The following is a 55,286-nucleotide window of genomic DNA, read 5'->3' on the forward strand; positions in this document are numbered from 1 at the left end:
GAAGCCGAGACTTCAGCTATACTAGCTAAAGTCGCATAGTTAACCCCCGATGTGTCCACTTTCCGGGGGTCGGGCCCGTCTTCGCACTCTCGCGGCACCGGCAGCTATTCAACTCGTTCTTCTGGCTGTACAACGTAGGCGTGGTGCTCACCGTCGGCATGCAAATTTCGCACGGCATATTGACGGTGCTGGGCAAGGAATCCAATGAGATGATTTCCGGCATCGCAGGTTTGGGTCACATCTTCATCACGGTGGGCCTGACGGTCTTCCTCGTGAATTTGGGCCGGGCCATCAAGGAGCCAGATGACGGTAGCACCAAAGCTTCGGTGAACGCCTAACTATGAGCGAGTACAGCGCACAAGAAAACGTCACGGCGCCTACTCGCCGCGATTGGATTAGCCTGGCGGTCCTTTCCGTCGGACTGGGCATCATCGTTCTTGATGGCACCATCGTCGGCGTGGCATTGCCATCGATCATCACTGACCTGCAGCTCAACCTGACGCAGGCGCAGTGGGTCAACAGCCTCTATGCGGTTTTGTTGGCGGCGCTGCTGCTGTCGACGGGCAAGATTGTTGATACCTAGGTCTGCAAGCGCGCCTTCCTGCGGTCCTAACAATATTTGTGGGCGGCAGTGTATTGGCGGGATTTTCTACCTCCACCGCCACTCTGATCTCCGCGCGCGCCGTGCGGGCAATCGGTGCTGCGTTCATCATGCCATCGACGCTTTCCGCGGTTAATGCCGTATTCCGTGGAAAGTATCGTGCAGCAGCGTTTGGCGTGTGGGGTGCGGTGATTTCGGGTGCGGCAGCGGTCGGGCCGCTTGCCGGTGGTGCGCTGACGGAGTGGGTGTCCTAGTCTTTGCGATTATCGAGGGCCCGCCCTAGGCTGGTGGGAGCCCCAAATCCTCATTCAGTTTCTTTGGCTGGACGTGGTCAGAAAATGCGGCTATTTCACCGGTGCCGGTGGCGCTCGCGATTTCAGCCGTGGGCTTCACGCTGTTTATCCGGTGGGAAAAGCACCGCGAGCGGGGGGCACCGCTCGGCGCTGTTGGACCTTGGATTGTTTTCTTATTCCACGTTCTCGTGGGGCAATATCACCGCTGGTGCGGTAGCTATCGGCGAGTTCGCCATCATCTTCGTGCTGCCGCTGTACCTGATTAATGCGTTGGACCTCAGCACGATGTCGGCGGGCCTTGTGCTTGCAGCCATGGCAATCGGTGTATTCTTCTCCGGTGCGGCAGCCCGCCGCGTCGCGGCGCGTTTCGGGGCGCCTGGCACCGTGCTTATCGGGCTCGGCTTGGAAGTCGTCGGTGTTCTTATCCTCGTCCTGTTTATGGGGCCAGATACGAATGGTTGGATCATCGCCGCGCCGCTGACCTTGTATGGCTTGGGCCTTGGATTCGCCTCGGCGCAGCTGACCGGCACGGTGCTGCGGGATATTCCCGTCGAGGATTCCGGGCAAGCCTCTGCAACGCAGAGCACCGTGCGCCAGATTGGTTCTTCGCTGGGTACGGCGGTCTGGTTCGGTCTTGTCGGCTGCGCTAGCGATTACGCTGCCGAAGGCGCTTGACGATGCCGCAATCACCGGCACCAGCGCCGACAGCATTGCCGAAGCAACCCGGCAATCCGCAGGCTCGAGCATTGCGCAGCTGCGTGAACAGGGCGGGAACGGCCCGTTCGGTGAGCAGACTGGGGCAGTGGTGCAGGCCTTAAGTGAAGGCCTGACCGACGCCGCGCAGTGGTCGCTCGTTGCCGCTACCGCCTTCCTTGCGCTGGGCTTTATCGGTGCACTTCGGGTGCGCAGTGCTGCAGCACAGAACGGCAACGAAACAGAGGATAAAGCCTCTGCTAGGCAGTAGAGGCAGACGGTTTAGAGAACTGCAGTGACCTCATAACCCTTCTCAGTGAGCAACTTGGACACGGCTTCAAATGTTGCCCTATCGCTATCCGGGTTGTAGGTTTCGGGGTCCAAAGCGATATGCGCAAATTCTCCGTCGTAGCGCACAGTAATGAATTCGTAGCCGGCTTGGTCTTGGGCATCATCGATAAGCGCCTGCACGTCAGAAGTATCGCTATCAGGAGTAGCCGTGGCCGCGTGTTCTTGGTGCTGGGCTGCGGGGGACGCTTCTGCGGTTGGAGTGCTGGGGCCGGTTAAACCAGTGCTTGCAGCCAATAGCCCGGTAAGAATAGTGGTAATCATCTGTGAGTACCTTTCTGTACGGCGGATGGTGTGAGTGAGCGTGGTGTAAAACACTCGCTCACCTGCAAAATTAACGGTAGTAACTTTAGCTTAACTTTGGATCAGCTCAAAAATATGCAGCCTTGGTTTACGCTCAATAGTTTAAGGACTGAGGGGCCTGACCCCTCGATGTCTCCACTTCCCGGGGTCAGGCTCTATTGAGTTCGTTTGCTGTTAAAACTTAGACTGAAAACGGATCATTATTAGGATCGTTGTTGACGATGAGCTCAATATGATTGGTGATAGAGGATGCTGTTTCTTCACCGAAGAAGTGAGTAATGAAGGCCACCGCCATATCAATTCCTGCCGCCACACCGGATGATGTCCAGAGATTGCCGTCGTGGACCCATCGAGCTTGCTTTTTCCATTCAATTTTCTGGCCGTGCGTCCTAACCCAGTCGAACGCGTTTTTATTGGTGGTAGCGGTGTGGTTTTCTAATAAGCCCGCAGCGGCGAGTAGTGCCGACCCAGTACAAACTGAGGTGATGATGTCTGCCGAGCTTGCAAGGGCGGCTAGCTGGCGGAGGAATTCTGGATCTTGAACAAGTGAGCGTGTACCGCGTCCTCCTGGCACAAGCAGAGTATCTCCAGAGAAAGATTCAAAACGCATTGTCGGAACTATGCGTACGCCTTGAGCGCTGCTTACCGGGGTGTCATGTTTTGACAGATAGTTGACTTCAAGTCCTGGTGTATTTGCAAGTACTTCTGCGGGGCCAAAAACATCGAGTAACTCGAACCCGTCAAAAAGTACGATGCCAATGTTGTGCGGACGCGTCTGGCTCATGACTAAACCGTATCAAAAACAATTTCGACGCCCTTAGTATTTTGATACTCGGGGTCAATAAGGAGAAGCGTGGAAAATTTACCCCTCTGATGCAGGTCAGAGGGGTACAAAATGGTGCCCCAGAGAAGATTCGAACTTCCGACACCGGCTTTAGGAGAGCCGTGCTCTATCCCCTGAGCTACTGGGGCGGGGATGTTGCTCATGCAACTTGGATCATCATAGCAGTGGGGCGCGAGTGCGCCCCAAAAGGCTGCGTGCGCGGCAATTTGTATAGATCGGGCGAGCAAGCAGCCTTAGCTATGAGATTTAGGCGCCTGCCAACTCTTCCTGCTTGTTGCGCACGGAGGATGCGGGCGGGTTGGTCTCGTGGGTGCCGTCGGAATACAAGACGGTGGGGATGATGCGGTTGCCGTCGTTGACGGACTTGATCCACTCGTTGATGTCGTCGGCGTTATCGCCTTCTACGTCCACGAGCTCGTATGGGGTTTCGGTGCGGTCCAAGTTCTTGATGAGCTTGGCGCAAAATGGGCACCAGTCGGCGTAGAAGATGGTGACATCGGCGTTGGTTTCGGGTGCTTGTACAGTCATTAGGCTGCGTCCTTTCTATCGTAAGTTAAAAAGCGGTACTTCATGGGTAGCTCGCTGGCCGGCTGCTCGGGAAGCTCTAAATGCCCTTTGTCAGAGGTAAGCCAATCCGTGCTGTAGGCCAAGCCAAACGTATCGGGGATATCCGGGGCAAAGACGGCATCCTCGCCATAGATATCGCCGATGTTTACGCCCATGAGAGTGACCTCGATGCGGTCCACCTGGTCCAAGGCGGCGGTGTAGATTTGGCCGCCGCCGATGACCCAGGCATCGGCAAGCGCGGGCATCGTCCTGCCCACCGTAGCACCAGCTGACCACGTACCGGGCGCGCGCGAGGAGAGCACGTAATTCTCCCGGCCGGGCAGGGGGCGGAACTTGGGGTTGAGGGATTCCCAAGTCTTGCGGCCCATGATGACCGGCGCGCCCATGGTGACGTCCTTGAAGTGCTTGAGGTCCTCCGGCACGTGCCAGGGCATCTGCGCGCCATCGCCGATGATGCCGTCCAGGGACTGCGCCCAGATCGCGCCGAGCATTAGACCGACACCTGCGCCTTGATGGCCGGGTGCGGGTCGTAGCCTTGCACCTCAAAATCGGCGAAGTCATAGGAGAAGAGGTCCTTCGCCTTGTTGAGTTTAAGCTGCGGGTACTCGCGCGGCTCGCGGGACAGCTGCTGCTGTACCTGCTCTACGTGGTTGTTGTAGATATGGCAATCGCCGCCGGTCCAGATGAGATCGCCCACCTTGAGGCTAGCCTGCTGGGCAAACATGTGGGTCAGCGCCGCATAGGAGGCAATATTGAAGGGCACGCCCAGGAACATATCCGCCGAGCGCTGGTAGACCTGTAGCGACAGCGTGTCATTGGCCACGTAGAGCTGGAAGAGCAGGTGGCAAGGCATAAGCGCCATCTGGTCGAGCTCAGATACATTCCACGCGGAGACCAGGTTGCGGCGCGAGTCCGGGTTGTTCTTTAGAGTATCGAGCGCCTGCTGAATTTGGTCGATGTGGCTCCCATCCGGGGTGGGCCAGGAGCGCCACTGCACACCGTAGACCGGGCCCAAATCGCCATTCTCATCGGCCCACTCGTTCCAAATGCGCACGTTATTATCCTGCAGGAATTTCACATTGGAATCACCGCGCAGGAACCACAGCAGCTCGCCAATGATTCCGCGAAAGTAGACTTTCTTCGTGGTTAGCAGAGGGAAGGATTCCGCCAAATTATAGCGCAGCTGCGCGCCGAAAATGGAGCGCGTGCCGGTGCCGGTGCGATCGCCTTTGGCCGTGCCTTCTTCGAGGACGCGGCGGAGGAGATCCTCATAAGGAGTCTCAATCATAGGCACCAGTTTAGAAGCCGCCATTCTCCTCGGCAAAGGCCGCTGCGTGCTCTAGAATCTCGTCTTTGAGCTCGGGGCGGCAGATGAGCAGATCGGGGATGAAGGTGTCCTCGTTATTGAAGGTAATGGGGCTGCCATCGAGGCGGGAGCAGTGCAGGCCGGCTGCCATGGCAACGCCGACCGGGGCGGCCTGGTCCCATTCGTATTGGCCGCCGGCGTGAATATAACCGTCATAATCACCAAGCAACACGTGCATGGCCTTAGCACCGGCAGAGCCTATGCCCTCGGTCTCGTAACCCATCTTTTCTGCGATATAGCCGGCCACCTTGGGCGGGCGATTGCGGGAGATGACGAATTTCTTGGATAGCGGGCCGGCAACGGCGCGCACATCAGAGGACTTAAAGGTCACTCCGTAGTCCGGCAGGCCCACCGCGGCGTGGACTGGGGTGCCATCCTCAACGAGGGCGATGTGTACCGCCCAGTCCTGGCGGCCGGTGGCAAATTCCTTGGTGCCGTCAAGCGGGTCCACGATCCAAACGCGCTTCTTTTTTAGCCGGGCGAGATCATCGGAGGCCTCCTCAGAGAGCACGCCATCGCCGGGCCGGTGCTGTTCTAATACGCGAGCGATCCATTCTTGGGCGGCGTCATCGCCGGCATCGCCAAGCGAAAGGCCCCGCAGCAGGCCACCATTGCGCACGCCCTTTAAAATCTCGCCGCAGCCTTGGGCGAGCGAATTGGTCAGGCGGGAATCAGAAATCTCGACGGTCATGGTGCCCACATTACAACGGGGACTAGAGTGTGGTCATGCCAGAAAACATCCTTGAGCGCTTTCGCCCCCAAGTGGCGCGGTGGTTCCAGGACGTTTTTGCCGCTCCCACCGCGGTACAGGCCCAGGCCTGGGACAAGATTTCCCGCGGTGACCACGCACTGATGGTTGCCCCCACGGGTTCTGGTAAGACGCTCGCGGCGTTTTTATGGGCGCTGAATAACCTGGTGGAACGCGAAGGACAACTGGCCCTGCCGGTAGGAAACGCCGCAGGCTCCGCCACCGGCGTGCGGGTGCTGTATATCTCGCCGCTAAAAGCGCTGGGCGTGGACGTGGAAAACAACCTGCGGGCGCCGCTGACCGGCATTGCGCGCACCGCGGAAAAGCTGGGTCTGGAGGCGCCGAATATTTCCGTAGGCGTGCGTTCGGGCGATACGCCCTCGGCAGAGCGCTCGCGGCAAGTACGCAAGCCGCCGGATATCCTCATTACCACCCCGGAATCGGCGTATTTGATGCTTACCTCGAAGGCGGCGGGGATTTTGAAAACCGTCGATACCGTCATCATCGATGAAATCCACGCGCTGGCCGGCACCAAGCGCGGCGCCCATCTCGCCCTGACCCTGGAGCGCCTGCAAGAAATTGCGGGGGATTTTCAACGCATTGGGCTTTCTGCCACGGTGCGCCCGCTTTCGGCCGTCTCGGATTTCTTGGGCGGCAACCGCCCGGTGGAAATCGTGGCGCCGGAAGCGCACAAGAAGTGGGACTTGGATGTGCGCGTGCCGGTAGAGGATATGTCGGATCTCCCCACGCCGGAGGCGGGCTCGACCATTGGGGAGCTCACCGTCGATGATGCCATCGGTATTACCGGTGGGCCGGAAGGCAGCGGGGACGGCATGGAAGACTTCGGCGGGGAAGAAGATACCGCGCTGCCCACCGCGAATTCCATCTGGCCGTTTATTACCCAGGACCTTTATGCGGATATTATGGCGCATCGCTCCACGCTGGTCTTTGTAAATTCGCGGCGCAGCGCTGAGCGCCTGACCAGCCGGCTTAACGAGCTTTACGCGCAGGAATACGACCCGGATTCGCTCTCACCGGAAACCCGGCGCGATCCCGCCCAGCTGATGGCGCACTCTCATGTTGCGGGCAAAGCGCCGGCGGTCATCGCGCGGGCGCACCACGGCTCGGTGTCCAAGGACGAGCGCGCCATGACGGAAACGATGCTGAAGGAAGGCACGCTTAAGGCCGTGGTGGCCACGAGCTCGCTGGAGTTGGGCATCGATATGGGCGCGGTGGATTTGGTGGTGCAGGTGGAATCGCCGCCCTCGGTGGCCTCGGGCCTGCAGCGCGTGGGCCGCGCCGGGCACCATGTGGGAGCGGTATCACACGGCGCGTTTTATCCCAAGCACCGCGCGGACCTGGTGCAATCCACGCTGACGGTTGCGCGCATGCGCGGCGGGATGATTGAGAAGATGCATACCCCGCGCAACCCACTGGATGTGCTCGCGCAGCAGACCGTGGCGGCGGTAGCCGCAGCGGGCGAGGAGGGCTTAAGCGCGGATGACTGGTATGACATCGTCAAGCGCAGCCACCCCTACCGCGAGCTGGCCCGTGAGGTCTATGATTCCGTGATCGACCTGGTCAGTGGCGTTTACCCATCCACGGATTTCGCGGAGCTAAAACCCCGCGTGGTGTATGACCGCGTATCAGGCGTGATGACCCCGCGCCCGGGGGCGCAGCGCGTGGCCGTGACCAGTGGTGGCACCATCCCGGATAGGGGAATGTTTGGTGTCTTCCTCTATAGCGGTGGGGAGTCCGGGAAGGCCCCGCGCCGGGTGGGCGAGCTTGATGAGGAGATGGTCTACGAATCCCGCGTGGGCGATGTCTTTACCCTGGGCGCGACCAGCTGGCGCATCGAGGAGATTACCCGCGATCAGGTTCTAGTTACGCCCGCGCCGGGGCATACGGGCCGGCTGCCGTTTTGGAATGGCGATGGCGCCGGGCGCCCCTATGAGCTGGGCCAGGCCTTGGGCGAGTACCGCCGTGAGGTGAATACGGACCCGGGCATTATCGCGGATGCTGATGACAATGCCCGCAGTAATATCTTGTCCTACCTGCGCGAACAGCAGGAGGCCACCGGCATTATTCCGGATGAAAAGACGCTCGTGCTCGAGCGCTTCAAGGATGAGCTGGGGGACTGGCGCGTGGTGCTGCACACGCCCTTTGGCCGGCCGGTCAACTCCGCCTGGGCCCTGGCGGTAGGCGCGCGCGTGGGGGAGCGCACCGGCATGGACCCGCAGGCGGTGGCCGGCGATGATGGCATCGTGCTGCGCCTGCCCGAGGGCGAGGCCGATCCCGATGGCACGATTTTTGCCTTCGACGCCGACGATATTGCCGATGTCGTGGCCGAGCAGGTGGGCAATTCCGCGCTTTTTGCCTCCCGCTTCCGCGAGTGCGCGGCCCGCGCGCTGCTTTTTCCCCGGCGCAATCCCGGCAAGCGCGCTCCGCTGTGGCAGCAGCGCCAGCGCGCCGAGCAGCTTTTGGATGTTGCCCGCAAGTACCCGTCCTTTCCCATCATTTTGGAAACGGTGCGCGAGTGCGTGCAGGATGTCTATGATGTCCCGGCACTGCAGGAGGTCATGCGCGATTTGGGGCACCGCCGCGTGCGCATTGCGGAGGTCACCACGGATCAACCATCGCCCTTTGCCTCGTCGCTGCTCTTTAATTACACCGGCGCCTTCATGTACGAGGGCGATTCCCCGCTGGCGGAAAAGCGGGCGGCGGCCCTTGCCCTTGACCCGGCGCTTTTGGCCAAGCTGCTCGGTACGGTGGAGCTGCGCGAGCTTTTGGATCCCGCGATCATCGATGAGGTCCATGCCCAGCTGCAGCGCACCGCTCCTTCGCGCCGGGCGCGCACCACCGAGGAGGTCGCGGATCTCCTGCGCGTGCTGGGCCCCATCCCGGTCGAGGAGTTGGGCGAGCATACGGATGTTCCCCTGGCCGCCCTGGATAACCTGGGCTCGCGGATTATGCGGGTGCGCATCGGCGGGCGCGAGCACCTTGCCCAGTCCCAGGATGCGGCGCTGCTTCGCGATGCCCTCGGTGTCCCTATTCCTCCCGGCATCCCCGCCCAGGTCGCCACGCTTGCCGATGCCCTCCCACAGCTCATCAGCCGCTGGGCGCGCACCCGCGGCCCGTTCGTGATCGCGGACTTAACCGCTGCCTTCGGCATTTCCATCTCCGCTGCACACACCACCCTGGCTGGCCTGGATTCGATCGTGGAGGGGCATTACCGGCAGGGTATCGAGGAGCAGGAGTACTGTGCCGCCGAGGTATTAAAGACCATTCGCTCGCGCTCGCTTGCGGCTGCGCGCGCGGATACCGAGCCGGTCTCTGGTGCCGCCTTCGCTCGCTTCCTCCCGGAATGGCATGGCATCGCGCCCGCCGGGAAGCGGCCCGCGCTGCGCGGAGCCGATGGAGTATTTTCTGCTATCGAACAGCTCGCCGGGGTACGCCTGCCGGCTTCTGCCTGGGAATCCATCATCCTGCCCGCCCGCGTGGGGGATTATTCGCCCCGCATGCTAGATGAGCTAACCGCCAATGGCGAGGTGATGATCCTCGGTGCCGGAAAGGCCGGGGCTGCCGATCCGTGGGTGATGCTGCTGCCTACCGATTACGCCGCCCAGCTCGCCCCCGAAACCGATCCGGAGGGCGTAAGCATGTTGCAGCGCGCCATTTTAAGCGTGCTCGAGCGCGGCGGCGGCTTCCTCTTTTCCGATATCGCCGCCGAGGTCCCCGGTACCGCCGAGGAAACCCGCGAGGCCCTCTGGGGCCTGGTGGAAATGGGCCTGGCCAGCCCGGATTCCTTCGCGCCCATCCGCACGCGCTTATCGTCAGGTGGAAGAGGGGCCTCCCGCGCTGGCCGCGGTTCTACCGCCCACCGCTCCAAACGGCGCCCCACGCGCTCGCGGCTGCGCATGGGCCGCACCTCGTTCGCCCAGACCCAAAATGCCAACGGAGGAGCCGGCCAGACCCCGCCCGATATGCTCGGCCGCTGGTCGCTGGCGGTGCCCGCTGCCCAGGATGCCACCTCGCGGTCCGTGGCACACGGCGAGGCCTGGCTGGATCGCTACGGTGTGGTCACCCGCGGTTCCGTGGTGGCAGAAGACGTTCTGGGCGGCTTCGCGCTGGCCTATAAGGTGCTTTCCGGCTTTGAGGAATCCGGCAAGGCCATGCGCGGCTATGTCATTGAGGATCTCGGCGCCGCGCAATTTTCCACCCCGGCCATTATCGATCGCCTCCGCGGCCTGGCGGATTCCCCCGATGTCACCGGCTGGCCGTCTGGCACCACCGATCCAGAAACCTTCGTGCTCGCCGCCGTGGATCCCGCTAATCCCTACGGTGCGGCGTTGCCGTGGCCGCAGCGCGACGATGCCGATGGCAAAGCCACCGGCGGGCCGGCCCGCTCCGCCGGGGCACTGGTCGTGCTGTGCGATGGCCTCCCCATCGCCCACCTCACCCGCGGCGGCAAGACCTTGACCACGTTCATCGACGCCCTGCCCGATGGAATCGAGACCACCGACGTCTACGCCCGCCTCCTGTCCGCGCTCGTAGAACTCATCGCCGCCGGGCACATGTCGCCCCTGGTGATTGAAAAGTGCAATGGCAACCCCATCCACCACACCCCAGCGGCTAATATCCTGCGCTCGCTCGGGGCAGGAATTACCCCAAAGGGCATACGCATTGCCGGGCAGGCTGCGCCGCCGCGTGAGCCGCGCGTTCCGCGCCGCGGGGCGCGGGACGGCTCACCGGAGGACTCACGCGATGACTCGCGTGGTGGCCTGCGCGGCGGCAGGCGTGCCTCCGAGGCCATCGAGGAGCTCAGCTTCGACGAGCCGCCCCCGCCTCCGCCACCCCGCAATTCCGGTGGCTTCCGCCCGCGCGGTGGATACCGTCGCTAGCGCTACACGCCCGCAGGTGTATTTTGGTGGAGCCACTGTGTCTGAGGCCCACGGAAGGAGGCCATCCCCCCATGCCCGAAGGCGATTCCGTCCTACAACTTTCGCGCCGCCTGCAGTTTATGACCGGGCGCGAGGTCACCGGCTGTTCCGTCCGCGTGCCGCAGCACGCTACCGTAAACCTCACCGGCACCATCTGTGAGCGCGTGTGGCCCTATGGCAAGCACCTCTTCGTGCAATTCGACCAGACCATCGTGCATACCCACCTAAAGATGGAGGGCACCTGGGCCATCCACTACGCCGGCGACCGCTGGCGCAAGCCCGGCCATAGCGCGCGCATCGTGCTGCAACTGGCTCATTCCCCGCGCGATATTGAACTCGTAGGCCACTGGTTGGGCTTTGTCGATATCTTCGACGCGGATCAATACTTTAGCCGCATCGCGCACTTTGGGCCGGATATCTTGGATCCCGACTGGGACCGCGAGGAGGCGCTGCGCCGTTTACGCGCGCGACCCGATCGGAGCATCGGCACGGCGCTTTTGGACCAGAAGGTCGTTGCGGGCATTGGCAATGAATACCGCGCCGAAATCTGCTTCCTCGCCGGCGTTCACCCGGCCACCCCGGTGGCAGAGGTGGATGTGGAACAGGTAGTGGACATCGGCAAGCGCATCATGTGGGCCAACCGCAACTCGCCCATCCGCGTGACCACCGGCGTGCGCCGCGCCGGGGAGACTACCTATGTTTTTGGGCGCAATCGCAAGCGCTGTCTGCGTTGCGGCACCATCATCCAGAAGGATTCCCTGGGCGGCGTTGATCGCGGTGGGGACGAGGGCGAATTAGAGCGCATCATCTGGTTCTGCCCGCACTGCCAGCCGCTCTAAGGTTTCTTTACGCTTTTCGCGCTAAGCTGGCGGGCATGCGATCACTACTAAATCTTGTATTCAATATCATCTGGCTACTCTCCGGCGGCATCGTTCTTGCGCTGGGCTACTTCCTCTTCGGCATCATCGCCTGCATCTTCATCGTGACGATTCCTGCGGGCGTTGCCTCGTTCCGCATGGGCCAGTTCGCCCTGTGGCCGTTCGGTCGCTCCGTGGTTGAACCACGCAAGGGTACCGGCGGAATGTCTGCCATCTCCAATGTCATCTGGTTCGTCATCGCTGGCCTGTGGCTGTCCATTGGCCACGTCGTTACCGCCGTTATCCAGGCGATTACCATCATCGGTATCCCCGTTGCCTGGGCCAACCTCAAGATGATTCCAGTGACCTGCTTCCCGTTCGGCCGCAAGGTTGTTAGCTCGAAGAACATCCCAGCCGGTTGGCAGCCGATGGTGAAGCTGTAAATTCACCTTGCCTGAAAGCGCCTGGCCCGAAGCGAAACGTCACTTCAGGGCGGGCGCTTTAGTGATCTGTGGTGCTTAGGCACGGACGCGTCCAAAACAACCGCGTTTGTCTCTTTTTGAGGGCAGATTTTTCAAGAACGCGGTTGTTTTGGACATTTTTGGAGCCCGTGCCCGGGGCGCTTGGGCCCGGGCATGCTCGGGCCGGAACTAACGGTTGGCGCGGTACCAGCCGATGAGCTTATCAGTGGACTGGTCGCCGGAATCAACCTCTTGGCTGCCGGAGACGGCAGGGGCCAAGTCATTGGCCTGCTGCTTGCCCAGCTCCACGCCCCACTGGTCGAAGGAGTTAATATCCCAGATGGTGCCCTGGGTAAAGACGATGTGCTCGTAGAACGCGATGAGCGCGCCCAGGGTGGAGGGAGTAAGTTCCTCGGCCATAATCGTGGTGGTGGGGCGGTTGCCCGGCATCACCTTGTGCGGCACGAGGCTTTTGTCAACGCCCTCAGCGGCGATTTCTTCGGCCGTCTTGCCAAAGGCCAGCACCTTGGTTTGGGCGAAGAAATTGCCCATGAGCAGGTCATGCATCGAGCCGGTGCCGTCCGCGGTGGGGAAGTCCTCCTTGGGGCGAGCAAAGCCGATGAAGTCCGCCGGGATGAGGCGGGTGCCTTGGTGCATGAGCTGGTAGAAGGCATGCTGGCCGTTGGTGCCCGGCTCGCCCCAGTAGATCTCGCCGGTATTTCCAGTGGTCACTGCGGTGCCATCGCGGCGCACGGACTTGCCGTTAGATTCCATCGTCAGCTGCTGCAGGTAGGCGGGAAAGCGGCCGAGGTCCTGCGAGTAGGGCAGGACAGCGTGGGTTTGGGCGCCAAAGAAATTGGTGTACCAGATGCCCAGCAGGCCCATGAGTACGGGCACATTGCGCTCTAGCGGGGTGGTGCGGAAGTGCTCATCCATAGCGTGGAAGCCTTCCAACAAGCGCATGAAGTCCATCGGGCCAATGGTGCACATCAAGGACAGGCCAATGGCGGAATCGAGGGAGTAGCGCCCGCCCACCCAATTCCAGAACGGAAACATGTTGTTCGTATCGATGCCGAATTTCTCCACCTGCTCCGCATTGGTGGATACGGCCACGAAGTGCTTAGCTACGGCGGATTCATCGCCATCGAATTGATCGATGAGCCAACGGCGGGCCGCGTGCGCATTGGTCAGGGTTTCCTGCGTAGTAAAGGACTTGGAGGAAACGATAAAGAGGGTGGAGCCGGCGTCGAGCCCGTCCAAGGTGGCGGCCATATCGGCAGGGTCCACGTTGGAGACGAACTCTGCGGAAATGCCGGCTACTTCATAGGAGCGAAGGGCCTGTGCGGCCATGGCTGGGCCGAGATCGGAACCGCCGATGCCGATATTGACCACCTTTTTGATGGTATGGCCCGTATGCCCCAACCAAGAGCCGGAGCGCAAGGCGGTAGCGAAATCGCGCATGCGTCCCAAGACCTCGTGGACATCGGCGGCGACATCTTGGCCATCGACGTGCAAGTCATCTTCTACCGGCAACCGCAGGGCGGTGTGCAGCACGGCGCGATCTTCGGTGTTGTTGAGATGCTCGCCTGCAAACATGGCATCGCGGCGGCCTTCCACATCGGCGGTGCGGGCTACCTCGACCAGATGCTGGAGGACTTCGTCATCGATGAGGTTTTTGGATAAATCCACGTGCAGGCCGGCGGCGTCGAAGGTGTAGTTCTCCGCGCGGTTTGCGTCTGCGGCGAAGAGTTCGCGAAGGCGCATGTCCTGCTTTTCTTCATAAACCTTGACCAGGTCTTTCCACTGGGACGATGCGGTGATATCCATGGCAATTGGCCTTTCTGGCGACGAGCGCATTGGCAATGTGTACCCCTCCCACCGTAGTCGAGAATGAGTGCCAACGGCACCGCGAAGAGTGTGGCGTTTAGAGGATGAGGGCGCCTGCCCAGCCGGCGATAAGTAGTGGGATATTGAAGTGAATAAAGGTAGGGATGACGGAGTCACGGATGTGATCGTGTTGGCCATCGGCGCCGAGGCCGGCGGTGGGGCCGAGGGTGGAATCGGAGGCGGGGGAGCCGGCATCGCCAAGCGCGCCTGCCGTACCAATGAGCGCCACTGTGGCCGCGGGGCTAAAGCCGAGCGAGGCGCACAGGGGAACGTAGATTACGGAGATAATGGGCAGGGTGGAAAAGGACGAGCCGATGCCCATGGTGACCACCAGGCCGACTAAGAGCATGGCGCCTGCGGAGAGGAACTTATTGGTGCCAAAGAGGTTGGCGGTGGCATCGACAAGCGGGCCGACTTCCTCCGTCGCCGTCATGACGGAGGCAAAGCCCTGCGCGGTGATCATGATAAAGCCGATAAGCGCCATCATTTTCATGCCGTTGGTAAAAACGTCATCGGCGTGCTTCCAATCCACCGCGCCGGAAATGAGCAAGATGCCCAGGCCGGTCAAAGCGCCGACGAGCAGGCCATCGGATTCAAAATCGAGCGCCTGCATGATGATTTGGACGGCGAAGGTGGCAATAATCGCCAGTATGGAGACCCAGATTTTATACCTCGAGGGTGTTTCCTGGTGCTCTTCGGCGGCAATAGGACGGTCCTCGTACTCGCGCGGGGCGCGGTAGCTGATAAAGATCGCGATGAGCAGGCCGGCGAGCATGCCCAGGGCGGGGATGGCCATGACCTGCATAATATTGATATTGGAGGTATCCAGGCCGGCCTCTTCGATATTAAAGAGCAAAATATCGTTCAAATAAATGGACCCGAAGCCCACCGGAATGAACATGTAGGTGGTGATAAGGCCGAAGGTCAGGCACGTGGTGATAAGGCGTCGATCCAGCTTGAGCTTATTCATCACCGCCAATAGCGGCGGGACGAGTAGCGGGATGAAGGCGATGTGGACGGGGATGAGGTTCTGGCTCATCACGGCCATGGCGATAAGGCCAATAACGAGCATCCACTTGGTGGTGGCCGCGGCCTTGGGATCTAATTCGCCGGTGTCGCCGAGCTTGGCGATGAGAAAGTTGGCCAGGATCTGCGGCAGTCCAGCGGAGGCAACACCCATCGCGAAGGCACCCAAGAGGGCATAGCTCAGGGCAATCTTGGCGCCGCCGCCAAGACCGTCTTGGAAGGCGAGCATGGTGGCATCGAGGCCCATGCCGGATAGCAGGCCGCCGACGATTGCGCCGATGAAAAGCGCCACCACCACGTGCACGCGCAGGAGGGTGAGCGCGAGCATGACGATGACGGCGATGAGTACTGCGTTCATGCCCCGAAAGCGTACTGCATAGTATGGGTTAGTCCGTAATTAATCCGAGGGTTGAAAGGGTGGCCTTACCCCAGGCGTCCGCGGCCCATGCGCAGCAAAGCAGAGGCGATGGTGGGGCCTTCCTCGCCAAGCTCCGCGCGAAACTCATTGAGGATGGCGATCTCGCGGGTGTGTACCAAGCGCGTGCCTCCGGAGCTCATGCGGGTGCGGCCCACCGCGCGGGAGACCTCGGTGCGGCGCTTGACGGCATCCAAGATGATTTGGTCAAGGCGGTTGATTTCCTCGCGATACTGCTGGATTTCCGCATCAGATAGGGGATCATCCGTGCCGGTGGGCGTGCGGATATCCAAACCATTGTCAACGATGGATTCATTATCTTCAGCGGTCATGGTCCCTTATTGTGCCACTTCGCCGTGCCATCGTGCTACTTGGTCAAGGTTTTGGAAAGCGCAGTGTATGCCGCAAATACCGGCCATGTCCGGTGGGGCTAGTAGGTTGGTAGGCATTATGACGAATAACTCTCCATTTAGCCCTTCTCCCACCCCGCGCGAACCCGCCTCCGGCACTACCTCCCGCGGCGGCTTTGCCCCTAGCCAGCCCGAACAGCAGAATCCTTTTGGCAGCACGCCCAGGCCCGCGGAATCCGATCCTTTAACCCAAGGTTTGAACCCGCAGCAATTAGAGGCGGTCACCCATACCGGCAGGCCCCTGCTTATCGTCGCCGGTGCCGGTTCCGGTAAGACGGCGGTGCTTACCCGCCGCATCGCGTACCTCATGCGCCACCGCGGGGTAAACCCGTGGGAAATCCTCGCCATTACCTTTACCAATAAGGCCGCCGCAGAGATGAAAGAGCGCGTGGGCTCTTTGGTAGGGCCGGTGGCCGAGCGCATGTGGGTATCTACCTTCCACTCCATCTGCGTGCGCATTTTGCGCCAGAACGCGCAGCTCGTACCGGGGCTTAATACCAACTTCACCATTTATGATGGCGACGATGCCCGCCGGCTTCTCTCCATGATTGCCAAGGACATGCAGCTGGATCTGAAGAAGTACACCCCGCGCGTGCTGGCGAACCAGATCTCCAACCACAAAAACGAGCTCGTGGGCCCAGCTGAGGCGGCGGATAATGCGCAGCAGACCAAGAACCCGTTTGAAACAACCGTGGCGGATGTCTATGCCGAGTACCAGCGCCGCCTGCGCGCGGCCAATGCGGTGGACTTCGACGACCTCATCGGGGAAGTAGTGCGCATTTTCACCGAGCACCGCCAGGTGGTGGAGTTTTACCGCCGCCGGTTTAAGCACGTGCTTATTGATGAGTACCAGGACACCAACCACGCCCAGTACGCGCTGGTAGCAGCGTTGGTGGGCAAGGGCGAGCTGGGCCCCGATGCCCCAGAGCTGTGCGTAGTGGGCGATTCCGATCAGTCCATTTATGCCTTCCGCGGCGCCACCATCCGCAATATCGAGGAATTCGAGCGCGATTACCCGCAGGCGCACACCATCTTATTGGAGCAAAACTACCGCTCCACGCAGACCATTTTGAACGCGGCCAATGCCGTTATTGCGAAAAATGAGAATCGCCGGGAGAAAAACCTGTGGACCGCGCATGGCGATGGCGAATCCATCGTGGGGTATGTGGCGGATAATGAGCACGATGAAGCCCGCTTTATCGCTGCAGAGATTGACGCGCTGGCGGATAAGGGCCACAGCTATTCCGATATCGCCGTGATGTACCGGACCAATAATGCCTCCCGCGCGCTGGAGGATATCTTCATTCGCTCCGGCATTCCCTATAAGGTAGTTGGCGGAACGCGCTTTTATGAGCGCCGCGAAATCCGCGATATGGTGGCCTACCTGCGTATTATGGATAACCCGGACGATACGGTGAGCCTGCGCCGCATCATCAACGTTCCCAAGCGCGCCATTGGTGATAAAGCCCAGGGCCAGATTGCCCTGCACGCGGAAAACCAGGGGATAAGCTTTGGCAAGGCGCTTGCCGATGTCCCCCGGGGCGACGTCCCCGGCCTCGGCACCCGCGCCGTTAATGCCGTTACCAAGTTCAACGACATGATGGATGGCATCCGCTCACAAATCCCAGGCATGCGCGATGAGGTAACCGGCCAGCCCGATTTGGGCGAATTGCTCACCGCCATCCTGGATGCCACCGGCTACAAGGCGGAGTTAGAAAATTCCAACGATCCGCAGGACGGCGCGCGTCTTGATAACCTCAATGAGCTGGTCTCCGTGGCCCGCGAATTTACCTCGGAGGCCGCCAACCAGATGGCCGCCGCTGGTGCGGATGCCGTCGATCCCAATGAGCTATTAGAAGAAGGCGAAGCCGCGCCGGGCTCGTTGCAAGCCTTTTTGGAGAAGGTCTCCCTAGTTGCGGATGCGGATCAGATTCCGGATTCTGAAACCGGGGTAGTAACCATGATGACCCTGCATACGGCGAAGGGCTTGGAGTTTCCCGTCGTCTTTGTCGCCGGCTGGGAGGACGGCCAATTCCCGCACATGCGCTCGCTGGGTAACCCGAAGGAATTAAGCGAAGAGCGCCGCCTGGCCTATGTGGGCATTACTCGCGCCCGCGAAAAGTTGTACCTCACGCGCGCCATCTTGCGCTCTGCGTGGGGCAATCCGGTAACCAATCCCGCCAGTCGCTTCCTCGCCGAGATCCCAGAGGATCTCATCGACTGGCGGCGAGAGGATTCCGATAGTGACCTCACCGGTTCCTGGGGAGCCGATGACTATCAGTATGGCCGGAGCTATCGCCGCGGTTCTAGCGGCGGCTATTCCGGTGGTGGGGGTGCTGGGTTTGGCCAGCGCGCTACGTCTTCCCCTTCGCAACGCACTCGCCAGCCTGCAGCTAATTCCATGCCGAAGAATAAGAACCTCAACCTTGCGGTAGGAGACCGTGTCAACCACGCGAAGTACGGGCTCGGAACCGTGATTGAAACGGCCGGTTCCGGTGCCCGCGCCACGGTGACCGTGGACTTTGGTTCCTCCGGCAAGGTGCGGCTCATGCTCATCGGCGGCGTGCCGATGGAAAAGCTCTAGACCGAAATCCCGCGTTCGTCGAACCAGCCCACTGGGTCAACGGCTGCGCCGCCGCCTGGGTGAATTTCGAAGTGCAGGTGCGGGCCGGTGGAGTGGCCCTCACTGCCGATATCCGCAATGTGGTCGCCGGCCGAAACGTGGTCGCCCACGTTGACGCGCAGCGAGTTGGCGGGCATGTGGCCGTAGACAGAGATGCTGCCATCGACGTGCTGGATGCGAATCCAGTTGCCAAAGCCTTGTGCCGGGCCGGAGTTAATGACTGTGCCGTCCATGACGGAGTGGATCGGGGTGCCGACTGGGTTAGCTACGTCGATGCCGTTGTGCATCGCGCCCCAGCGCATGCCGAAGCCTGAAGTCAACGTGCCGGAGGTGGGGAAGACCACCGTATTACCAGCTGCGTCCTTGCCACGCTCAGGGGTGAGGCCGGAGCGGTCTCCTTCGGGAGTGAAGGCTTCTCCCAGGCCTGGAACGGAGGAGGGGTCTAAGACGATGTTGACCCCGCCGGAGTCATTCTGGCTAAGTTTCGGGGTGGCATCGCCGTTGAGTACACCAACGGCGGTATTTGCGAGGCCGACGGCGGCGTCGATAACGCCCGCGTTGTCGACGTTGGTGGCTTGGGGCTCAGAGGAGCCATTGGAAACGTCCACGCTGGCCACTGGATCAGCAGCAAAAGCGGAGGTGCCGGTAGCAAAAACGGTGCCAAGCGTGATGATGCTTAGCGCTACATTCCTGCGTGCACGGTTCATGCGCTTCATAAGTTTAAGTCCTTTTCATGGCTGTGCATGGTCTCGAGGCGTGCAAACCTTAAAGGTTTGGCGTCTTTCAACTGCCCCCTGCGACACGCCGGGGAATGGAAATACCCCATTTGACGTTCGCTTGTGGCAACGAGTTAAAAGTTAGCCTGCCCATGGGTGCCGCGCAATCTGGAAAAATGCTGGTAGAAACCACGATCATTCGAAAAGTTTCGAACATGCCAGCTTGTTGTGCGTGTTACGAAAGTGGCTAAAGTTGCAGGTTTGAAGTACTGGTTTAAGCTCTGGGGGTAGCTATCGGGGGGTAGGGTGGTTTGAGCGCTGGGGAAGGACCGTAAAAAGCCGTCTACCTGCGACAAGGCCCTGTACTGGACTCGGCTGAAAGCGTCTTGTGGCCCCGTCGGGCGGGGCCATCCCTAAGGGCGCTAGAAAGGGAGCTGACTGCTAAAATTCTGCAGTTGCTGTTGAATTTGTGGGCCGAAAGCGTTGACCGCACCGATTCCTATACCGATGGCCAGTGCGCCCGCAAGGGCACCGATGATCCCCCAGAACTGCGGCTTGGAAGAGAGGGAATCAGCAACCGGTGGTTGGTGATCTGTCGCGTCTTCAGCATCCATGAGGTGGGCTTGAGAGTGATCTGAGGTGGAGCCTAAGGGCAAGCAATCTGCCAGCTCTTCGATAGTATAAAAAGTTGAGTCGGCGGTAATGGGCTCACAGCCATCGTGGAATGGGATTTCCTTTTCGTTGTAGAGCATCCGCACGAGGGTCTCTCCGCGATCATTTTGGAATGCGTCCCATTGAATATTCGCGCCCATCGGCGAGACGGCATCACCACGCCATGCGGAGTTATCCCAGCTGTATAAATCTTCCTCTGGGACACCGTGCTCGGAACCGGGCAGCTTCAGTAACGCGGCAAGCGGGATGATGGTCTCGGCGTGGCCGAAGCGATAATTGGCGGCTACCTCGCCGCCAGCAGCGCGGTCCTCAACGTTTCTAATCATCTCTTCGAGCAGTGGTTCATAGTTGTCGTAGGCAACTGTCTGGCCCTGGATAGCCGGGCCTTTCTCGTAGAAGTCTTCTACGTCAAGCAGGTAAGCGAAGGTCGGCCCGTTAGTATCGTCCATGTACTCATCAAAGATCCACCCCTCCGCCGGGGCCTTTTCCTCGTGCTCCAAAGCTGGAGCGATGATGTATAGGTTGTAAAACTGCAAGGCCGCATCGACGATGCCTTCAACGGATTTATCTTCCTTTTCTCGGGCGGAAAAGTGAACGGAACCATCTGCTAAAGCATTGATAAATTCGGGCGCAAAAATCTTAGCCAGTAAGCTGCGTGCAGCCTGTTGTGACTCTGGCTTGGCGTAGGCCTGTTGTACTTTTTCCTGTAAAACCTGAGAGTCCTTCCACTCCGTATAGCGCTGATAGGATGCAGCGTTTTTATCCTTGTGTGCGTACATCAGGTCAGGGCGTGCGGCGATGTTGACGTGGCCGTCTGTCATTTCATCATCCAAGTGCTCAGTCAGTGCGGGAGACTGTTCCAGTAGACCTTCCCCGAAGTTCCACCCAGAGTCATTGGCGCGGTCCTCTCCTGAGGAAGTAAAGCTCACCTTGAGGTCTTCGGCAGCAATCGGTCCCAGTAGCTCCGCATTGCGTTGTGCATTGCGCTTGCCGATGCCCATGAGCTCTTCTCGTCCCACTTCCGTCAGATTTCCATAACCGGCTTCTTGGCCAGGTCCACCGGATAGCTCTTGGTTTACCGTTATCATGGCCTCCACTTGCGGGATGAGCTTTGTGCCGAGCTCGGTGAGCTGACCGCGTTGTTGGGCATACTCCAGCATCTGCTGCGCGAGGTCATCGTATTTAAAGCTTGATAGCCCGCGGGATCCGTGGCGATCTACCGTTGAGGTGTAAATCTGGTGAAACCCACTGGGGGCTTCGGCGTAGCTTGATCCCTGTGGCTGGTAATGCTGCTTGGTGGAGTAGTAGGTGGTGCCTTCGGAAGCTAGAGCTGGTGCGGGCGCGAGGGCACAGCTAAGGGCAGTGATGAGGGAGAGAGTGCGTGTCCGCATATGAGTATTCCTTGTGGAGGGCTGGATAAAAAGACAGCTGACAGCTTAAGGGCCGCATCTTGCAAACACATGGCATGTAGGTAAATTGCGGGAATACTTTTCGGCCCTAGGCGGTGTGTACGACGCGTTGGCGAACGGGGATTGATTTTTGCGGTTGCGAGCGAGCGGAGGTGGAAGGGTGCCGCTAGGTATAGCAAAAGCGCCGCAGGGGATATCTGCGGCGCTTGAACAAGAAGGAAAGAAGGCTCTTAGAGCTGGATGCCTCGCTCGGCCAGCCATGCCTGTGGGTCAACGGCGTCACCGGAGTTCGGGTGAACCTCGAAGTGGAGGTGGGAACCGGTGGAGAAGCCCATGGAACCCATGCCAGCGATCTTCTGGCCTGCGTGCACGTGTTCGCCCACGGCAACGTCGAGGGTCTGCATGTGGCCGTATACGGTCATGGTGCCGTCATCGTGGAGGATGCGGATCCACTGGCCGTAGCCGGAGGCTGGGCCGGAATCGATAACGGTGCCGTCCATGATGGAAAGGATGGGGGTTCCGATGGCGTTGGCGATGTCAACGCCGGAGTGGAACGAACCCCAGCGCGGGCCGAAGCCAGAGGTGAAGGCGCCTTCAGCGGGGCGGGCAATGGAAGGGGCGCGAGCTGCAAGGTCCTCGGCGGCGCGGTCAGCGGAAGCCTGGATGGACTTGCTCAGCTGGTCAACCAGGTTGGTGACCGGCTTTGCCTCAGCCACGTTGAGGATCTGCGGCGCAGCATCGGAGGAACCGGCTGGGGCGTCATTAACCTCGGAAGTATCAGCGGCAAGCTTGTAGTCGACAGACTGCGTCGTGGTGGTGGTAGATGCAGTGTTGTCGGACTCAACGTTTGCGGCAGCTGCGCCGCCTACGCCGGCGGTGGACACGGCACCGGCTGCAACGGTCATGACAGCGATACGACCCTTTGTGGTCTGCGAGGTGACAATCTTGCGATGGCGGCCGGCGCCACGCTGAACTTTGCTTCGCATTAAATCTTCTTTCGTGTCTTTCACAATCTTCAAAAAGAGCGTTACATCGTCTCTGGGTTAGTTACGAGATTGTGACCTTCTTGTTACCAACGAGATGTAACAGTAGCGTCTCAAAAAGATAACAGCAAGCCAAAAGTGAATATTTTCTCGCGCTGGTCTGGAATAAGCCTACATGCAGGCAACTTCTGGAGAATTTTACGCATAGTGCGATATAAATCTCTTAAAACCAAGCCCCCGTGGTAGCCCCGAAGCTGTAACAGTGCGCCTTCGGAGCCGGTTGCGGAGGCGCCGTGGCGTGAAATTACTGTGGCCAGTGGGGGATAAGGGGGAAAACTTCATTCCTTATATATATGTCTACAGTAGTTACTGAAGAACTCCACGGTGATTTTGGAAGTGCCTCGTCGCGCCACCCCGCTACCGCGCGCAAAAGGTGGCAAAGTGGACGCCGATGAACAAAAACACCAGCCCCCAATCTCGGTCAACGCCCCGCCCGCGTAGCCAGGCGCGGGGCCGGACAGTGCAGACAGAGCGCGCCCCTCGTGCGCCCCACGCCACAGCGACGCAAAAGCCGCACAATTCCGCAGAACGCGTCGCGCGCAAAGCTGGGTCGAAGGCGAAGGCCCGTCGCACTCCGGCCCCGCTGACGAAAGCGGGGCGCATCCGCCAATTATTCATGTCGGCGGCCCTGCCGAATATTATTGTTGTCCTTATTATTGTGGCGCTCGCTTTTGGCGCGCTCTTGCTCTTTGGATCGCCCCTCGCATGGTTGCCCACCATCGTGGCGGAAGCGTGGATGGTCTTTAACCTCGCGCCGGTATCGGCGGCCGGGGTGGACCTGTCGTTCTTGCCTGCCTTGCCCGCACTCATCCTCGCCACGGTGGTGGCGGTGCGCGTGCGCGCCGCGGTAAAACACAAAGTCAGCGTGAAGGACCTAGCCATACTCGTCGCCTGCGTGGTTGGCGTCCCCGTGGTGTTGACCTGCATTGCCTGGGTGATGCTGTGGGATGCCGGCAAGGTCTTTGACGTTTCCCCGCCCAACCTTGCTGCCGCGCTGGCCCGGGTTATCGTGGTGCACTTGACCGCGATGGCAGCGGGCATGGGTACCCGCTTGTGGCGCGCCTTGGCTAAGCGCTATGGCGCCCCGCCGCTGCTTGTCGATGCCGCCCTTATTGCCCTGCGCTACCTCGCCTACCTCGCCATTGGCGCGGCAGTAGTCTTCGTGCTGGTCTTCATCGTCAACTTCTCGCGCCAAGGGGAGATGATGGATGAGTACCCTTCCATATCCGGGCTGGGAATTTTCACCCTCATCTTGTTGAGTCTGCTGTATATTCCTAATGCCATCGTCAGCACCGGAGCAGTGCTGGTGGGGTCGGAGTTTTCGGCAGGAGAAGCGCAGGTAAGCCTTTTTAGCACCCACCTTGTTCCGCTGCCGCCGCTGCCGATTACCGGTGGCATTCCGGCCTCCTCGCCGGGGTGGGCGGTTGTGTTCATGGTGGTTCCCCTCATCGCGGCGACGCTGTCCTTGTATAAGAAGCGCCCATCCTTCCAGAAGGTGCTTGCAGCTACGGTGGCTACCGCGGTCATCATGTTCTTCGCGTGCTACCTGGTCAGCGGCACGCTGGGCTATTACGGCCACACCGGCCCGCACCTGTGGACCGCTGCCGGCCTTGCCGCGCTGTGGTTCGCCGTCGTCGGTTTGGCCGTCGCGGCAGCCTTTGCGTTCATGACTTGGCGGGACGCTCGTGCAGCCGAGGCGGAGGCTACCGAAGAGGATTCAGACGGTACCGAAGAGTCGGCAGAAGATTCGGCTGCAGAGGACACCGCTGACGCAGAGAGGTCTGATGTGGACACGGACGATGCAGAAAATGCTGAAGCCGACGATGCTGATGCCGAATCTGGGGAAAGCGAATCCGACGAGGATGAATCGGAGTCGAGTGACGGCGATGCCGCTGAGTCCGCTGCGGAAGAAACAGAGGATGCAGCCGACGACGATGACGCTGCCGCAGAATCCAAGGGCAGCGCAGACAGCACCGACGAGGTCATCGAAGGGGAGGTCGTTGAAGACAGCGACGACGACGATGACGCGGAAAGTACCGCGGGCGATGGTGGGGAAGAAGGGGCATCGGAAAGCAGCGAGCGCGAAGCGGCTGAAGACCCCGAGATCCTGGAAGGCGAGCTCGTGGAAGAGGACGCAGATGAGGGCAACCCTGACGCGGCAGATTCTACTGAAAGCGGTAGGAGGGACTAGGCTATAGCGCGTGACTTCACCGATGCCACCACGCGCTACTGCTGCCACTGATCGCCTACGAGTTGTCGTGCTTGTCTCTGGGACGGGCTCGCTTTTGCAAGCCATCTTGGATGCCCAAGATGGGCGCTACCGTGTGGTGAAAGTGGTGGCGGATAAGCCGTGTCGAGGTATTGACCGCGCCCGAGAACGCGATATCGATACCGAGATCGTGGAAATGGGCGCGGACCGTGCCGAATGGAATACATGTCTGGCTGATGCAGTAGCTGCTGCGCAGCCAGACATTGTTGTTTCTGCAGGCTTTATGAAGATTTTGGGGGAGGGCTTCCTCCGCCGCTTCGAAGGTCGCACCATCAATACCCACCCGGCGTTATTGCCCGCGTTTAAGGGCGCGCACGGGGTGCGCGATGCGTTGGAATACGGCGTGAAGGTCACAGGCTCTACCGTCCACTTCGTGGACGCGGGCGTGGATACCGGCTCCATCATTGCGCAGCGGCCGGTGGCCGTGCGGGTAGACGATGATGAGGCCAGCCTCCACGAGCGCATTAAAAAGGTAGAGCGCGAACTCATCGTCGATGTGCTGCGCGCGGCGCAGCCCCGCGGCGAGGAACTTTTTATTCAACTCGCAGACTAAGACTTTTCGAAAGGCTTAATCCTCCTCATGAGCGAAGACCGCAAGCAGGTAAAGCGCGCACTCATTAGCGTGTACGACAAGACGGGGCTGGAGGATCTGGCCCGCGCACTTGATAAGGCAGGCGTAGAGATCGTCTCTACCGGCTCCACCGCCAAGAAGATTGCAGACCTGGGAATCGAGGTCACCCCGGTTGAAAAGCTAACCGGCTTCCCCGAGTGCCTGGAAGGCCGCGTCAAGACGCTCCACCCGCGCGTGCACGCCGGGATTCTGGCCGATACCCGCAAGGAAGACCACCTAGCGCAGCTCAATGAGCTTGAGGTAGAGCCCTTCCAGCTCGTCGTGGTCAACCTGTACCCCTTCCAGGAAACCGTAGCCTCCGGCGCGGACTTCGATGGATGCGTGGAGCAGATCGACATCGGTGGGCCTTCCATGGTGCGCGCGGCGGCCAAGAATCACCCGTCCGTTGCCGTGGTCGTGGATCCGGCGCGCTATGGCGAGGTAACCCAGGCCGTTGAAGAGGGTGGATTTAGCCTTGACCAGCGCCGAGGGCTTGCCCGCGATGCCTTCCTCCACACCGCTAACTACGATGCGGCGGTTTCCGCATGGTTCGTTGACCAGCTCAGCGAAGGCGAGGAGACCACCTCGCTGCGCTACGGCGAGAACTCCCACCAGGCCGCCACCGTGACCCGGATTGGCACCAAGGGTTTGGCTAACGCCAAGCAGCTCAACGGCAAGGAAATGAGCTACAATAACTACCAGGACGCCGATGCTGCGTGGCGCGCGGCCTGGGACCACGAGCGGCCCTGCGTCGCGATCATCAAGCACACCAACCCGTGCGGCATTGCCGTATCGGACGAGTCCATCGCTGCAGCCCACCGCGCGGCGCATGCCTGCGACCCAATGTCCGCATTCGGCGGCGTCATCGCCGTCAACCGCGAGGTCAGCGTAGAGATGGCCGAGCAGGTCAAGGGCATTTTCACCGAGGTCATCGTCGCACCCGCCTATGAGGATAAGGCGCTGGAAATCCTGCAGAGCAAGAAGAACCTGCGCGTGCTTTTGGCCGAGCCAGAGGAACAGGGCGAGGAGCGCAAGTACATCTCCGGCGGCGTGCTGCGCCAAGAACCGGATACCTACCAGGCCGAGGGCGATAAGCCCGAAAACTGGACCCTGGCAGCGGGCGAGGCCCTGAGCGACGAGGACTTGGCCCAGCTCGAATTCGCTTGGCGCACGGTGCGCGCGGTTAAGTCCAATGCGATTCTGCTGGCCAAGGACAACGCTACCGTGGGCGTGGGCATGGGCCAAGTCAACCGCGTGGATTCCGCCAAGCTTGCGGTCGAGCGCGCCAATACGCTTGCCGATGCCACCAACCGCACCCAAGGCTCCTTCGCCGCCTCCGATGCCTTCTTCCCCTTCGCCGATGGCTTGCAGGTGCTTCTCGATGCCGGCGTCAAAGCCGTTGTCCAGCCCGGCGGCTCCATCCGCGATGAAGAAGTTATCGAGGCAGCTAAGGCCGCTGGTGTTACGATGTATCTCACTGGAACGCGCCACTTCGCTCACTAGCGATAGCGCCCGAGACCTAAGGAGCCTGGCCATGTTCGCACCAACCCACACCGCACCGAGGCGTACTACACCGAGACGCATGGCGCTCGGCGGCCTAATGATCGCCGGGGCGCTGTGTCTTAGCGCGTGCGGGCAGGGCGAGCAGGAGCCGGAATCAGAGCCGGGCATCGCCAAGCAGGCGACGTCGCGCTCTACGGAGAGCACGGCGGATAGGGCGGATAGGGAGGATAGCCCTCGCGATGCCGCAGCGCAGGATGAGGCTGCGCCGGCTGATGCCCAATCCGATGCCGCGAAAGCTGCCGAAGATGGCGGGCCGGCTGTGGCTGGTGATTTGCAAAGCGAACTCGACCGCATCGCCGCCAACTACGGGAATGTGGGCATCGCGGTGTCGGATGGCACCACTACCGTTGCAGCCGGGCGCACCGCGCCCGAAACCGCCTGGTCCACCTCCAAGGTGCCGGTGCTCATCGCCGCGCATCGCGCAGGGCTCATTGGCCCGGACGTGGTCACGTCCGCGATTACCTATTCCAATAATGAGGCGGCGCAATCCGCCTGGGACGCCCTTGGCGGTGGCGCACAAGCCGCCCAGGCCGCGCAACAAGTACTTGCCGAGGCCGGCGATACCACCACCCAGGTACAAAGCCAGGTCACCCGCCCGGAATTTAGCGCCTTCGGGCAAACGCAGTGGAGCGTGGGCGACCAAGCCGCATTCATGGCGAAGCTGCGCTGCGTCAACGGTGCGGAGCCCATCCTCAGCGCGATGTCTACGCCCGACCCCGCCCAAAGCTATGGCCTGCGCAATCTAGAGGGTGCTGCCCTTAAAGGTGGCTGGGGCCCAGATACCGCCGGCGGCTATGATGTGCGGCAGATGGGTCTTGCCACCATCGGCGGCCGCGAGGTTGCGGTAGCACTCATCGCCTCGGCCCCCGATGGTCAATACGCCTCCGCCCAACCAATACTTTCGGGCATGGCGGTCGATCTTTCCAAGGCCGACGTTGCTTGGCCGAGCCCAGCTTGTTAGCCCTCACCCCGGCTTGTGAGAAAGGACTTATTATGCCGCACTTTAATCTAACTTCAGGTTTGCGTTGGGGACTGCGCCTCGGCGCGGTAGCGACTGCGGGCATCGTTTTAAGCGCCTGCAGCAATGGAACGGATGGGGAGCAGCCCGAATTTTCTGGTGACAGCGGCATGACCACCGTAGAGAGCACGACGGATATCTCCGCAGAAGAAACCTCGACGACCGAGTCCCCGGAAACCGAGGAGAAAGAACCACCCGTGGTGACGGTGACCGAAACCGAACAGGAACAGGCGCAGGCACAGCCACCGAAAAACAATAATGGTGGCGGAGGTGACCTCATCGATGGCCTGGGTGAGTACGGCTGGACCGATATTAATACCTACGCCGATTGCCATCGTTTTGAGCGCGTCGTCTTCGCGGGCAAAGGTCCAGACGGCAGAGCGATTGTCTGCGAAAACACGGGAGGAACGCTGACCTACCGGTCGACCATCTTCGGCGGCGAGTTTACCGGGCCAATCATTGGCCAAGATAGTGGCAACTACTACGTGGATGCCACGCCCTCGACCATTGTCGTAACCTCCAGCGGGATTAGCGTGCGCGAAGGCGGCGGACTGGCCGCCACTGCGGACTTTTCTGAATCCTGGCAACGTTAACCACTGGTAAGTGGTTAACGTCGCCACAAGGATGTGGTTAGCGAAGCCACAAGGAAACAGTTAGCGAGACTTTTTCTTCTTGCGATCAGCAGCGGCCGCCGCAGCCGCAGAGATCGAGTCATTGCGGTTCTTCAGTAGCTCAAGCGTCATGGCTTCGGCGTCCTCGGGGACTGTGGCGCCGAGGACGGCAAGGGCGGCATCGGCAAGCATGGCGGCAGTCTCCGGAACCGACTGGGCCGCGGCATAGGGAGGCGTGCCATCATTGGGGCGCATCTCGATGACGGATAGCGCGACGTGGAAGGGCAATTCGATGCGCGGATCCGCATCTCCCACAATCGCGGCGGCGGTGGTGCGGAAGTGGTTCTGCAGCCGCTCGCGGGAGCTGTGATACTCCGAGAATTCAGGCGAATTGGCCACCGGCAACTGGTACAACCGGCCGACGTTCCAACCGCTGGTGAGCAAAAGGCGCGATTCCGCGGCGACCAGCGACCACAGGCGCTGCTCGGGCTCGGCATCGGAATCTACCAGCTCATCGGCAAGCTCCAGCGAGGGCTCGATGGTGGAATTAAGCAGTGCGAGGAAAATCTCCGTCTTGGAGGGAAAATGGTAATACAGCGATGCCTGCCGGATGCCCACCGCGTCCGCGATTTGGTGGGTCGACGTCGTGGCAAAGCCCTGGGTGGTAAATAACTCTGAGGAGGCGTCCAGAATCTCTTCCCGGGCGCTATTGCCTCTGCGGCGGGGGCTATGTTTACGCGGCCTACCGACGTTTCCTGACATGCGGCGGACGCCTCCTTTCTCTCAGCAGAAAATGCTTTTACTCAACAACTCTACAGCCCCGCAGCCAGACGGCGCGGAGCGCATGCATGGTCACAGCATTTTGTGGCGATTTTAATGTGCGCCATCCGCGGCGCGTTGGGAGATGGATTCGAAGGTCGCAGACACCATGCGGCAAGCTGTGCCATAGGCCGTGCGCTCCAGCGGCGGGAGATCCTGCAGCGTGGATTCGCGGCCGTGCACATTGTCGAACCAGCGTCGCATTTCTACCGAATACCCTGTGCGCCACGCAAGATCCAAGGTCTCTGCGTCCTCCGCTGTGAGCATTCCGCGTTCTTGACCAATGGCGAGGCGATCGACCGTAGGTCGCGGCCCCGGTGCCGCCCACCGCGCAATGGCGGCGATGGGGGATAACAGCATGGATTTAATATCCACGGCCGCGCTGCGATCGGGCAAACCGCCAACGCGCTGGAGCAATGGCGGACGCTGGGCCAACGCCTCCTCCAACAACGCCTGCTCGCCGCCGTGGCCTAAAGGCAGGCCAGCATCGACGCGCGCTGCCATGGAATCGGCTGCTTGGTGCACCTCTAGGCCAACATCGCGAAAAACAGACTCCAAGTCGCTGTCTTCTCCCATCCACTCGATGGGCATGCTGGGCAGCTGATCCCCGCGCGCCGCCGCGCCGGTTAACCGGACATCCGCGTCCACGCCTGGGGTGCGCACGATGTCTGTCAGTAGCCGCGAAAACCAGGAGGCTAATTCAATCTCATCATCCTGGTGCGCTACCGCATTGCGCAAGACATCTTGTGCCTCCGCCAACAAGCCGCGAGCGGTTGCCCGGGATTGGCAATGGGGAGCAAGCTCCGAAAGATCGAGAAGGGATTGGTGCAGGGCCATACAGTCACTGCCTTTCACTCATTACAAAGCGGTGCGCTTCTAAAAGTTGTGCGGCGCAGGATTGCTATAAATGTAACACTTATGTGAAAGCGCAGTAGCGCTTGGGGGAGTGTGCAGCGGGTTCGTCGCGTCCGTGGCAGTGGGCGTTCGTGGACGAGTTTTGCGGCTGGTGTTGCCGCGGCGTGTGGCGTTTGCGGCGTAGCGAGACCCTAAAAACGACTTTCGCCGCCTCACCTCGAAAGGCGGGGCGGCGAAAGTTTATGGTTCTTTTACCGTGTCACACTTGCCAGCGGCAAAAGTGCGCTGTTGATACCCAGCTACTGTTTAGCGGGTGGTGAACGGCAGGAGAGCCATTTCGCGTGCGTTCTTGACTGCGGTAGCAACCTGACGCTGCTGCTGCGGGTTCAAGCCGGTGACGCGACGGGAACGGATCTTGTGGCGATCCGAGATGAATAGACGCAGAGTCTTGGTGTCCTTGTAGTCCACCTTCTCAATGCCCTCAGCCTTCAAAGGGTTCTTCTTCGGGCGACGGCTCTGCTCCATACGGAACTTCTTTTGGTTATTGCGCTTATTAGCCATTGTGCAATTACCCCTTTACCAGCTGGACTTGCGAACGCCCGGCAGCTCACCACGGTGAGCCATGCCGCGCATACGGACACGGGACAGGCCGAACTTGCGGAGGTAACCGCGTGGGCGGCCATCGGCTGCGTCGCGGTTACGAACGCGGGCTGGGGAAGCGTCACGAGGCTGGCGGTTCAGTTCGAACTGAGCCTCCAAACGCTCCTCATCCGGGGTGTTCGGGTTCTTGATGATCTTCTTGAGCTCAGCGCGACGCTCCGCGTAGCGGGCGACGATTTCCTTGCGCTGCTCGTTCTTAGCGATCTTGGACTTCTTAGCCATGAATTATCGCTCCTCGCGGAATTCGACGTGCTTGCGGGCGATCGGATCGAACTTCTTCAGGGAGATGCGATCCGGGTTATTGCGCTTGTTCTTACGGGTCACGTAGGTGTAACCGGTGCCCGCAGTGGACTTCAGCTTGATGATTGGGCGAATATCGTTACGTGCCATACTTAAATCTTCTCCCCACGTGCGCGGATCTTGGCAACAACGGACTCGATGCCGTCGCGGTCAATGATCTTCATACCCTTGGTGGAAACATTCAGAGTAATGGTACGGCCCTCAGAGGGCAGGTAGTAGCGACGACGCTGCACGTTGGGGTTCCAACGGCGCGAAGTGCGGCGGTGCGAGTGCGAGACCTGCTTGCCGAATTCCGGCTTGCGGCCCGTTACCTGGCAAATAGCCGACATGGGTCTTCTTTCTCCTAGCCGCCCACATCGTGGCTATAAACGACTACGTGCCGACTGCCGTGTGAGGGTGGCAGTGCTCAAAAAGTGAGGTGTGAGCAGGTGCGGCATCGTCGTCAAAAACCAGTAGACGGGGCGTAATACGTATATTTTGACAACAGCAAGAGCAAATCTTACAGCCTTACTCGCGATATACCTAATCGCTACCGCAATCGCCCCGTACTTAATGTTGTTCGCGTTGTGTTGGAGATCGAGCAACTGTAACCAAGGCATTGGGGGAGGTTCGAGGCCTTACTATAACGAATGAGGCGCATATGCGCGCCTGTGGCGACTGTGGTTGCCGCAGGTGAGCAATTTCGTATATATGGCCGTGGAATGTAGGATAATTCAGGTTATCGGTCGGCGCGCATTGTGGCGCCGGGCGAGCTGTAACTGTACATCCCAACTCGGGCACGATCCGTACCGGCATAGCAGCCCAGTGTGCGGAACCGACCCGTAGTCCAACCCTGAGGGAATATATATGAAGAAAGACATCCACCCGGATTACCACCCAGTGGTCTTCCGCGATGCTGGTACCGGTCACTCCTTTTTGACCAAGTCCACCGCTACCTCTTCTCGCACCGTTGAGTGGGAAGACGGCAACGAGTACCCGCTCATCGTCGTTGACGTTACTGCTGAGTCCCACCCGTTCTGGACTGGTGCACAGCGCGTTATGGATACCGCTGGCCGTGTCGAGCGCTTCAACCAGCGCTTCGGTGCCATGGCTCGCCGCAAGAAGAAGAACGCGTAAGGAGAAGAAAAGAAAATGGCAACTCCTAAGTTTAAGAAGTCCCGTGCGAACACCCACGCACGTCGTTCCCAGTGGAAGGCTGACAACGTCGCCCTCCAGGAAGTCACCATCGACGGTCAGACCGTGCGCATCCCGCGCCGTCTGGTCAAGGCCGCTAAGCTCGGCCTGGTTGACGTAGAGCAGTTCTAAGCCTGCATTCAATCCCACCCCCTCCCGGTTGCTTTTAGTGACTGCGAGGGGGTTGCGATGTTTTAGGCTCCTAGGTGGGGTATTAAAAAGGGGTTAAACGACAAAATGTGTTGTTTTCTGGCGTGTCGGGGTAAACGACATTTTGTGTTGGTGGACTGCGTGGTTTAGGGCATGTGGCCTTTGCGTATTCCCATAGAGTGGTTGTAGGCAACTGTCGAAAGTTGCTGGTCGGCCGTATTCACGGCCGATGGTGGCTTGTGTTTCTTGGTTGGCTAGGGTGTGTGCTTTGGCTCGTGGGTCTGCGCCCTGATTCGCCCACTTTCCTGGGTCGGCCTCTAGCGCGAGTGACAGTGGCTTTACAGGCGTTCCATCGCCATCGCTGGTGCATAGGTGCTTGTAGTCCCGTATTTTGGTGCACACCTCGCTACAGACGGGGCATCGAGGATGATTCTTACTCATCCATTCATCGTGAACCTCAGCGCTTAGCACATCAGCACGCCCCCGGCGGTATTTCAGGTCCGAGGCTGCGTTATGTCTCCGGATAAGTGAAATAATCCTAATACCAGCAGGCCAGACGGGCTAAACATATAACTTCACCAACACATCCTGTCGTTTAGGCCTTAAAAAGCGCCTTTCGGCCAGGGTGGCGCTAGGCCGTGGGGGAGGACTTGAGCCGTGACAGTGCTGTCTACTCCTTGGGCCTTAAAGACTTAGCGAAATCCACTTCAAATTAAAGCAAGGCTAGCCATAAAGTAAATATAAAAGTGCGCTAATCTGATGGTGGATCAGTCTTATTCCTCGGTGATTGTGTTCACGGCGGCTCGGGCACCAGAATGAAAAATGCTTAGTGGGGCGATGGTGGAGGCGTGTGCGAGCATGAAGGAGGCGACGGGTGCGGCGAGTTTAACCAGCTTATTGCCTACAGTAACTTCACAGGAACTTCTAGTACGTTGGCAGAGTAGTTTAAGTTGTGACTAAGCGAAGCGAGGCATAGTGTTCCTATGAACATGAGGAATGATGACAACCGCGGCAATAATGGCCAGTCGCACGGTGTCCCGCAGGAACCCTACGATACGAACAATGGACAAACGCCGTATAGCCAGCCGCGCGGTGGGCAGCAGGATTCTGGATCCGCTTATTCCAATGGAACCTATTCCCAGGGCTGGAACCAGCCGCGCATCAACGAGCAGGAGGCACGAGCTTCCGCACACGGGCAGCACACCCCGCCCAGCAATCGCCTTTTTGGTGGCGCTCAGCAGAGTGGTACCCGCGGGCAGGATGAAACATCTAGCTTCGCTAGCCAGTACAGCGAGTACTCCCAGCAGGGGCCTGCAAATAACCAACCCGGTCAGCCGCCTGTGCCTGGGGTAACGCCGTTGCCGCCGCAGCCAAAGGAGAAAAAGAAGATCGGGCTTGGCGTGGCGACGGCAATCGCTGCCGTAGCGGCAATCGCAGCAGGCTCCATTACCGGTGTGGTCGTGGGCAAGAACCAATCCAGCAGCGGCACGTCCGTGGTTAACGAGGCTCTTCATAGTCAACCGGCCGCCAATAGCATGGGTAAGGAGCCAGAGGAAGGTTCGGTGGAAGCGGTTTCCGCCAAGGTTTTGCCGGCCGTGGTATCCATTCAGACCGCCACTCGGACCTCGGCTGCCGAAGGTTCTGGCTCGATCATTTCTCCCGATGGTTACGTGTTAACCAACCACCACGTCATCGCCGGTGCGGAACAGGGCGGCATCATGCAGGTGACCTTGAACGATGGCAGCAAGCACGAAGCTGATCTCGTGGCTTCCGATGCCAATACGGATGTCGCCGTCATCAAAATCAAGGACGTGCAAGACCTACCGCACTTGCAATTCGGTAACTCGGATGCGGTAGCGGTCGGCCAAGAGGTAGTCGCCGTCGGTTCGCCGCTCGGCCTCAATGCCACGGTGACTTCTGGCATCGTATCCGCAAAGAACCGTCCGGTGCGTGCGTCCCAGGAGGGTGGCGAGTCTTCGCTTATCGATGCCATCCAGACTGACGCCGCCGTTAACCCCGGCAATTCCGGCGGCCCCTTGGTGGATATGGACGGCAATATCGTCGGTATGAATTCGATGATTGCCTCGTTGTCTGATAAAGCCACGGGCGAGGGCGGATCTATCGGCCTTGGATTTGCCATCCCTTCCAACTTTGCCAAGCGCATGGCGGATGAGCTCATCAATAAAGGCCAGGTAACTCACCCCACCTTGGGGGTTAAGGTCTTGGCGCGCGATGACGGTAATGGCGCGCGCATTGCCGAGGTCGAGCCGGGCAGCCCAGCGGAACAAGCAGGATTGAAGCAGGGCGATATCGTCACCCGCGTCAATGACCGGCTGATTGAAAACGCCGATGCGCTTATCGCGGCCGCTCGTTCCCAGGACTTCGGTGCGACCGTCACCTTGGAAGTATCCGATGGAAATTCGGATGATACTCGTCAGGTAGAGGTAACCCTGACGGGCGAGTAGATTAAAAGCCAGCCCGCGCCGTGTCCGCATTGCGCCCCCGACGTTTCTTTGAAGGAGAAAAATGGCAGACTCTCAGCAAGACTTGACCGATTCGACCAGGTTGGAGGATTCGGCTTCCACAGACGCTTTGCGGGATGTGGCGGAGCCGGATGATGCTTACCTCTTGGCCAGTGAGAAGGAGGACCGAGTGGCGGCGCCGCGCCGCGCGCTCGTTGTGATCGTCACGGATCACCCCGGCGAAAATTCAGATAGCACCTCCAAACTGGTTACTGAACTTTTAGCAGAGGCGGATTTCCGCATCGATGGTTCGGTGGTCGTGCGCTCGAAGAAATCCAAGATCCGGCAGGCTATTGAAACCGGCGTCGTCGGCGGTGTGGATCTCGTGCTCACCGTCGGCGGCACTGGCGTGGGCCCGCGTGATAAGACCCCGGAAGCTACCACTGGGGTCATCGATAAGATGGTGCCGGGCGTGGCCCAGGCATTGCGCTCTTCTGGTCAGGCCTGCGGCGCGGTCGATGCGTGTGCATCCCGCGGTATTTCGGGCGTTTCTGGTTCCACCGTCGTGGTCAACCTCGCACCGTCGCGCGCTGCCGTGCGCGATGGAATGGCTACATTGACCCCGCTGGTCCACCACCTCGTGGATCAATTGCAAGAATCCAGCGTGCAATAGCGCCAAGGAAAGGGGTGGAGATACTGCCATGACCTCTCAACCACGCCGCCAGCGCAGGCGCGTATTCAGGCAATCAGATGCGTCGGAATATGACCGCAGCGCGGACCGCCCAGTAGAGCAGGAATTAGCTAGTGGAGAAGGTGCCGATGCACAGCGCATCGTCACTCTCGATGATGCCGCGGCGGAAGGCGACGGTGCTCAAGCAGCCGAGCGCGGCGAAGAGTTTTACCGCGAGAACCAGCCGCCGCACCACGGCTAATAGTCTGCGCATCCTTGTCCCGAGCCAGGAAATGCTGAAACAGTCATAACAAAAGCCCGTGGCCTCCTTCATTGCGAAGGTGGACACGGGCTTAACTGCTTCTTAGCAAGGATTAGTCGTCGTGGCGGCTGTGCTTGCCCTCAGAAGTTGTGGAGTTATCGGTGTCCTCGGCTGCAGTGGCATCCCCAAGTGCCTTATCTGCGGCGGTGACAGCCTCAGCGTTCTGGGCCTGCAGAAGATCGCGGATTTCTGCCAAGAGTTCTTCCGAGGTCGGTGCCGGCGCCTCTGGGTCCACACCCTGGCGGCGCTTAGCGGCTTCAGTGAGCTTGTTCAGCGGCATCACAATGAGGAAGTACACCACTGCGGCGATGATCAGGAAGTTAATCGCGGCGGTAATGACGGCGCCAAAGTCTACGAGGGTGGACTTATTATCGGTGATTTGGAAGCCTAAACCATCGACCTCGGCGGAGCCGAGGGAGTTAATGATCGGCTGAATGATGGAATCCGTCACGGAAGTGACGATTGCCGTGAACGCGGAACCGATGATGACTGCGGTGGCAAGCTCAACCACGTTGCCGCGCATAATGAAGTCTTTAAAGCCCTTAAGCATGGGAGAAGACGAACCTTTCTGGGGGTAGATAAGGATGGGCGTGAACCATGAGCAAGCAGGGAGTTTAGTTCAAGCTAAAAGTATTCACAACTTGGAGGGATGGAGGCTGCAATATTGTTGCTTAGTTAACTAATGCACACCGGTTGCGGTATAGGTATTTGGTGTTAGTGTGAAAGCGGAATATAAAAAATATTGTTTGTCAAAATAACAGTATTCTAATGCGTGGGCAGAAGGGATCCCAGCATGAATATCGCACTTGCTCTATTTGCCTTGGCAGTCACCATTGGTGCAGGCTACCTCCTTGTTAAAGGTCATAAGCCGGTCATCATTTTATTGCTTGCCGGGTTTATTCTCATTGCAGTTTCTACCGCGGCCAAAGCTGGCTACGGAGTTTTAGATGAGGAAGACTCCACCGGATCTCGGTGGCTAGACATCATTGGCATATTCGAACAAGTTGCTGGTAGCCAATTAACAGGCGTCGGCCTAATCATTATGGCGGCCGGCGGCTTTTCGGCATATATGAACAAGATCGGCGCTTCACAGGCACTGGTCGAGGTGCTTGCCGCCCCAATCGCAAAGTTCAAACACCCCTACATCACGCTAATCCTCACGTATTTCCTCGGCGTGGTGCTTTTTATGTTTATCCCCAGCGCTGCTGGGCTCGCTATTTTGCTTCTAGTGCTATTGCTTCCAGTGCTGAAGGCGGTAGGGGTAAGCCCCGCAGCAGCAGGCGCGGTCATCGTGTCAGCCTCTGCATTGCCTATGGGGCCGGCATCGGGAACCTCGGTGCTGTCGGCGCGAACCATTGATTTATCCCCAGTCGTCTACTTTGTTCAGTACCAGCTGATCGTGGCCATTCCTACTGCTATTGCAATTGCTATCACTCACTATTTCGTGCAGCAGCATTACGATAAGCGGGATTTGGAAGACTACAAGGAAACCGACACCATGGGCGATGGTTCTGGCGAAGCAGGCCCGAAGTGGTATGGCTTATTTCTCGCACTGCCCATTATCTTGTTGATAATCTTCAGTCCCTTGGTCAATGACAGCATCGAGCTGAGCACAGTGGGAGCATTCGTAATTGTCTGGCTATTGGCCATGCTGTGCGAAATCATCCGCCATCGTTCTTTTGCTACCGCAACTGAACAAGCCACATCCTTTTTTACGGGTATGGGAAAGATGTTTGGTGGCATCGTCGCATTGATTATCGCAGCGCAAATCTTCGCCACCGGGTTGACGGCTACGGGCGCCATTTCCATGCTCATCGATGGAGGCCAGCAACTCGGTGCCGGCGCTATCGTCATCACCCTCATGTTCACCTTGATCGTGGGCCTAGTGACGTTCCTGACCGGTTCCGGTGTCGGCGCATTTTCTTCCTTTGCCAGCCTGGTGCCTGATGTCAGCCGTGGGCTCGGTGCTTCGGCAGCGGCAGTGATTACCCCAATGGAATTTGCCAGTGGTTTATTCCGCGCGGTTTCTCCGGTCTCCGGGGTAATCATTTCCGTCGCCGGTGGCGTAGGGATTTCTACCACCGAGCTTATTCGCCGCACCCTCCTTCCAATGGGGGTTGGCTTTGTCGTGATGATCGTATCCAGCCTGATCTTGCTCTAAGCACGTTCTGGGGTCACAACCTACATCTGAAAAAGTAAGGAATTTATCATGGGAATCGGCGCACTGAACTCGTCTTTTCAGAAGAAAGGCTATGTCACAGCGGACATGGAAGCCCACTGGGAAGAAGCACAACTTATCCGGAAGATTTTCGCTGTTGAAGCGGCAATGGCGCGGACGCAGGGACACATGGGAATCATCCCGCAGGAGGCTGCCGAGGCGATCTCAGATAATGCAGTCGCCAGTGATGAGCTGATTGAAAAAGCCCAAAGCGGCGGGGTTGGCAATCCTTCGGTCGCTGTCCTAGATGCGCTGCGGGAGGCGGTTCCGGAAGACCAACGCGGTTGGGTCCATTTCGGGGCGACGACTCAAGATATTTTGGATACCGCGCGGGCCCTGCAGATCAAGGCAGCGACTGACCTAATACTGGAACGCCTGAACGCTGTGATTGCAGCTACCGCCAAACTTGCTCACGAGCATGCCACGACGTTAATGGTTGCGCGCACCAATGGGCAGTATGCATTGCCGACGACACTGGGTACGCGCTTCGCGCGGTGGAATGCGGAACTGCGCCGGAGCAGGGAACGCTTGGAAGCGATGCGCGAGCGCACGGAACAGATTCAATTTACCGGTGCTGTAGGCACGCTGGCGTCCTTTGGAGAACAAGGCCCTGAGTTAAGTCGGCGCCTTGCCAAAGAATTGGAACTGGTTTATCAACCGGTTTCTTGGCATGCGAGCTCGGATACAATGACAGAGCTTGTGACGACCGTGGCTACCTTGGGGCAAAGTCTGGCCAAGATTGCAGAGGATCTCTTCGCTATGCAGCAATCCGATTTGGTCGAGGCCCGCGAGGAGATGGATGCACATACTTCCGGTTCGTCCACCATGCCGCAAAAACTTAATCCCTTTGCCACAATGAAAATTTCCGTGGGAGCCAGCATGGCTTGTGGCATGGCGGCAAACATGCTCACGCAAGCGCCGGCCACCTTTGAACGCGACCACCGCCAATCCGAGATCCACCGCAACCTGATTCCACAAATCTTTGTTGCCGTCGATGGAGCGCTGGAAAAGTTGGGCCAGCTCTTTCCTCGCTTGCGTTTTGATGCACAAGCATTAGAAGACAATGTAAAAAGCGCGGGTGTCTCATTGATGACTGAAGGGATCATGATGGAGTTGGCTCCGCATATTGGTCATAGTGCCGCACACGACGCTCTTCAGGAATTCGCCCGAGAAAATAGAGAGAACGGTACCAGCCTGGAAGAGTTTTGCGCGGCCCACTCTAAGCTTGCAGGTGTTTCGGAAAAGCTGGACTTTGATGCCTTGACAAACCCAGCCAATTACATCGGCCAAGCTGTTGAAATCGCGAAATCGGCGAAGGAATAGATCAGGAATAAGTACTGCAAAGACCACCACTACGCAAAAGGTTCAGGCTGTCTTTAAGTAGCAGCATCTGCGTCATCGACGGCTTGGGGCTGGGCGCGATCGCCCACGATGACCACGGTCAGCGGTTGGTTTAAAGAGGCCGCGGCCACGTCATTGGCATGCTCATTAGGAAGTGCGAGCAAGACGGTGGCAGAAGAAACTTCGCCCTCCGCGGTGGTGGTGGAGACCACCCGGGCGCCGGAGGCGATGACGCGGGCGGTCGCGGGCTGGGAATCGGTGGCATTGCTTGCCGTGACGATGTCGACGGTATCGCCGTGCTGTAGGTGGGGAATGATGTCTGGATCGGCAAGTTTTACAGGGATCATGCGGCCAGAGCTGCCTCCCGCAGAATCCTCCGATCCCGAGTTCGCGACGAGGCTAGACACCAACTCTTGGCCTAGGAGCCGCTTGCTGGTGACTACCTCACCCTTGCCCGCGGCGGCGGTGATGATGCGGCCGGCGAGGTCGGAGGGGGCATCGGCAAGCGCGCTGCTAGGTATGGAAGAAGAAGGCAGGCGCTCGAGGGAAACATCGGAGGCGGAAAGCTCCGCGCCGGCGGGCAGATCGTGGCTAAAGACCAGCACCTGCGGCAGTTCCTTCGCCCTGGAAATCGCGGAAACCAGCGCGGCAACGAGCAGGACCAGCGCGATGACGCGGCGCACGAGCACGCCGCGGCGGTGGCCAGGGGTGCGAAGAGTGCGAAAGAATTGAGAGATTCGCGGTGACGGAGAATGAGCCATGCACAATTAGACTGCGCTACCGCCTGCACGGTTCCCTGCGTTTAGGAAGAAAAGCGGTGGATTCCTGCGGCGGTAACCACGGCCTCGACGCGGCGATCGTGGGATGTGGCCGGGATAGAGTCAAGGAACTCGGTAGGGTAGACCATGGCGAGTACCGCGGGGTGGTTGCGCGGAACCCGGGAAAGCGCGCGGTCGTAGTAGCCGCCGCCCTTGCCCAGGCGGTTTCCGGCCGCATCGATGGCCATGGCGGGGGCCAAAATCAGATCGCAACCGCACAGCACGCGGCTATCAAAACGCGGGCCAGCCGGCTCAGAAATACCCAACTGACCAGGCTGCATGCTGTGCGGGCCCTTGTAATCTGCCCAGTTCAAAACGCCATTGCCGCAGGTGATGGGCAATAAAACGCGGTCGACGCGGCGGGAAAGCCACGGGATGAAATCCGCCCCGCCTGGTTCTGTGCCCAGCGGCCAATAGGCAGCGACGCTCGATACGCCGGAAAGCTCGGGCTCTAACTGCTCGCGCAGGGCAGTGGTCCATTCCGCGCGCTCATCTGCGGTGAGGCTGCGGCGCGCGCGAAGCAGGCGGGTGCGGAGTTGAGCTTTGATGTCGCTGGAAGAAGGCATAAATAAATAATAGCGTCCGTGGCGTAGCGCTACACAGGAAAATCGTGCGCCGTTGTACCCTAAGATCCATGGCTAATGAACGCGAAGATTCCGCCTCCGGAATCACCACGGTTGTAGTTCCAGCGGCTGGCATGGGCACCCGCTTTCTGCCCGCCACGAAAACCGTCCCCAAAGAATTGCTGCCCGTTGTGGATACTCCCGGCATTGAATTGATTGCTGAGGAGGCAGCTTCAGTGGGCGCGCGCCGGCTTGCGGTCATTACCGCACCTGAAAAGCAAGAAGTAATGCGCCATTTTGCGGAGTTTCCAGATCTGGTAGAAACCTTAGATTCCCGCGGCAAGGATGAGCAGGTGGCCAAGGTCAACCGCGCTCACCAGCTCATTGAGCCCATCGCGGTAGAGCAAGAAAAGCCCTTGGGCTTGGGTCATGCCGTGGGGCTGGCGGAAGAAGTCTTGGCAGAAGATGAGGACTCCTTTGCCGTCATGCTGCCGGATGACATCGTATTGCCGGCCACCGTTATGGCGGATATGGCGCGTGTTCGCGCCGAGCTCGGCGGCAGCGTGCTGTGCGCGTTTGCGGTGCCGCAGGAGCAGACGTTTAATTACGGCGTTTTTGACGTAGAAGATACTGACGCGCCGGGCGTGAAAAAGGTCGTCGGCATGGTGGAAAAGCCGGACCCAGAGGACGCGCCGTCCAACCTGGTTGCTACTGGGCGCTACCTTTTGGATCGCAAGATTTTTGATGCGCTGCGCCGGATCGAACCGGGCAAGGGTGGCGAATTGCAGCTGACCGATGCCATCGAGTTGCTCATTGAAGAAGGCGAGCCCGTCCACGTGGTGGTCCACGAGGGTAAGCGCCACGATTTGGGCAACCCCGGTGGCTATATCCCGGCCAACGTGGACTTTGGCCTGCGCGATGAAAAATACGGCCCAGCGCTGTATAAAGCTATTAAACAAATCATGTCCGATTTCGAGGCGGAACAAGGCCTTAACTAATTACCTTGCACCGCGCGCACGTGCGTTTAGGGCAGCAAGGTAAAAGGGCAATAAGAAAGGGCGGGCAGAGACCGTATGCGTTCAGTTGATGACCAGTTGGCGCTGGTTACTGATGCGGCGACGACCCCGGAGCCGGTGCGGATGAGCATTTCTAATGCACTGGGGTTAATGTGCGCCGAGCAGGTGCAGGCCAATCAGCCTTTACCGGGCTTTCCCCAGGCGGCCATCGATGGGTATGCGGTTCGCGCCGTTGATATCGGTGGCGAGCGCGGGTTGAAGGTTCGGCGCCCGAAGAATCAGGACCAAGAAGGCAGCGAGGGTGAGGATGCCCCCGAGCAGGCCGATGACGCCGCCGCGCAGCCCGCCCCACCAGAGGTTGAGCGTTCCTTGCCCGTGGTGGGCGAGGTGCCGGCCGGCTCGAAGCAGCCGTTGCGTTTGCAGCCCAAGCAAGCCGTGCGGGTCTATACGGGCGCGCCCTTGCCCACGCTTGCCGATGCCGTCCTACCCCTCGAGTGGACCGACCGCGGCCGCAAGCGCATCACGGCGCACAGGACGGTGCGCTCGGGCGACTTCGTCCGCCGCGTGGGCGATGATATCCAGCCCGGCGATGTCGCTGTGTCCTCCGGCACCGTCCTTGGCCCAGCGCAGATTGGCTTATTGGCCGCGGTGGGCCGCTCCAAAGTGCTGGTCTATCCGCGCCCGCGCGTGACCATCGTGTCCTTTGGCCGCGAGCTCGTTGATGTGGATAAGGAACCGGGCCTAGGCCAAGTCTTTGATGTGAACTCTTACTCCTTGGCCGCCGCCGCAAAAGAAGCGGGGGCGGACGTGGTCCGCGTAGGCATTGCCGAAGGCGAGCCGCGCCGCATCCGGGAAGTGCTAGAAACCCACATCACGCGCAGCGAGGCCCTCGTGATTACCGGTGCCGTTGGTGGCGCCGGTGCCGAACAGATCCGGGAGATTTTGGCGGAAATCGGCGATATCGATACCTCCCGCGTGGCCATGCACCCAGGATCCGTGCAAGGCTTTGGGCTAGTAGGAGATGAGCGCATCCCTACATTCCTTCTTCCTTCGAACCCGGTTTCGTCGCTGGTTATTTTCGAAATCTATATTCGTCCCTTGATTCGCCTGGCTTTGGGCAAGCGCAATGCCCACCGCCGAGTGGTGCGTGCCCGCGCACTGAACCACATTGATTCCCGCCCCGGACGCCGTGGCTTCATCCGCGCCCGCTTGATGCGCGATGCCGAGACCGCAGATTATTTGGTCGAGGGCCTTGGCGGAGCGACCGGTGCGCCGGCGCACCTTCTGGCGGGACTGTCCGAAGCCAATGCCATGATCCGCGTCCCTGAGGAAGTCACCGAGATTCGCCCGGGCGATGTCGTTGATGTCTTATTCCTTACCCAGCGCAGCTAATGCTTGACCCTTTCGGTACCGCTGCGGCGAAGCTGCGCCATCCAGTTACTGGGCCCACAGATGATCTGCACCCCGGTTGGCCAGAAGCGACGCCGACGGTGCAGCTTCCTGCCTCGGGGACACTGCCGTCTGGCGGACGATTGCGGCTGCGGCCTTTGCTGCGCTCGGATGGTCCCGAATGGCGGCGCCAGCGCATTGAGGACGAACCCTTGCTCCGGCCGGTAGAGCCGACCCAGGCGACCACTTGGGCAGCGGCCCATAGCTCGCAGGCCTGGTGGAATTACCTCATGTTTCTGCGCAACTCCGCGCGCGATGCGCAGGTAGTCCCCCTAGCCATTGAGCTCGAGGGAAAGTTCGCCGGCCAGGTAACACTAGGCAATATCCAGCACGGCAGCATCCAGGACTGTTGGATTGGCTATTGGGTTTATTCCGCCGTGCAGGGCGCGGGCGTTGCCACCGCGGCCACGGCCTTGGGCGTGGACCATGCCTTTGGGCGGGTAGGCCTGCACCGAGTGACCGCAACCTACTTGGAACAAAACCCCGCCTCCGGGCGCGTGCTGGAGGCCAACGGTTTTCGCTCCGAGGGATTTTTGCGCCGCAACCTGCATATCGATGGCGCCTGGCGGGATCACCATTTCGTGGCCCTAGTCAAGGAAGATTTTGCATCCACAGCGGTTGAGCGGCTGCGCCAAGCTGGGCGTTTGGTGTGAAAAGCATCCTTAATTCCGGGGAATGCTTTCTCAGTTTTCACATAAGCAACAACATTGTAATTTACGGCTTCTGTGGCCCCTAAAGTGCGGTTTTAGCGATTACAGTGGAGTAATCATATGCACCCCAAGGGAAGGTCCTTAAGTCGTGTCCACAGCTGTGCCAGTTATTGCAATCATCGTGGTGTGGCTCTTCGTGCTCGCGCCGTGGCTACTGGGCAGGAGCAATCGCCCGATGAGCCATACCGGCGAGGCCTTTGAGGATACCCGCGTGCTCTTTTCTGGTGATTCCGGCAATGTTGCCGGCCGCCGCCGCCCCCGCTTGCGGGCCGATGACGTCCACCGCAGTGCCGCGGATGAAGACCAAGACTACGAGGTCGTACCCGCTGCCGCTGAGGACCCAGACCGCGAAGCAGACGTCGAAGACGTGTTGATCGATGAAGAGGCAGAGGACCGCGCTTCCCGTGGACAGTCACGGACCATTGCCGGTGCTGCCCGCCGCGCCCGGGCGCAACCCTTTGGCGTGGGTGGTCGCGGATTCCGCTCCGCCGCCCATGAGGGCGAGGCAGACGCTCACGAGGAGCACGCCACCCCGGCGGAGGAGACGGCAGAGACCATCGAGGGTGAAGTCATTGAGGAATCCGCGGTTCCAGCCGCTGCCGCTGATACCACCGATGCGACCAATGCCACCACTCCCGCCGATAGCGCGCGTACGTCTAGGGACTCCGACGATGCAGATGTGAACACGGACGATGTCGATGATGTCTTGCTCGATGATGACGAGCGCGCCGGCGAGGAAGCAGGCGGTGCAAAGCGCAAGGGCCGCCGCGGCGATGTGGTTGCCAATTCCACCGAGTCCTTCACCGCGCCGGTGGCAGCGGACATTGCCGAGGACGCGTATGCCTACGACGAGACCTATACTTCCCCGGTTGACCTGATGTATCCGGGCGCGGTTGATCCCGCCCCAGTCATTGATGCAGAAGAAGCAGATACCGCAGAAACCGACTCCGCAGAGTCTGAATCCGAAGGTGCAGCAGAGGAATCGGCGGAAGCAGATGAGTACGGCGCCCGTGGCGCTGAGGACGCGGCGCTGAATACAGACCTTTCTGAGGACGAGGTGGCATTTGCTCAGCGGCGCCTTGGCCGCGGTGGTTGGGACCCAGTAGCGGAAAAGGAGAAGTCCGCTACCCGCTACCAGCGCCGCCAGCGCACGCTCATCGGCCTAGCCATCGCAGTGGTCCTCACCGTGGCCCTGGGCATTGTGGCCGGTGGATGGACTTGGTGGCTGGCAGGCATCGTCGGCATCCTGACTGGGACCTACCTGGTGGCGCTGCGCGCGCAAGTCCGGCAAGAACAAGCACTTTTGCGCCGCCGGGTAAAGCACCTGCGCCGGGCGCGGTTGGGCGTTCACAATACCGATGATGAGGCGTTGAAGATCCCCCGCAACCTGCGCCGCCCGGGTGCGGTCGTCGTCGAAATCGATGATGAAAGCCCCGACTTTGAGCACCTTCCCTTAAGCTACAGCGATGATGAGGACGGCGACTTTGATGGCCCGCACGCCGGGCCCGATGGGGTAGGGCGCCGCGATGACCTGGCCGCTCGCCGCGCGGGTTAATTAGACAGCTTCTCCCTCGCTTCCGTGGAGTTTTTCGGTTTCCTCCGGCCATACGCCGGAGGTAGCCCGGCGGTGGGAGCCCAAGAGATGGGTATCGACCATCCCTATTGCCTCCATGAGCGCAAAGCAGGTCACCGGCCCCACGAACTTAAAACCGGCCTTTTTCAATTCCCGCGACATGGCCTGCGATTCTGGGCTCTTGTTCGGAATATCCTCCATGACCTCGGGGTAGATATTTTCTGTGGGCTGAAAGCTCCAAATGAAATCCGCTAAGCCACCCTCTTCGCGCAGTTTAATGGTGGCCTTCGCATTATTAATGGTGGCGCGGATCTTGGTTTCGTTGCGGATAATGGTGGCATCGGCAAGCAAGTGCTCCACCTCGGCCTCGCCGAATTCCGCGACCTTTTCCGGATCGAAGTGGCAAAAGGCCTTGCGGAAGGCGGGGCGCTTTTTTAATACCACGGCCCAAGACAGCCCAGACTGGAAGGACTCCAGGCTCAGGCGCTCAAAAAGGCCGGCCTCGTCCCTAATGGGAAGGCCCCATTCGGTGTCGTAATAATCCGTCAATAGCGACGACGTCACGGCCCACGGCGTGCGGGCTACTCCGTGCTCGTCATAGGCCAGCGGGGTGCGTTCTTCGGTGGTGGTGTCAGTGTCCATGGATGGTTCTCCTATTGGTGTGTTGTGCCTATTTTCCTTGTCTTTCTCCATTGAAGCAGCGTTTGCGGGTGGGATGCAGCGTGTACCTCGCTAGATGGTGAAATTGCGAGCTCAGGGCGTGGGGCGGCGGTGTCTTCGCGTTGGGGTGGGCATTCGATGTAGTCTATTGACCATGAATAGACCTGCCGTTCGTGATGCCGCGTTGCTGCTTTTTCGGTTGGTCCTCGGGCTCATCTTTATTGCGCACGGCGTGGACAAGATGTTCATGGACGGAATGGATGAGACGGTGGGGCAGTTTTCTGCCCTCGGCATCCCGCAGCCACAGATAGCCGGTTATGCCGCCGCAATCGGGGAGATGGTGGGTGGCGCCTTCCTCGTCATTGGTTTGTTAACCACCTTTGCCGCTGCGGCGCTGGCCGTGGACATGGTGGGCGCGCTGTACTTCGTGCACTGGGGAAATGGCCTCTTTGCCGGCGACGGTGGCATCGAGTACCCCTTGGTGCTGTGCATGTCCCTCATAATGATCGTTATTTTTGGTTCTGGCCGGGCGAGCTTGGATAGGGCGTTAAGCAATGTTGACGCATAGCCAAGTGCAAGCGGCGATTTCCGCCCAGCTGGATGGCGAAGAAGCGGAGCTTTCCGCAGACGTCATCGACGCCCACCTAGAACACTGCGCGGAGTGCCGAGCGTTTCGCGATAAGGCAGCGGCGCTATCGCGTTCCTTAAGTTTCGTGGAACCGGCGGATTCCGGCATGTCGCCGCCGACGGATCTTTCTGAGGTGATCCTCGCCGGGGTAGAACCGGAGTGGAAGCGGGCATCGAGCGCCAGGCAGGCCAACCTCACGGTGGCACGCAGTGCCTTGGTAGTCATGGGACTCGTTTTTGCGGTGTGGGCCATCGTACAAGTGGTGCGTGCCTCCGGCCTAGTGCCGCTGGGCACAGAGGGTTCGGTGCTGGACCCTGCGGCCGATCCAGACCGCGCCAACCTGCTGATGGAAGGCGCGGCCGTGCGCTTTGGCATGGCGTGTGGCCTGCTGTGGAGCGCCTGGCGCCCAGCCTCTGTGACCGGGCTTTTCCCGGTATCCGCCACGATGTTTGCATTTCTTTTTGGCTTTGGCGTGCGCGATATTGCGCTCGGCACCGTCACCATGGAACAGGTCTATTTGCTCATCGCTACCGCGCTGTCGACCATTAGTCTGGCCTGGGCGTGGGCTGCCGAGAAGGGCTACCTGGTGCGCGCGTGGTGGAAATCCTTGAACGCGCAGCCGCACTAAGGCGAACGGGTTTCTGCCACCTATTTCCAGCTGGGCAGCCACATCATGGATTGATACCAAGACTCCGGGATGATGAAGCCGTATAAGATGGGCGCGAAGTAGAAGAACATTGCGACCACCAGCGCGAGGTAGCAGGCGGCTGCAAACGTTCCCCGCCGCATCGACCCGCCAGCGATGCGCCTAATCCACCGCCACCTGATGGGCTTACCGCGTCCGACCATTTGGCCTAGCGTGAGGGCGAGAAGCACGATGACAAACGGGATAAACGCGGTGGCATAAAAGAAGTACATCTGCCGGTCAAAGGCCGCCAGCCACGGGAGAAATCCGGCCGCAAAGCCCACGAGGGGAATGAGGAAGGCGCGGTTGCGGCGGATGATAAGCGACCACAGCCCCCAAAGTACTGCGGGGACTACCAGCCACCAGATCGCCGGGGTGCCAAAGAGGTAGAGCATCTTGCGGCATTCGCCACCGCCGCTGCATTCCAGGTCCGTACTTGAGTAATACAAAATGGGCCGAGTCCCGGCCAGCCATGCCCACGGCTTGGAATCCCACGGGTGGTGGTGGCCACCAGAAGAGGTCAAGCTGGCGTGAAAATCCAATACGGAGGAGTGGTAATAAAACCAGCCGGCCACAGGCTCCGGTAAGTGCATGAGCCAAGAGTCTTCCCCGATGGTCCCATCCACCTTGGCGTGCCGGTAGACCGCGGTCTCTGAGGCAAACCACGCGCGCCAGCTCCACACATAAATCATTATTGGCACGGCTACTAGGGAGGCAAGTGCCGCGGGCGTATCGCGAATGAGCGTGCCCACAATATAGCGGCGAATGCCATACTTGCGGCGCAGCGCGAGGTCACTAAAGACGCAGAGCAGGCCGAAAAACATGATGTAGTACAGCCCAGACCATTTCACGGCAAGTGATAGGCCTAAAAAGACTCCGGCGGTAAAGCGCCACCACCGGAAGCCAAAGCGTGGCCCGAATGGGGAGGTGCCCATCCCACCGCTCAACAGGGCGTGGTGGAGGCGCACGCGCATCTGCTGATGATCGCGGGCTAGTGCCCACGCTGCGGCCACGATGAAAAAGACCTGGAAGATATCCAGCATGCCGAATTTCGCAGAAACCAAGAGGACGCCATCGCAGACGGCCAGAATGCCGGCAAAGGTGGCCACTTGCCAGGAAAAGGACAACCGACGGGCCAGCGCCATGGTCATCAGCACGGTGCCGACGCCGAAGAGGGCCGTCATCAAGCGCCAGCCCAGCGGGGTATAACCAAAGACCCATTCCGAAATGGCAATGATCTGCTTGCCCAGCGGCGGGTGAACCACGAGCCCAAAGCCCGGGTTGGTCTCGATGCCGCCGATGAATAAGTTATCCCAGCTTTTGACCATGTCCCAGGCCTGGGGAACGTAGTGCTTTTCATCGAAGACAGGTGTGCCCTGTGATACCGGCGCGGTAAGGCCCACGAACCGCGTGATCAGTGCGAGAACGGCGATGATGCCGGTGCTTATCCAATCGGCCTTGCCCCACGTGTAGGTGCGCGGTGCCGGCGGCATCACGCGGTTATGCGGGGTGCGCGGTGAGCTAGAGGGGGCAGCGGTAGCAATAGTCACGAAAAAGAGTTTAGGCGACGAGCCTGCGCGCGGGTGCATAGGAGAATGTGGAATGCTAGAGGCATGTCAGCTTTAGGTCTGGAACCACTTCCGCGCGGCGTCATTCTTGCCGCCACGCCCTTGGGAAATGTCGGTGATACCTCGGCGCGCCTGATGCAGGCATTGGCGCATGCTGATGTCATCGCTGCCGAAGATACCCGCCGCGTGCGCAACCTGGCGCAGGCCCTGGGCATCGAGATTTCCGGTACCGTGGTGTCCAACTTCGACCACAATGAGCAGGCGCGTGCGCAGCAGCTTATCGATGCCGCCCAGCACGGCACCGTCCTCGTGGTCACCGACGCCGGCATGCCGATTATTTCCGATCCAGGCCTGTCTCTAGTGGCCGCGGCCGCCGAACGCGATATTCCCGTGACGTGTTTCCCAGGCCCCTCGGCGGTGCCTACGGCGCTCGCCCTCTCTGGCCTGGGCGTGGGCCACTTCCTCTTTGATGCATTTCCGCCGCGCAAGCCCGGCCCGCGAAAGGCGTGGCTGGAATCGCTGCGCAATGAAAAGCGCGCCATCGTATTTTTTGAATCGCCCCACCGCATCGCCGAGACGCTTGCCGATGCCACCCAGGTTCTCGGCGGCGATCGCCCCGCCGCGGTATGCCGCGAGCTGACCAAGACGTATGAGGAGGTGCGCCGCGGCCCGCTAGCTGAGCTGGCCGAGTGGGCGAGCGAGGGAGTCAAGGGCGAAATTACCGTGGTCATCGAAGGCGGAACCGGCGCTGCCGTGACCGCCGCTGACCTTGTCCCGCAGGCCTTGGAGTTGGCCGCGGCCGGCATGCGCTTGAAGGACGCGTGCAAGCAGGCCGCCAAGGGGACTGGGGTATCCAATCGGGAGTTATACGATGCCGCTTTGGATGCCCGCTGACTGCCCGCTAGTTGAGCACTTGTTGAATCGTACGCAGGTTATTTCTATGCGCTGTATAAACGGTCACAATTGGTCGTGCTAACAGTAGGTTTCACGCTTCTATATGTGTTATCGAATCGTTATCTTGCTCGGGCGTGTGGCGCCTAAAAGCCGTCTACGTGGGGATATGCGGCTTATAAGTGTGCAGGAAGCATTAAGGAAATGCTCAAAAATGTGCATAAGCTGGGGTTTTGGTAACAAAACGGTTTGAAAAATTGGGGGCATAACACCACTGTAGAGAGCATGACTAATACTGAAAATAACGGCACTGGCGTGCCCGAAGAAGGGAAGGGGCCCAGCGAAGCGCCTGCTGGGACCACTTCTACTGCTTCGAGCGAGCAGCCGATTGAGGATTATCAAACGGTAGAAGAGGCACTGGATGAACAGACGGCGACGAGCCAGATCCAGGACATGATCAACTCTGAGGGGTTCCACCCCGAAGAGTATGACGACCCGGAAATCGAAGTTGCTGCGGACCGCGATAATATCCCGATTGACTGGACCATCATGGGTATTGCGGGTGTTCTCGTTGCCGCCATCGTTATCTGGGGCCTTGCCGCCCCGGATAACTTCGCCGACTTTTCTTCCGCGGCCCTGACGTGGGTCGTCGATAAGTTCGGTTGGGCTTACGTGCTCTTTGGCACCGTCTTCGTGGCCTTCGTGATCTTTATTGCTTCCTCCAAGTTTGGCTCCATCAAGTTGGGCCACATTAACGAGGAACCGGAGTTTTCCACGCCTTCGTGGATCGCCATGATGTTCGCTGCGGGTATGGGCATTGGCCTCATGTTCTACGGTGCTTCCGAGCCGCTGGCGAACTACCGCGACGGTACGCCCGGCCGAGGAACGGAAAACGTGGGCTCATCCATGGCCTACGCCATGTTCCACTGGACGCTGCACCCCTGGGCTGTTTACGCCATTGTTGGTTTGGCCATCGCGTACTCGACCTACCGCATCGGCCGCAAGCAGCTGCTAAGTCAGACCTTCGTGCCGCTCATCGGTGAGCGCCGCGCCAACGGCGGATTGGGCAAGTTCATTGACATCCTGTCCATCTTCGCCACCGTCTTCGGTACCGCTTGTTCCCTGGGCTTGGGCGCGCTGCAGATTCAGGCAGGCCTGGAAGCTTCCGGCATCATCGATAACCCAACCCAGTCCGTGGTTATCGGCATTGTCTTGGTCTTGACCCTGGCCTTCTTGCTGTCCGCACTTTCCGGTGTGGGCAAGGGTATTCAGTACGTGTCCAATGCCAACATGGTCTTGGCTGCGGTGCTGGCCATCTTCGTCTTCATCTTGGGCCCAACCGTGACCATCCTGAACCAGATTCCGGGATCCATCGGTAACTACTTCAACTACTTCACCGAGATGATCGGCCGTACCGCAGAGTCCGAGAACGGTACCGCCGGTGAGTGGCTGTCTGGCTACACCATCTTCTACTGGGCATGGTGGGTCTCCTGGTCCCCATTCGTGGGCATGTTCTTGGCGCGCATTTCCCGCGGCCGCTCCGTCCGCGAGTTCTGCTTGGGCGTCCTGCTCATCCCAGCCGGCGTTTCCACCCTGTGGTTCGCCATCTTCGGCGGCACCGCAATCCACATGGAGCAAAACGGCGAATCCATCACCGGCGAATCCGCCGAGGTAGAGCTGTTTAACCTCCTGCACAACCTGCCTGGTGGCTTCATTGCCGGCGTTGTCGCCGTCATCTTGCTGGCCACCTTCTTCATTACCTCCGCGGACTCCGCGTCCACCGTGATGGGTTCGATGACACAAAATGGTGCCGCAACCGCGAAGCCGTGGCTATCCGCCCTGTGGGGTGCTCTGACCGCAGCCGTTGGTTTGACCCTGCTCTTGGTTAATGAGGATGCACTGTCCAACCTGCAGAACGTCACCATCGTGGCGGCGCTGCCGTTCTTGTTCATCGTCATTGGCTTGATGTTCGCCATCTACAAGGACTTGAGCCAGGACATCATTTACCTTGAGTACCGCGAGGCGCAACAGTTCCAGCGCAAGATGGCCCGCGAACGCCGCTTGCACCGCGACTACCAGCGCACGCAGGAGCTCAAGAAGCGCCGCAACGAGCGTTTGAAGAACCCGATGAAGCGCAAGTAGATTAAGTATCTACCGCTTTCGGTAGTAGCGCCCGCCGCTTTCCCAAACTAGGGAAGGAGGCGGGCGCTTTTCGGTGGTTGGGGTAATGTGCCCTCAACGTGTGTTCGTGCAGGTGCTTCGATAAACTGGACTCCATGACTGAGTCTTTAGTAGTAAATGTTGCCTGGCCATATGCCAATGGCCCGCGCCACATCGGTCACGTGGCTGGCTTTGGCGTTCCCTCTGACGTATTCGCCCGCTTCCAGCGAATGCGCGGCCGCAACGTACTCATGGTCTCCGGTACGGACGAGCACGGCACCCCGTTGCTGGTCCAAGCCGATAAGGAGGGCGTATCCGTCCGCGAACTCGCAGACCGCTATAACCGCCAAATCGTCAACGATCTGGCCAACCTCGGGTTGTCGTATGACCTTTTTACCCGCACCACCACCCGCAACCACTATTCGGTGGTACAGGAGCTGTTCAAGGGTCTCAATGAGAACGGCTACATGCTAAAAGAGACCACAAAGGGGGCAATCTCTCCGTCCACCGGCCGCACGCTGCCGGACCGCTATATCGAGGGCACGTGCCCCATTTGCGGTGCCGATGGCGCCCGCGGTGACCAGTGCGATAACTGCGGCAACCAGCTGGACCCGGTAGACCTGATTGACCCAGTGTCCAAGATCAACGGCGAAACACCGCAGTTCGTGGAGACCGAGCACTTCCTGCTGGATCTGCCGTCGCTTAAGGACGAGCTGCAAAAGTGGCTTTCCACCCGCGAGGATTGGCGCCCGAACGTGCTGAAGTTCTCTTTGAACCTGCTGGAGGATATGCGTCCGCGCACCATGACCCGCGATATTGACTGGGGCATTCCCATTCCGGTGGAAGGCTGGCAGGACAATAACGCGAAGAAGCTGTACGTGTGGTTCGATGCCGTCGTGGGTTACCTGTCCGCCTCCATCGAGTGGGCGCACCGCACCGGCCAGCCGGAGGCGTGGAAGGAATTTTGGCAGGACCCAGAAACCCGCCACTATTACTTCCAGGGCAAGGACAATATCACCTTCCACTCGCAGATCTGGCCGGCGGAACTGCTGGGCTATGCCGGCAAGGGCTCAAAGGGCGGCGAGCTGCACCAGTACGGTGAGTTGGACCTGCCAACGGAAATCGTGTCCTCGGAATACTTGACTATGTCCGGCTCAAAGTTCTCCTCGTCCAAGGGCGTGGTGATCTACGTTAAGGACTTCCTTGCGGAGTTCGGCCCGGATCCGCTGCGTTACTTTATTGCCGTAGCTGGCCCGGAAAACAACGACGCGGACTTTACGTGGGATGAATTCGTGCGCCGCGTGAATAATGAGCTGGCCAATGGCTGGGGCAATCTGGTCAACCGCACCGTATCCATGGCGCACAAGAACTTTGGCGAGGTTCCGGTTCCGGCGGCCCTGGAGGAGCGCGACGAGGCCATTTTGCAGCTGGCGGAGGAGACCTTCACCACCGCCGGTGACCTGCTGGAGCAATCCAAGTTCAAGCAGGCCATCGTCTCCATCATGCACGTGGTGGGCGAGGCGAATGCCTATATTGCCTCCCAAGAGCCGTGGAAGCTTGCCAAGGATGAAACCCAGCGCGAGCGCCTAGCTACCGTCTTGTGGACCGCCCTGCAGGTCGTGTCTGACTGCAATGTCATGCTCACCCCATTCCTGCCGTTTACCGCGCAAAGGGTGCACGAGACCTTGGGCCGCACCGGCGAATGGGCCGCGCAGCCTGAGGTGCGCGAGGTCAAGGACGATATCCCGGTTGAGCTCGTGGGCGCGGGGCTTCCCCCAGAAAACCACGAATATCCTGTCATTATGGGTGACTACACCCAGCAGCAGGCCAAGTGGGAGCGCATCCAGGTGGCACCAGGTACTACCTTGGCAAAACCGAAGCCGCTGATTTCCAAGCTGGATCCAGAGCTCGGCGAAACCGGCCCGGAATGGGCGCCGGTGATGAACTAGCGCGGTAACGTCCCGCTAGATACACACAGCGCGGTGGCCAGTCCCAATGAAAAGGGAAGGCCACCGCGCTTTTGCTATGCCTTAAAGGTTCTGCCTAGTGCTGGAAATCGCGCTGCAGGTGAACCAGGCCTAGGCGCACGCCGTCCTTGGTGTGGATATTGGGCATGCGGCCAGTTTCTGTGAACCCAAATTTCTTGTGCAGCGCAATGGAACCGGCATTGGTATCCACGATGTAGGTAATCATGGTTTCGATATAGGGATCGTCGGCGGCAATGTCCATGAGGGCATCGAGAAGCTCAGAGCCTACGCCCTTGCCCTGGGCGACGGGGGAGATGTATACGGAATCTTCGACGGTGCCGTAATAGATGGCGGGCGTGACGAATTGAAAGTAGGCGGCCCAGCCGATGATTTCATCATCGTCTACGGCAACGAGCACGGGCGAGCCCGCCTTGGACATGTCCTTCAGCCAATCTTCGCGGTCAGAGACCTCTTCTTGCCAGGTAATGAGGTTATTCGCCGGTTTAGCGGCGGAGGCAGCATTGTAGATGGCGGAAATGGAGGGGGCATCGGCAAGCTCGGCGGGGCGAATATGCATCAAAAGTCCTTTACACCAGAAGTTCTAAGTGGGTGAGGCTAAGCCAGTGATCGAATTTGTAGGTTACCTCTTTGAGAGTTCCCACGTTTTCAAACCCGAACTTTTCATGCAACTTTAATGATGCCGTATTAGTAGACACGATCAAGGCGAGCAGCGAATGCACCTTGTCATCCGCCCGGGCGCGGTCTACCAGCTCACCCATAAGGGCGGTGCCCACGCCTTGGCCCTGGGCATTGGGGGAAAGGTAAATCGTGGTTTCATAGCAGCCCTGCCAGATACGGGGATCGCGGTAGGGGTGGTAGAGCGCCCAGCCCAAGTATTCGCCAGCATCGGTTTCGGCAACGAGGAAGGGACAGTCCATGTCCTGGATGTGGCGCAGGTGTTCTTCGCGCTCAGCCACGGTGACTGGGGTGGAGTTAAAGATGACGTCGGTATGCTCGATGGCCCAGTTGAGGGTATCGGTTATGGCGGGGACATCGCTCAGGTCCGCTGGTCTGATCAACATAGCTGCCAATATTACAATTGCGGGTATGTCTAAAAAGAAGCCACGTCCTACTCCCATTCCGGCCCCAGGGCTCAGCGGGCTCAGTGATGCGCATACCCACCTTTTCTCGCATAAAGATACCGATGCGGTGCTGGTCAATCGCGCCCGCGCAGCCGGGGTATCCCGCCTGGTAACGGTAGGCGATGACCGCCGCGAATCCGAAGCGGCTCTTGCCACCGCGCGCGCATTTCCCAATGTCTACGCTGCCTGCGCC

56 protein-coding genes, 1 tRNA gene and 2 pseudogenes (1 of these 59 running past the window's edge) are annotated in these 55,286 nt (G+C 59.7%); 31 read left to right on the top strand and 28 right to left on the bottom strand.

Annotation, left to right across the window (positions count from 1 at the left end; translation table 11 throughout):
* Positions 1-35 precede the first annotated feature (35 nt).
* The 5 genes from ABRP86_RS05595 (at position 36) to ABRP86_RS05615 (ending at position 1,858) form a co-directional block, all read left to right on the top strand.
* Entirely contained in the window at positions 36-338 is a 303-nt protein-coding gene (locus tag ABRP86_RS05595; protein WP_349863052.1) for a DUF2871 family protein, read from the top strand.
* Between the two features lie 2 nt (positions 339-340).
* Complete coding sequence (locus ABRP86_RS05600; protein ID WP_349862955.1) at positions 341-583, top strand: hypothetical protein; 243 nt, start codon at positions 341-343, stop codon at positions 581-583.
* Positions 584-621: 38 nt separating this feature from the next.
* Positions 622-855: an MFS transporter gene (locus tag ABRP86_RS05605; RefSeq protein WP_349862956.1), complete on the top strand. Its 234-nt coding sequence runs from the start codon at positions 622-624 to the stop codon at positions 853-855.
* A gap of 204 nt (positions 856-1,059) precedes the next feature.
* Positions 1,060-1,569 carry an MFS transporter gene (locus tag ABRP86_RS05610; protein ID WP_349862958.1) on the top strand — a complete coding sequence of 170 codons (510 nt, stop codon included), beginning with the start codon at positions 1,060-1,062 and terminating at the stop codon, positions 1,567-1,569.
* Entirely contained in the window at positions 1,529-1,858 is a 330-nt protein-coding gene (locus tag ABRP86_RS05615; RefSeq protein WP_349862960.1) for a hypothetical protein, read from the top strand. The genes ABRP86_RS05610 and ABRP86_RS05615 overlap by 41 nt, the downstream gene beginning before the upstream one ends.
* A gap of 11 nt (positions 1,859-1,869) precedes the next feature.
* On the opposite strand, the gene ABRP86_RS05620 is transcribed toward ABRP86_RS05615, so the two are convergent.
* The 7 genes from ABRP86_RS05620 to ABRP86_RS05650 form a co-directional block, all read right to left on the bottom strand.
* Positions 1,870-2,199, bottom strand: a complete 330-nt coding sequence (locus ABRP86_RS05620) for a malonyl-CoA-ACP transacylase (RefSeq protein ID WP_349862961.1) — start codon at positions 2,197-2,199, stop codon at positions 1,870-1,872.
* Positions 2,200-2,419: 220 nt separating this feature from the next.
* The gene (locus ABRP86_RS05625) at positions 2,420-3,022 is read right to left on the bottom strand and encodes a DJ-1/PfpI family protein (RefSeq protein WP_349862962.1); all 603 of its coding nucleotides are present in this window, start codon (positions 3,020-3,022) and stop codon (positions 2,420-2,422) included.
* A 112-nt stretch (positions 3,023-3,134) separates the two neighbouring features.
* A tRNA-Arg gene (locus tag ABRP86_RS05630) sits at positions 3,135-3,210 on the bottom strand.
* Positions 3,211-3,328: 118 nt separating this feature from the next.
* Positions 3,329-3,610 (bottom strand): glutaredoxin domain-containing protein, encoded by a 282-nt coding sequence (locus ABRP86_RS05635; RefSeq protein WP_005279878.1) that lies wholly within the window; start codon positions 3,608-3,610, stop codon positions 3,329-3,331.
* Positions 3,610-4,140 carry a dihydrofolate reductase gene (locus ABRP86_RS05640; protein WP_284641629.1) on the bottom strand — a complete coding sequence of 177 codons (531 nt, stop codon included), beginning with the start codon at positions 4,138-4,140 and terminating at the stop codon, positions 3,610-3,612. Before ABRP86_RS05640 ends, ABRP86_RS05635 begins: the two co-directional genes overlap by 1 nt.
* Positions 4,140-4,946 carry a thymidylate synthase gene (locus ABRP86_RS05645; RefSeq protein WP_349863054.1) on the bottom strand — a complete coding sequence of 269 codons (807 nt, stop codon included), beginning with the start codon at positions 4,944-4,946 and terminating at the stop codon, positions 4,140-4,142. Before ABRP86_RS05645 ends, ABRP86_RS05640 begins: the two co-directional genes overlap by 1 nt.
* Before the next feature lies 1 nt (position 4,947).
* Positions 4,948-5,706, bottom strand: coding sequence for a 3'(2'),5'-bisphosphate nucleotidase CysQ (locus ABRP86_RS05650; protein WP_349862964.1), 759 nt, complete (start codon positions 5,704-5,706; stop codon positions 4,948-4,950).
* Between the two features lie 35 nt (positions 5,707-5,741).
* Here ABRP86_RS05650 and ABRP86_RS05655 point away from each other — a divergent pair, with 35 nt between their 5' ends.
* The 3 genes from ABRP86_RS05655 to ABRP86_RS05665 all read left to right on the top strand — a co-directional run bounded on the left by ABRP86_RS05655 (position 5,742) and on the right by ABRP86_RS05665 (position 12,003).
* Positions 5,742-10,664: an Lhr family ATP-dependent helicase gene (locus ABRP86_RS05655; RefSeq protein ID WP_349862966.1), complete on the top strand. Its 4,923-nt coding sequence runs from the start codon at positions 5,742-5,744 to the stop codon at positions 10,662-10,664.
* Between the two features lie 71 nt (positions 10,665-10,735).
* Entirely contained in the window at positions 10,736-11,542 is an 807-nt protein-coding gene (locus tag ABRP86_RS05660; protein WP_349862967.1) for a DNA-formamidopyrimidine glycosylase family protein, read from the top strand.
* A 35-nt stretch (positions 11,543-11,577) separates the two neighbouring features.
* Positions 11,578-12,003, top strand: a complete 426-nt coding sequence (locus ABRP86_RS05665) for a YccF domain-containing protein (RefSeq protein ID WP_023025916.1) — start codon at positions 11,578-11,580, stop codon at positions 12,001-12,003.
* Positions 12,004-12,210: 207 nt separating this feature from the next.
* On the opposite strand, the gene pgi is transcribed toward ABRP86_RS05665, so the two are convergent.
* The 3 genes from pgi to ABRP86_RS05680 form a co-directional block, all read right to left on the bottom strand.
* Positions 12,211-13,848, bottom strand: a complete 1,638-nt coding sequence (pgi, locus tag ABRP86_RS05670; RefSeq protein ID WP_349862969.1) for a glucose-6-phosphate isomerase — start codon at positions 13,846-13,848, stop codon at positions 12,211-12,213.
* 97 nt (positions 13,849-13,945) lie between these two features.
* Entirely contained in the window at positions 13,946-15,292 is a 1,347-nt protein-coding gene (locus ABRP86_RS05675; RefSeq protein ID WP_349862971.1) for a Na+/H+ antiporter family protein, read from the bottom strand.
* Between the two features lie 65 nt (positions 15,293-15,357).
* Positions 15,358-15,681 (bottom strand): chorismate mutase, encoded by a 324-nt coding sequence (locus ABRP86_RS05680; protein ID WP_005279891.1) that lies wholly within the window; start codon positions 15,679-15,681, stop codon positions 15,358-15,360.
* A gap of 118 nt (positions 15,682-15,799) precedes the next feature.
* Between ABRP86_RS05680 and pcrA the strand changes: the two genes are divergently transcribed.
* Complete coding sequence (gene pcrA, locus ABRP86_RS05685; RefSeq protein ID WP_349862973.1) at positions 15,800-18,343, top strand: DNA helicase PcrA; 2,544 nt, start codon at positions 15,800-15,802, stop codon at positions 18,341-18,343.
* On the opposite strand, the gene ABRP86_RS05690 is transcribed toward pcrA, so the two are convergent.
* The 3 genes from ABRP86_RS05690 to ABRP86_RS05700 form a co-directional block, all read right to left on the bottom strand.
* The gene (locus ABRP86_RS05690) at positions 18,340-19,098 is read right to left on the bottom strand and encodes a M23 family metallopeptidase (protein WP_284771812.1); all 759 of its coding nucleotides are present in this window, start codon (positions 19,096-19,098) and stop codon (positions 18,340-18,342) included. The two genes, pcrA and ABRP86_RS05690, sit on opposite strands and share 4 nt — an antisense overlap.
* A 422-nt stretch (positions 19,099-19,520) precedes the next feature.
* A complete protein-coding gene (locus ABRP86_RS05695; protein ID WP_349862976.1) occupies positions 19,521-21,161 on the bottom strand; it encodes a histidine-type phosphatase in 1,641 nt (546 codons plus the stop codon).
* Between the two features lie 248 nt (positions 21,162-21,409).
* On the bottom strand, positions 21,410-22,165 hold the full coding sequence (locus ABRP86_RS05700) for a M23 family metallopeptidase (protein WP_023025928.1): 756 nt from the start codon (positions 22,163-22,165) through the stop codon (positions 21,410-21,412).
* A gap of 517 nt (positions 22,166-22,682) precedes the next feature.
* Here ABRP86_RS05700 and ABRP86_RS05705 point away from each other — a divergent pair.
* Genes ABRP86_RS05705 through ABRP86_RS05725 form a run of 5 tightly spaced genes read left to right on the top strand, consistent with a single transcriptional unit; the run spans position 22,683 to position 28,275 of the window.
* Positions 22,683-24,413 carry a cell division protein PerM gene (locus ABRP86_RS05705; RefSeq protein ID WP_198010495.1) on the top strand — a complete coding sequence of 577 codons (1,731 nt, stop codon included), beginning with the start codon at positions 22,683-22,685 and terminating at the stop codon, positions 24,411-24,413.
* Between the two features lie 22 nt (positions 24,414-24,435).
* A complete protein-coding gene (purN, locus tag ABRP86_RS05710; RefSeq protein ID WP_198010497.1) occupies positions 24,436-25,044 on the top strand; it encodes a phosphoribosylglycinamide formyltransferase in 609 nt (202 codons plus the stop codon).
* Positions 25,045-25,071: 27 nt separating this feature from the next.
* The gene (purH, locus tag ABRP86_RS05715) at positions 25,072-26,604 is read left to right on the top strand and encodes a bifunctional phosphoribosylaminoimidazolecarboxamide formyltransferase/IMP cyclohydrolase (protein ID WP_349862978.1); all 1,533 of its coding nucleotides are present in this window, start codon (positions 25,072-25,074) and stop codon (positions 26,602-26,604) included.
* A gap of 31 nt (positions 26,605-26,635) precedes the next feature.
* Entirely contained in the window at positions 26,636-27,625 is a 990-nt protein-coding gene (locus ABRP86_RS05720; protein ID WP_349862980.1) for a hypothetical protein, read from the top strand.
* Between the two features lie 32 nt (positions 27,626-27,657).
* A complete protein-coding gene (locus ABRP86_RS05725; RefSeq protein ID WP_349862982.1) occupies positions 27,658-28,275 on the top strand; it encodes a hypothetical protein in 618 nt (205 codons plus the stop codon).
* Positions 28,276-28,335: 60 nt separating this feature from the next.
* Here ABRP86_RS05725 and ABRP86_RS05730 read toward each other — a convergent pair whose 3' ends face one another.
* The 6 genes from ABRP86_RS05730 to rpmB form a co-directional block, all read right to left on the bottom strand.
* Positions 28,336-29,055: a TetR/AcrR family transcriptional regulator gene (locus ABRP86_RS05730; protein WP_349862984.1), complete on the bottom strand. Its 720-nt coding sequence runs from the start codon at positions 29,053-29,055 to the stop codon at positions 28,336-28,338.
* A 111-nt stretch (positions 29,056-29,166) separates the two neighbouring features.
* On the bottom strand, positions 29,167-29,949 hold the full coding sequence (locus ABRP86_RS05735) for a putative nucleotidyltransferase substrate binding domain-containing protein (RefSeq protein WP_349862985.1): 783 nt from the start codon (positions 29,947-29,949) through the stop codon (positions 29,167-29,169).
* Positions 29,950-30,273: 324 nt separating this feature from the next.
* Complete coding sequence (gene rpsR / locus ABRP86_RS05740; RefSeq protein WP_023025961.1) at positions 30,274-30,528, bottom strand: 30S ribosomal protein S18; 255 nt, start codon at positions 30,526-30,528, stop codon at positions 30,274-30,276.
* A 15-nt stretch (positions 30,529-30,543) separates the two neighbouring features.
* Positions 30,544-30,849, bottom strand: a complete 306-nt coding sequence (gene rpsN / locus ABRP86_RS05745) for a 30S ribosomal protein S14 (protein WP_005279906.1) — start codon at positions 30,847-30,849, stop codon at positions 30,544-30,546.
* Between the two features lie 3 nt (positions 30,850-30,852).
* Positions 30,853-31,017, bottom strand: coding sequence for a 50S ribosomal protein L33 (gene rpmG / locus ABRP86_RS05750; RefSeq protein WP_023025964.1), 165 nt, complete (start codon positions 31,015-31,017; stop codon positions 30,853-30,855).
* Between the two features lie 2 nt (positions 31,018-31,019).
* Positions 31,020-31,256 carry a 50S ribosomal protein L28 gene (gene rpmB, locus ABRP86_RS05755; protein WP_005279911.1) on the bottom strand — a complete coding sequence of 79 codons (237 nt, stop codon included), beginning with the start codon at positions 31,254-31,256 and terminating at the stop codon, positions 31,020-31,022.
* Positions 31,257-31,773: 517 nt separating this feature from the next.
* Here rpmB and ABRP86_RS05760 point away from each other — a divergent pair.
* Entirely contained in the window at positions 31,774-32,043 is a 270-nt protein-coding gene (locus tag ABRP86_RS05760; RefSeq protein ID WP_005279912.1) for a type B 50S ribosomal protein L31, read from the top strand.
* 15 nt (positions 32,044-32,058) lie between these two features.
* Positions 32,059-32,232, top strand: a complete 174-nt coding sequence (gene rpmF, locus ABRP86_RS05765) for a 50S ribosomal protein L32 (protein ID WP_005279913.1) — start codon at positions 32,059-32,061, stop codon at positions 32,230-32,232.
* A 164-nt stretch (positions 32,233-32,396) separates the two neighbouring features.
* Here rpmF and ABRP86_RS11655 read toward each other — a convergent pair.
* Positions 32,397-32,532, bottom strand: a pseudogene (locus tag ABRP86_RS11655) (IS1249 family transposase); the annotation flags it as partial.
* Between the two features lie 37 nt (positions 32,533-32,569).
* Positions 32,570-32,691 (bottom strand): annotated as a pseudogene (locus ABRP86_RS11660) (transposase-like zinc-binding domain-containing protein); the annotation flags it as partial.
* 542 nt (positions 32,692-33,233) lie between these two features.
* Here ABRP86_RS11660 and ABRP86_RS05770 point away from each other — a divergent pair.
* From ABRP86_RS05770 to ABRP86_RS05780, 3 genes are all read left to right on the top strand, one after another.
* Complete coding sequence (locus ABRP86_RS05770; protein WP_349862987.1) at positions 33,234-34,715, top strand: S1C family serine protease; 1,482 nt, start codon at positions 33,234-33,236, stop codon at positions 34,713-34,715.
* A gap of 61 nt (positions 34,716-34,776) precedes the next feature.
* Positions 34,777-35,385, top strand: coding sequence for a MogA/MoaB family molybdenum cofactor biosynthesis protein (locus ABRP86_RS05775; RefSeq protein WP_023025969.1), 609 nt, complete (start codon positions 34,777-34,779; stop codon positions 35,383-35,385).
* Positions 35,386-35,413: 28 nt separating this feature from the next.
* A complete protein-coding gene (locus ABRP86_RS05780; protein ID WP_349862989.1) occupies positions 35,414-35,644 on the top strand; it encodes a hypothetical protein in 231 nt (76 codons plus the stop codon).
* A gap of 112 nt (positions 35,645-35,756) precedes the next feature.
* Here the strand turns inward: ABRP86_RS05780 and mscL are convergent, their stop codons facing one another.
* Positions 35,757-36,254 carry a large-conductance mechanosensitive channel protein MscL gene (gene mscL / locus ABRP86_RS05785; protein ID WP_023025973.1) on the bottom strand — a complete coding sequence of 166 codons (498 nt, stop codon included), beginning with the start codon at positions 36,252-36,254 and terminating at the stop codon, positions 35,757-35,759.
* 243 nt (positions 36,255-36,497) lie between these two features.
* Between mscL and dcuC the strand changes: the two genes are divergently transcribed.
* The gene (gene dcuC / locus ABRP86_RS05790) at positions 36,498-37,865 is read left to right on the top strand and encodes a C4-dicarboxylate transporter DcuC (RefSeq protein WP_349862991.1); all 1,368 of its coding nucleotides are present in this window, start codon (positions 36,498-36,500) and stop codon (positions 37,863-37,865) included.
* 48 nt (positions 37,866-37,913) lie between these two features.
* Positions 37,914-39,245, top strand: a complete 1,332-nt coding sequence (locus ABRP86_RS05795) for a lyase family protein (RefSeq protein ID WP_349862993.1) — start codon at positions 37,914-37,916, stop codon at positions 39,243-39,245.
* A gap of 53 nt (positions 39,246-39,298) precedes the next feature.
* Here ABRP86_RS05795 and ABRP86_RS05800 read toward each other — a convergent pair whose 3' ends face one another.
* Both ABRP86_RS05800 and ABRP86_RS05805 read right to left on the bottom strand, forming a co-directional pair.
* Positions 39,299-40,024, bottom strand: coding sequence for an SAF domain-containing protein (locus ABRP86_RS05800; RefSeq protein ID WP_349862995.1), 726 nt, complete (start codon positions 40,022-40,024; stop codon positions 39,299-39,301).
* Between the two features lie 41 nt (positions 40,025-40,065).
* Complete coding sequence (locus tag ABRP86_RS05805) at positions 40,066-40,647, bottom strand: 5-formyltetrahydrofolate cyclo-ligase (RefSeq protein ID WP_349862997.1); 582 nt, start codon at positions 40,645-40,647, stop codon at positions 40,066-40,068.
* A gap of 68 nt (positions 40,648-40,715) precedes the next feature.
* Between ABRP86_RS05805 and ABRP86_RS05810 the strand changes: the two genes are divergently transcribed.
* The 4 genes from ABRP86_RS05810 (at position 40,716) to sepX (ending at position 45,374) form a co-directional block, all read left to right on the top strand.
* On the top strand, positions 40,716-41,642 hold the full coding sequence (locus tag ABRP86_RS05810; protein WP_034659306.1) for a UTP--glucose-1-phosphate uridylyltransferase: 927 nt from the start codon (positions 40,716-40,718) through the stop codon (positions 41,640-41,642).
* Between the two features lie 75 nt (positions 41,643-41,717).
* Positions 41,718-43,052 (top strand): molybdotransferase-like divisome protein Glp, encoded by a 1,335-nt coding sequence (gene glp, locus ABRP86_RS05815; RefSeq protein ID WP_023025986.1) that lies wholly within the window; start codon positions 41,718-41,720, stop codon positions 43,050-43,052.
* Complete coding sequence (locus ABRP86_RS05820) at positions 43,052-43,762, top strand: GNAT family N-acetyltransferase (RefSeq protein WP_023025989.1); 711 nt, start codon at positions 43,052-43,054, stop codon at positions 43,760-43,762. The genes glp and ABRP86_RS05820 overlap by 1 nt, the downstream gene beginning before the upstream one ends.
* A 157-nt stretch (positions 43,763-43,919) precedes the next feature.
* On the top strand, positions 43,920-45,374 hold the full coding sequence (gene sepX, locus ABRP86_RS05825) for a divisome protein SepX/GlpR (protein WP_349863000.1): 1,455 nt from the start codon (positions 43,920-43,922) through the stop codon (positions 45,372-45,374).
* Here the strand turns inward: sepX and ABRP86_RS05830 are convergent, their stop codons facing one another.
* Positions 45,375-46,034, bottom strand: coding sequence for a DNA-3-methyladenine glycosylase I (locus tag ABRP86_RS05830; protein WP_349863002.1), 660 nt, complete (start codon positions 46,032-46,034; stop codon positions 45,375-45,377). It abuts the gene before it with no gap.
* A gap of 172 nt (positions 46,035-46,206) precedes the next feature.
* Here ABRP86_RS05830 and ABRP86_RS05835 point away from each other — a divergent pair, with 172 nt between their 5' ends.
* On the top strand, positions 46,207-46,620 hold the full coding sequence (locus ABRP86_RS05835) for a DoxX family protein (protein WP_005279936.1): 414 nt from the start codon (positions 46,207-46,209) through the stop codon (positions 46,618-46,620).
* The gene (locus tag ABRP86_RS05840; RefSeq protein ID WP_349863004.1) at positions 46,607-47,308 is read left to right on the top strand and encodes a zf-HC2 domain-containing protein; all 702 of its coding nucleotides are present in this window, start codon (positions 46,607-46,609) and stop codon (positions 47,306-47,308) included. The genes ABRP86_RS05835 and ABRP86_RS05840 overlap by 14 nt, the downstream gene beginning before the upstream one ends.
* Positions 47,309-47,328: 20 nt before the next feature.
* On the opposite strand, the gene pmt is transcribed toward ABRP86_RS05840, so the two are convergent.
* Complete coding sequence (gene pmt, locus ABRP86_RS05845; RefSeq protein ID WP_502880304.1) at positions 47,329-48,954, bottom strand: protein O-mannosyltransferase; 1,626 nt, start codon at positions 48,952-48,954, stop codon at positions 47,329-47,331.
* A 24-nt stretch (positions 48,955-48,978) separates the two neighbouring features.
* Between pmt and rsmI the strand changes: the two genes are divergently transcribed.
* From rsmI to metG, 3 genes are all read left to right on the top strand, one after another.
* Positions 48,979-49,827 carry a 16S rRNA (cytidine(1402)-2'-O)-methyltransferase gene (gene rsmI / locus ABRP86_RS05850; protein WP_023026000.1) on the top strand — a complete coding sequence of 283 codons (849 nt, stop codon included), beginning with the start codon at positions 48,979-48,981 and terminating at the stop codon, positions 49,825-49,827.
* A gap of 282 nt (positions 49,828-50,109) precedes the next feature.
* On the top strand, positions 50,110-51,966 hold the full coding sequence (locus ABRP86_RS05855; RefSeq protein WP_349863006.1) for a BCCT family transporter: 1,857 nt from the start codon (positions 50,110-50,112) through the stop codon (positions 51,964-51,966).
* 134 nt (positions 51,967-52,100) lie between these two features.
* Positions 52,101-53,933, top strand: a complete 1,833-nt coding sequence (gene metG / locus ABRP86_RS05860; RefSeq protein WP_349863008.1) for a methionine--tRNA ligase — start codon at positions 52,101-52,103, stop codon at positions 53,931-53,933.
* A 94-nt stretch (positions 53,934-54,027) separates the two neighbouring features.
* On the opposite strand, the gene ABRP86_RS05865 is transcribed toward metG, so the two are convergent.
* Positions 54,028-54,528 (bottom strand): GNAT family N-acetyltransferase, encoded by a 501-nt coding sequence (locus ABRP86_RS05865; protein ID WP_023026007.1) that lies wholly within the window; start codon positions 54,526-54,528, stop codon positions 54,028-54,030.
* Between the two features lie 10 nt (positions 54,529-54,538).
* The gene (locus ABRP86_RS05870) at positions 54,539-55,033 is read right to left on the bottom strand and encodes a GNAT family N-acetyltransferase (RefSeq protein ID WP_023026009.1); all 495 of its coding nucleotides are present in this window, start codon (positions 55,031-55,033) and stop codon (positions 54,539-54,541) included.
* 25 nt (positions 55,034-55,058) lie between these two features.
* On the opposite strand from ABRP86_RS05870, the gene ABRP86_RS05875 reads away from it, so the two are divergent.
* On the top strand, positions 55,059-55,286 hold the start of the coding sequence (locus ABRP86_RS05875; RefSeq protein ID WP_349863010.1) for a TatD family hydrolase. 612 nt of this gene lie beyond the right edge of the window; 228 of the gene's 840 nt are visible here — the first part of the coding sequence; the start codon lies at positions 55,059-55,061; its stop codon lies beyond the right edge, outside the window.

This window comes from Corynebacterium sp. KPL3927, assembly GCF_040225835.1.
Lineage (GTDB): Bacteria > Actinomycetota > Actinomycetes > Mycobacteriales > Mycobacteriaceae > Corynebacterium.

Excerpts from the sequence above, each read along its gene's own strand:
- ABRP86_RS05600 (WP_349862955.1), top strand. The coding sequence starts at position 341 with ATGAGCGAGTACAGCGCACAAGAAAACGTCACGGCGCCTACTCGCCGC.
- ABRP86_RS05620 (WP_349862961.1), bottom strand. The coding sequence starts at position 2,199 with ATGATTACCACTATTCTTACCGGGCTATTGGCTGCAAGCACTGGTTTA.
- ABRP86_RS05625 (WP_349862962.1), bottom strand. The coding sequence starts at position 3,022 with ATGAGCCAGACGCGTCCGCACAACATTGGCATCGTACTTTTTGACGGG.
- ABRP86_RS05635 (WP_005279878.1), bottom strand. The coding sequence starts at position 3,610 with ATGACTGTACAAGCACCCGAAACCAACGCCGATGTCACCATCTTCTAC.
- ABRP86_RS05640 (WP_284641629.1), bottom strand. The coding sequence starts at position 4,140 with ATGCTCGGCGCGATCTGGGCGCAGTCCCTGGACGGCATCATCGGCGAT.
- ABRP86_RS05650 (WP_349862964.1), bottom strand. The coding sequence starts at position 5,706 with ATGACCGTCGAGATTTCTGATTCCCGCCTGACCAATTCGCTCGCCCAA.
- ABRP86_RS05655 (WP_349862966.1), top strand. The coding sequence starts at position 5,742 with ATGCCAGAAAACATCCTTGAGCGCTTTCGCCCCCAAGTGGCGCGGTGG.
- ABRP86_RS05660 (WP_349862967.1), top strand. The coding sequence starts at position 10,736 with ATGCCCGAAGGCGATTCCGTCCTACAACTTTCGCGCCGCCTGCAGTTT.
- ABRP86_RS05665 (WP_023025916.1), top strand. The coding sequence starts at position 11,578 with ATGCGATCACTACTAAATCTTGTATTCAATATCATCTGGCTACTCTCC.
- pgi (WP_349862969.1), bottom strand. The coding sequence starts at position 13,848 with ATGGATATCACCGCATCGTCCCAGTGGAAAGACCTGGTCAAGGTTTAT.
- ABRP86_RS05675 (WP_349862971.1), bottom strand. The coding sequence starts at position 15,292 with ATGAACGCAGTACTCATCGCCGTCATCGTCATGCTCGCGCTCACCCTC.
- ABRP86_RS05680 (WP_005279891.1), bottom strand. The coding sequence starts at position 15,681 with ATGACCGCTGAAGATAATGAATCCATCGTTGACAATGGTTTGGATATC.
- pcrA (WP_349862973.1), top strand. The coding sequence starts at position 15,800 with ATGACGAATAACTCTCCATTTAGCCCTTCTCCCACCCCGCGCGAACCC.
- ABRP86_RS05690 (WP_284771812.1), bottom strand. The coding sequence starts at position 19,098 with ATGAAGCGCATGAACCGTGCACGCAGGAATGTAGCGCTAAGCATCATC.
- ABRP86_RS05695 (WP_349862976.1), bottom strand. The coding sequence starts at position 21,161 with ATGCGGACACGCACTCTCTCCCTCATCACTGCCCTTAGCTGTGCCCTC.
- ABRP86_RS05700 (WP_023025928.1), bottom strand. The coding sequence starts at position 22,165 with ATGCGAAGCAAAGTTCAGCGTGGCGCCGGCCGCCATCGCAAGATTGTC.
- purN (WP_198010497.1), top strand. The coding sequence starts at position 24,436 with ATGCCACCACGCGCTACTGCTGCCACTGATCGCCTACGAGTTGTCGTG.
- purH (WP_349862978.1), top strand. The coding sequence starts at position 25,072 with ATGAGCGAAGACCGCAAGCAGGTAAAGCGCGCACTCATTAGCGTGTAC.
- ABRP86_RS05720 (WP_349862980.1), top strand. The coding sequence starts at position 26,636 with ATGTTCGCACCAACCCACACCGCACCGAGGCGTACTACACCGAGACGC.
- ABRP86_RS05725 (WP_349862982.1), top strand. The coding sequence starts at position 27,658 with ATGCCGCACTTTAATCTAACTTCAGGTTTGCGTTGGGGACTGCGCCTC.
- ABRP86_RS05730 (WP_349862984.1), bottom strand. The coding sequence starts at position 29,055 with ATGTCAGGAAACGTCGGTAGGCCGCGTAAACATAGCCCCCGCCGCAGA.
- ABRP86_RS05735 (WP_349862985.1), bottom strand. The coding sequence starts at position 29,949 with ATGGCCCTGCACCAATCCCTTCTCGATCTTTCGGAGCTTGCTCCCCAT.
- rpsR (WP_023025961.1), bottom strand. The coding sequence starts at position 30,528 with ATGGCTAATAAGCGCAATAACCAAAAGAAGTTCCGTATGGAGCAGAGC.
- rpsN (WP_005279906.1), bottom strand. The coding sequence starts at position 30,849 with ATGGCTAAGAAGTCCAAGATCGCTAAGAACGAGCAGCGCAAGGAAATC.
- rpmG (WP_023025964.1), bottom strand. The coding sequence starts at position 31,017 with ATGGCACGTAACGATATTCGCCCAATCATCAAGCTGAAGTCCACTGCG.
- rpmB (WP_005279911.1), bottom strand. The coding sequence starts at position 31,256 with ATGTCGGCTATTTGCCAGGTAACGGGCCGCAAGCCGGAATTCGGCAAG.
- ABRP86_RS05760 (WP_005279912.1), top strand. The coding sequence starts at position 31,774 with ATGAAGAAAGACATCCACCCGGATTACCACCCAGTGGTCTTCCGCGAT.
- rpmF (WP_005279913.1), top strand. The coding sequence starts at position 32,059 with ATGGCAACTCCTAAGTTTAAGAAGTCCCGTGCGAACACCCACGCACGT.
- ABRP86_RS05770 (WP_349862987.1), top strand. The coding sequence starts at position 33,234 with ATGAACATGAGGAATGATGACAACCGCGGCAATAATGGCCAGTCGCAC.
- ABRP86_RS05775 (WP_023025969.1), top strand. The coding sequence starts at position 34,777 with ATGGCAGACTCTCAGCAAGACTTGACCGATTCGACCAGGTTGGAGGAT.
- ABRP86_RS05780 (WP_349862989.1), top strand. The coding sequence starts at position 35,414 with ATGACCTCTCAACCACGCCGCCAGCGCAGGCGCGTATTCAGGCAATCA.
- mscL (WP_023025973.1), bottom strand. The coding sequence starts at position 36,254 with ATGCTTAAGGGCTTTAAAGACTTCATTATGCGCGGCAACGTGGTTGAG.
- dcuC (WP_349862991.1), top strand. The coding sequence starts at position 36,498 with ATGAATATCGCACTTGCTCTATTTGCCTTGGCAGTCACCATTGGTGCA.
- ABRP86_RS05795 (WP_349862993.1), top strand. The coding sequence starts at position 37,914 with ATGGGAATCGGCGCACTGAACTCGTCTTTTCAGAAGAAAGGCTATGTC.
- ABRP86_RS05800 (WP_349862995.1), bottom strand. The coding sequence starts at position 40,024 with ATGGCTCATTCTCCGTCACCGCGAATCTCTCAATTCTTTCGCACTCTT.
- ABRP86_RS05805 (WP_349862997.1), bottom strand. The coding sequence starts at position 40,647 with ATGCCTTCTTCCAGCGACATCAAAGCTCAACTCCGCACCCGCCTGCTT.
- ABRP86_RS05810 (WP_034659306.1), top strand. The coding sequence starts at position 40,716 with ATGGCTAATGAACGCGAAGATTCCGCCTCCGGAATCACCACGGTTGTA.
- glp (WP_023025986.1), top strand. The coding sequence starts at position 41,718 with ATGCGTTCAGTTGATGACCAGTTGGCGCTGGTTACTGATGCGGCGACG.
- ABRP86_RS05820 (WP_023025989.1), top strand. The coding sequence starts at position 43,052 with ATGCTTGACCCTTTCGGTACCGCTGCGGCGAAGCTGCGCCATCCAGTT.
- ABRP86_RS05830 (WP_349863002.1), bottom strand. The coding sequence starts at position 46,034 with ATGGACACTGACACCACCACCGAAGAACGCACCCCGCTGGCCTATGAC.
- ABRP86_RS05835 (WP_005279936.1), top strand. The coding sequence starts at position 46,207 with ATGAATAGACCTGCCGTTCGTGATGCCGCGTTGCTGCTTTTTCGGTTG.
- ABRP86_RS05840 (WP_349863004.1), top strand. The coding sequence starts at position 46,607 with ATGTTGACGCATAGCCAAGTGCAAGCGGCGATTTCCGCCCAGCTGGAT.
- pmt (WP_502880304.1), bottom strand. The coding sequence starts at position 48,954 with ATGCACCCGCGCGCAGGCTCGTCGCCTAAACTCTTTTTCGTGACTATT.
- rsmI (WP_023026000.1), top strand. The coding sequence starts at position 48,979 with ATGTCAGCTTTAGGTCTGGAACCACTTCCGCGCGGCGTCATTCTTGCC.
- ABRP86_RS05855 (WP_349863006.1), top strand. The coding sequence starts at position 50,110 with ATGACTAATACTGAAAATAACGGCACTGGCGTGCCCGAAGAAGGGAAG.
- metG (WP_349863008.1), top strand. The coding sequence starts at position 52,101 with ATGACTGAGTCTTTAGTAGTAAATGTTGCCTGGCCATATGCCAATGGC.
- ABRP86_RS05865 (WP_023026007.1), bottom strand. The coding sequence starts at position 54,528 with ATGCATATTCGCCCCGCCGAGCTTGCCGATGCCCCCTCCATTTCCGCC.
- ABRP86_RS05870 (WP_023026009.1), bottom strand. The coding sequence starts at position 55,033 with ATGTTGATCAGACCAGCGGACCTGAGCGATGTCCCCGCCATAACCGAT.